61 protein-coding genes (1 of these 61 only partly in view) are annotated in these 54,816 nt (G+C 54.7%); 19 read left to right on the top strand and 42 right to left on the bottom strand.

Annotated features, from left to right (window positions below; all coding sequences use genetic code 11):
• The 9 genes in view from QQJ87_RS01195 to QQJ87_RS01155 are tightly spaced (at most 42 nt apart) and all read right to left on the bottom strand, a layout consistent with a single transcriptional unit that may run on beyond the window.
• A protein-coding gene (locus tag QQJ87_RS01195; protein ID WP_284279467.1) for a tRNA threonylcarbamoyladenosine dehydratase crosses the window boundary here: on the bottom strand, window positions 1–761 show its 5' portion. Its footprint begins 55 nt before the window's first position; the window shows 761 of its 816 coding nt (coding positions 1–761); the start codon lies at window positions 759–761; its stop codon lies off the left edge, out of view.
• Entirely contained in the window at window positions 754–1,872 is a 1,119-nt protein-coding gene (locus tag QQJ87_RS01190) for a S1C family serine protease (protein WP_284279466.1), read from the bottom strand. The genes QQJ87_RS01195 and QQJ87_RS01190 overlap by 8 nt, the downstream gene beginning before the upstream one ends.
• Before the next feature lie 3 nt (window positions 1,873–1,875).
• Window positions 1,876–2,493, bottom strand: coding sequence for a DUF2946 family protein (locus tag QQJ87_RS01185; RefSeq protein ID WP_284279465.1), 618 nt, complete (start codon window positions 2,491–2,493; stop codon window positions 1,876–1,878).
• A gap of 11 nt (window positions 2,494–2,504) precedes the next feature.
• Complete coding sequence (locus QQJ87_RS01180) at window positions 2,505–3,476, bottom strand: YheT family hydrolase (protein ID WP_284279464.1); 972 nt, start codon at window positions 3,474–3,476, stop codon at window positions 2,505–2,507.
• Window positions 3,477–3,484: 8 nt separating this feature from the next.
• On the bottom strand, window positions 3,485–3,940 hold the full coding sequence (locus tag QQJ87_RS01175) for a YybH family protein (protein WP_284279463.1): 456 nt from the start codon (window positions 3,938–3,940) through the stop codon (window positions 3,485–3,487).
• A gap of 25 nt (window positions 3,941–3,965) precedes the next feature.
• Window positions 3,966–4,820, bottom strand: a complete 855-nt coding sequence (gene purU, locus QQJ87_RS01170) for a formyltetrahydrofolate deformylase (protein WP_284279462.1) — start codon at window positions 4,818–4,820, stop codon at window positions 3,966–3,968.
• A gap of 42 nt (window positions 4,821–4,862) precedes the next feature.
• On the bottom strand, window positions 4,863–5,900 hold the full coding sequence (waaF, locus tag QQJ87_RS01165; RefSeq protein WP_284279461.1) for a lipopolysaccharide heptosyltransferase II: 1,038 nt from the start codon (window positions 5,898–5,900) through the stop codon (window positions 4,863–4,865).
• A 33-nt stretch (window positions 5,901–5,933) separates the two neighbouring features.
• Window positions 5,934–6,137 (bottom strand): zinc-finger domain-containing protein, encoded by a 204-nt coding sequence (locus tag QQJ87_RS01160; protein WP_284279459.1) that lies wholly within the window; start codon window positions 6,135–6,137, stop codon window positions 5,934–5,936.
• A 17-nt stretch (window positions 6,138–6,154) separates the two neighbouring features.
• Window positions 6,155–7,075 carry a branched-chain amino acid transaminase gene (locus QQJ87_RS01155; protein WP_284279458.1) on the bottom strand — a complete coding sequence of 307 codons (921 nt, stop codon included), beginning with the start codon at window positions 7,073–7,075 and terminating at the stop codon, window positions 6,155–6,157.
• A gap of 148 nt (window positions 7,076–7,223) precedes the next feature.
• On the opposite strand from QQJ87_RS01155, the gene QQJ87_RS01150 reads away from it, so the two are divergent.
• The 6 genes from QQJ87_RS01150 to QQJ87_RS01125 are packed head-to-tail and all read left to right on the top strand — an operon-like array spanning window position 7,224 to window position 14,555.
• A complete protein-coding gene (locus QQJ87_RS01150; RefSeq protein ID WP_284279457.1) occupies window positions 7,224–7,931 on the top strand; it encodes a TetR/AcrR family transcriptional regulator in 708 nt (235 codons plus the stop codon).
• Window positions 7,861–8,973 carry an efflux RND transporter periplasmic adaptor subunit gene (locus QQJ87_RS01145; protein WP_284279456.1) on the top strand — a complete coding sequence of 371 codons (1,113 nt, stop codon included), beginning with the start codon at window positions 7,861–7,863 and terminating at the stop codon, window positions 8,971–8,973. The genes QQJ87_RS01150 and QQJ87_RS01145 overlap by 71 nt, the downstream gene beginning before the upstream one ends.
• 2 nt (window positions 8,974–8,975) lie before the next feature.
• Window positions 8,976–12,104, top strand: coding sequence for an efflux RND transporter permease subunit (locus QQJ87_RS01140; protein ID WP_284279455.1), 3,129 nt, complete (start codon window positions 8,976–8,978; stop codon window positions 12,102–12,104).
• A 34-nt stretch (window positions 12,105–12,138) separates the two neighbouring features.
• The gene (locus tag QQJ87_RS01135; RefSeq protein WP_284279454.1) at window positions 12,139–12,810 is read left to right on the top strand and encodes a protein-L-isoaspartate O-methyltransferase family protein; all 672 of its coding nucleotides are present in this window, start codon (window positions 12,139–12,141) and stop codon (window positions 12,808–12,810) included.
• Entirely contained in the window at window positions 12,810–13,148 is a 339-nt protein-coding gene (locus tag QQJ87_RS01130) for a rhodanese-like domain-containing protein (RefSeq protein ID WP_284279453.1), read from the top strand. Before QQJ87_RS01135 ends, QQJ87_RS01130 begins: the two co-directional genes overlap by 1 nt.
• A gap of 42 nt (window positions 13,149–13,190) precedes the next feature.
• The gene (locus tag QQJ87_RS01125; protein ID WP_284279452.1) at window positions 13,191–14,555 is read left to right on the top strand and encodes a TolC family outer membrane protein; all 1,365 of its coding nucleotides are present in this window, start codon (window positions 13,191–13,193) and stop codon (window positions 14,553–14,555) included.
• Here QQJ87_RS01125 and QQJ87_RS01120 read toward each other — a convergent pair.
• Entirely contained in the window at window positions 14,552–15,856 is a 1,305-nt protein-coding gene (locus tag QQJ87_RS01120) for a 3-deoxy-D-manno-octulosonic acid transferase (protein ID WP_284279451.1), read from the bottom strand. The two genes, QQJ87_RS01125 and QQJ87_RS01120, sit on opposite strands and share 4 nt — an antisense overlap.
• The gene (gene waaC, locus QQJ87_RS01115) at window positions 15,853–16,815 is read right to left on the bottom strand and encodes a lipopolysaccharide heptosyltransferase I (RefSeq protein ID WP_284279450.1); all 963 of its coding nucleotides are present in this window, start codon (window positions 16,813–16,815) and stop codon (window positions 15,853–15,855) included. Before waaC ends, QQJ87_RS01120 begins: the two co-directional genes overlap by 4 nt.
• 80 nt (window positions 16,816–16,895) lie before the next feature.
• Between waaC and QQJ87_RS01110 the strand changes: the two genes are divergently transcribed.
• Complete coding sequence (locus QQJ87_RS01110; protein WP_284279449.1) at window positions 16,896–17,729, top strand: glycosyltransferase family 2 protein; 834 nt, start codon at window positions 16,896–16,898, stop codon at window positions 17,727–17,729.
• A 1-nt stretch (window position 17,730) separates the two neighbouring features.
• Here the strand turns inward: QQJ87_RS01110 and QQJ87_RS01105 are convergent, their stop codons facing one another.
• The 7 genes from QQJ87_RS01105 to QQJ87_RS01075 all read right to left on the bottom strand — a co-directional run bounded on the left by QQJ87_RS01105 (window position 17,731) and on the right by QQJ87_RS01075 (window position 25,256).
• Window positions 17,731–18,459 (bottom strand): amino acid ABC transporter ATP-binding protein, encoded by a 729-nt coding sequence (locus QQJ87_RS01105; RefSeq protein WP_284279448.1) that lies wholly within the window; start codon window positions 18,457–18,459, stop codon window positions 17,731–17,733.
• 12 nt (window positions 18,460–18,471) lie between these two features.
• Window positions 18,472–19,158 (bottom strand): amino acid ABC transporter permease, encoded by a 687-nt coding sequence (locus QQJ87_RS01100; protein ID WP_414674856.1) that lies wholly within the window; start codon window positions 19,156–19,158, stop codon window positions 18,472–18,474.
• Window positions 19,158–19,898: an amino acid ABC transporter permease gene (locus QQJ87_RS01095; protein WP_284279445.1), complete on the bottom strand. Its 741-nt coding sequence runs from the start codon at window positions 19,896–19,898 to the stop codon at window positions 19,158–19,160. The genes QQJ87_RS01100 and QQJ87_RS01095 overlap by 1 nt, the downstream gene beginning before the upstream one ends.
• A 96-nt stretch (window positions 19,899–19,994) precedes the next feature.
• A complete protein-coding gene (locus QQJ87_RS01090; RefSeq protein WP_284279444.1) occupies window positions 19,995–20,894 on the bottom strand; it encodes a transporter substrate-binding domain-containing protein in 900 nt (299 codons plus the stop codon).
• A gap of 73 nt (window positions 20,895–20,967) precedes the next feature.
• A complete protein-coding gene (gene aspA, locus QQJ87_RS01085; RefSeq protein WP_284279443.1) occupies window positions 20,968–22,386 on the bottom strand; it encodes an aspartate ammonia-lyase in 1,419 nt (472 codons plus the stop codon).
• A gap of 133 nt (window positions 22,387–22,519) precedes the next feature.
• Window positions 22,520–23,437 (bottom strand): LysR substrate-binding domain-containing protein, encoded by a 918-nt coding sequence (locus QQJ87_RS01080; RefSeq protein WP_284279441.1) that lies wholly within the window; start codon window positions 23,435–23,437, stop codon window positions 22,520–22,522.
• Window positions 23,418–25,256 carry an ABCB family ABC transporter ATP-binding protein/permease gene (locus QQJ87_RS01075; protein ID WP_284279439.1) on the bottom strand — a complete coding sequence of 613 codons (1,839 nt, stop codon included), beginning with the start codon at window positions 25,254–25,256 and terminating at the stop codon, window positions 23,418–23,420. Before QQJ87_RS01075 ends, QQJ87_RS01080 begins: the two co-directional genes overlap by 20 nt.
• Before the next feature lie 77 nt (window positions 25,257–25,333).
• Between QQJ87_RS01075 and QQJ87_RS01070 the strand changes: the two genes are divergently transcribed.
• Together QQJ87_RS01070 and QQJ87_RS01065 are read left to right on the top strand one after the other, a co-directional pair.
• Window positions 25,334–26,152 (top strand): SDR family oxidoreductase, encoded by an 819-nt coding sequence (locus QQJ87_RS01070; protein ID WP_284279438.1) that lies wholly within the window; start codon window positions 25,334–25,336, stop codon window positions 26,150–26,152.
• 61 nt (window positions 26,153–26,213) lie between these two features.
• Entirely contained in the window at window positions 26,214–26,621 is a 408-nt protein-coding gene (locus tag QQJ87_RS01065) for an acyl-CoA thioesterase (protein WP_284279437.1), read from the top strand.
• Between the two features lie 9 nt (window positions 26,622–26,630).
• Here the strand turns inward: QQJ87_RS01065 and QQJ87_RS01060 are convergent, their stop codons facing one another.
• The 8 genes from QQJ87_RS01060 to cyoA all read right to left on the bottom strand — a co-directional run bounded on the left by QQJ87_RS01060 (window position 26,631) and on the right by cyoA (window position 34,158).
• On the bottom strand, window positions 26,631–27,467 hold the full coding sequence (locus tag QQJ87_RS01060; RefSeq protein WP_284279435.1) for a GntR family transcriptional regulator: 837 nt from the start codon (window positions 27,465–27,467) through the stop codon (window positions 26,631–26,633).
• A 79-nt stretch (window positions 27,468–27,546) separates the two neighbouring features.
• The gene (locus tag QQJ87_RS01055) at window positions 27,547–28,062 is read right to left on the bottom strand and encodes a response regulator transcription factor (RefSeq protein WP_284279508.1); all 516 of its coding nucleotides are present in this window, start codon (window positions 28,060–28,062) and stop codon (window positions 27,547–27,549) included.
• 13 nt (window positions 28,063–28,075) lie between these two features.
• A complete protein-coding gene (locus QQJ87_RS01050; protein WP_284279433.1) occupies window positions 28,076–29,383 on the bottom strand; it encodes an ATP-binding protein in 1,308 nt (435 codons plus the stop codon).
• 16 nt (window positions 29,384–29,399) lie between these two features.
• On the bottom strand, window positions 29,400–30,107 hold the full coding sequence (locus QQJ87_RS01045) for an SURF1 family protein (RefSeq protein ID WP_284279432.1): 708 nt from the start codon (window positions 30,105–30,107) through the stop codon (window positions 29,400–29,402).
• Window positions 30,108–30,128: 21 nt separating this feature from the next.
• Window positions 30,129–30,515 (bottom strand): cytochrome o ubiquinol oxidase subunit IV, encoded by a 387-nt coding sequence (gene cyoD, locus QQJ87_RS01040; protein ID WP_284279431.1) that lies wholly within the window; start codon window positions 30,513–30,515, stop codon window positions 30,129–30,131.
• On the bottom strand, window positions 30,512–31,147 hold the full coding sequence (gene cyoC / locus QQJ87_RS01035) for a cytochrome o ubiquinol oxidase subunit III (RefSeq protein ID WP_284279430.1): 636 nt from the start codon (window positions 31,145–31,147) through the stop codon (window positions 30,512–30,514). The genes cyoD and cyoC overlap by 4 nt, the downstream gene beginning before the upstream one ends.
• On the bottom strand, window positions 31,140–33,131 hold the full coding sequence (gene cyoB, locus QQJ87_RS01030; protein WP_284279428.1) for a cytochrome o ubiquinol oxidase subunit I: 1,992 nt from the start codon (window positions 33,129–33,131) through the stop codon (window positions 31,140–31,142). Before cyoB ends, cyoC begins: the two co-directional genes overlap by 8 nt.
• A gap of 19 nt (window positions 33,132–33,150) precedes the next feature.
• Window positions 33,151–34,158, bottom strand: a complete 1,008-nt coding sequence (gene cyoA, locus QQJ87_RS01025) for a ubiquinol oxidase subunit II (RefSeq protein WP_284279427.1) — start codon at window positions 34,156–34,158, stop codon at window positions 33,151–33,153.
• Window positions 34,159–34,282: 124 nt separating this feature from the next.
• Here cyoA and QQJ87_RS01020 point away from each other — a divergent pair, with 124 nt between their 5' ends.
• A complete protein-coding gene (locus QQJ87_RS01020) occupies window positions 34,283–35,629 on the top strand; it encodes an MFS transporter (RefSeq protein WP_284279425.1) in 1,347 nt (448 codons plus the stop codon).
• Window positions 35,630–35,636: 7 nt separating this feature from the next.
• Here QQJ87_RS01020 and QQJ87_RS01015 read toward each other — a convergent pair whose 3' ends face one another.
• The 3 genes from QQJ87_RS01015 to QQJ87_RS01005 are packed head-to-tail and all read right to left on the bottom strand — an operon-like array spanning window position 35,637 to window position 37,483.
• Complete coding sequence (locus tag QQJ87_RS01015) at window positions 35,637–36,152, bottom strand: hypothetical protein (RefSeq protein ID WP_284279424.1); 516 nt, start codon at window positions 36,150–36,152, stop codon at window positions 35,637–35,639.
• 26 nt (window positions 36,153–36,178) lie between these two features.
• A complete protein-coding gene (locus QQJ87_RS01010) occupies window positions 36,179–36,991 on the bottom strand; it encodes an alpha/beta fold hydrolase (RefSeq protein WP_284279423.1) in 813 nt (270 codons plus the stop codon).
• A gap of 18 nt (window positions 36,992–37,009) precedes the next feature.
• Complete coding sequence (locus QQJ87_RS01005; RefSeq protein WP_284279422.1) at window positions 37,010–37,483, bottom strand: TspO/MBR family protein; 474 nt, start codon at window positions 37,481–37,483, stop codon at window positions 37,010–37,012.
• Window positions 37,484–37,651: 168 nt separating this feature from the next.
• Between QQJ87_RS01005 and QQJ87_RS01000 the strand changes: the two genes are divergently transcribed.
• Window positions 37,652–38,230, top strand: coding sequence for a flavodoxin family protein (locus QQJ87_RS01000; protein WP_284279421.1), 579 nt, complete (start codon window positions 37,652–37,654; stop codon window positions 38,228–38,230).
• A gap of 48 nt (window positions 38,231–38,278) precedes the next feature.
• On the top strand, window positions 38,279–39,166 hold the full coding sequence (locus tag QQJ87_RS00995) for a helix-turn-helix domain-containing protein (RefSeq protein WP_284279420.1): 888 nt from the start codon (window positions 38,279–38,281) through the stop codon (window positions 39,164–39,166).
• On the opposite strand, the gene QQJ87_RS00990 is transcribed toward QQJ87_RS00995, so the two are convergent.
• Together QQJ87_RS00990 and QQJ87_RS00985 are read right to left on the bottom strand one after the other, a co-directional pair.
• Window positions 39,157–39,957, bottom strand: a complete 801-nt coding sequence (locus QQJ87_RS00990; RefSeq protein WP_284279419.1) for a thioesterase family protein — start codon at window positions 39,955–39,957, stop codon at window positions 39,157–39,159. The two genes, QQJ87_RS00995 and QQJ87_RS00990, sit on opposite strands and share 10 nt — an antisense overlap.
• The gene (locus QQJ87_RS00985) at window positions 39,954–40,742 is read right to left on the bottom strand and encodes an enoyl-CoA hydratase (RefSeq protein WP_284279418.1); all 789 of its coding nucleotides are present in this window, start codon (window positions 40,740–40,742) and stop codon (window positions 39,954–39,956) included. The genes QQJ87_RS00990 and QQJ87_RS00985 overlap by 4 nt, the downstream gene beginning before the upstream one ends.
• Before the next feature lie 436 nt (window positions 40,743–41,178).
• Between QQJ87_RS00985 and QQJ87_RS00980 the strand changes: the two genes are divergently transcribed.
• Window positions 41,179–43,422 carry a DNA/RNA helicase domain-containing protein gene (locus QQJ87_RS00980; protein WP_284279417.1) on the top strand — a complete coding sequence of 748 codons (2,244 nt, stop codon included), beginning with the start codon at window positions 41,179–41,181 and terminating at the stop codon, window positions 43,420–43,422.
• Window positions 43,423–43,434: 12 nt separating this feature from the next.
• Here the strand turns inward: QQJ87_RS00980 and QQJ87_RS00975 are convergent, their stop codons facing one another.
• Entirely contained in the window at window positions 43,435–43,785 is a 351-nt protein-coding gene (locus QQJ87_RS00975; RefSeq protein WP_284279416.1) for a DUF3147 family protein, read from the bottom strand.
• Between the two features lie 301 nt (window positions 43,786–44,086).
• On the opposite strand from QQJ87_RS00975, the gene QQJ87_RS00970 reads away from it, so the two are divergent.
• The 3 genes from QQJ87_RS00970 to QQJ87_RS00960 are packed head-to-tail and all read left to right on the top strand — an operon-like array spanning window position 44,087 to window position 47,555.
• Window positions 44,087–45,379, top strand: a complete 1,293-nt coding sequence (locus QQJ87_RS00970) for an acetamidase/formamidase family protein (RefSeq protein ID WP_284279415.1) — start codon at window positions 44,087–44,089, stop codon at window positions 45,377–45,379.
• Complete coding sequence (locus tag QQJ87_RS00965) at window positions 45,379–46,311, top strand: metal ABC transporter substrate-binding protein (protein ID WP_284279414.1); 933 nt, start codon at window positions 45,379–45,381, stop codon at window positions 46,309–46,311. The genes QQJ87_RS00970 and QQJ87_RS00965 overlap by 1 nt, the downstream gene beginning before the upstream one ends.
• On the top strand, window positions 46,308–47,555 hold the full coding sequence (locus tag QQJ87_RS00960) for a metal ABC transporter permease (RefSeq protein WP_284279412.1): 1,248 nt from the start codon (window positions 46,308–46,310) through the stop codon (window positions 47,553–47,555). Before QQJ87_RS00965 ends, QQJ87_RS00960 begins: the two co-directional genes overlap by 4 nt.
• A gap of 13 nt (window positions 47,556–47,568) precedes the next feature.
• Here the strand turns inward: QQJ87_RS00960 and QQJ87_RS00955 are convergent, their stop codons facing one another.
• The 6 genes from QQJ87_RS00955 to QQJ87_RS00930 all read right to left on the bottom strand — a co-directional run bounded on the left by QQJ87_RS00955 (window position 47,569) and on the right by QQJ87_RS00930 (window position 50,362).
• Window positions 47,569–48,207, bottom strand: coding sequence for an SGNH/GDSL hydrolase family protein (locus QQJ87_RS00955; RefSeq protein ID WP_284279411.1), 639 nt, complete (start codon window positions 48,205–48,207; stop codon window positions 47,569–47,571).
• A gap of 6 nt (window positions 48,208–48,213) precedes the next feature.
• The gene (locus QQJ87_RS00950; RefSeq protein WP_284279409.1) at window positions 48,214–48,621 is read right to left on the bottom strand and encodes an SRPBCC family protein; all 408 of its coding nucleotides are present in this window, start codon (window positions 48,619–48,621) and stop codon (window positions 48,214–48,216) included.
• Window positions 48,605–49,036, bottom strand: a complete 432-nt coding sequence (locus QQJ87_RS00945) for a VOC family protein (RefSeq protein ID WP_284279407.1) — start codon at window positions 49,034–49,036, stop codon at window positions 48,605–48,607. Before QQJ87_RS00945 ends, QQJ87_RS00950 begins: the two co-directional genes overlap by 17 nt.
• Entirely contained in the window at window positions 49,033–49,395 is a 363-nt protein-coding gene (locus tag QQJ87_RS00940; RefSeq protein ID WP_284279506.1) for a DUF1304 domain-containing protein, read from the bottom strand. Before QQJ87_RS00940 ends, QQJ87_RS00945 begins: the two co-directional genes overlap by 4 nt.
• Window positions 49,396–49,543: 148 nt before the next feature.
• Window positions 49,544–49,912 (bottom strand): hypothetical protein, encoded by a 369-nt coding sequence (locus tag QQJ87_RS00935; protein ID WP_284279406.1) that lies wholly within the window; start codon window positions 49,910–49,912, stop codon window positions 49,544–49,546.
• 57 nt (window positions 49,913–49,969) lie between these two features.
• A complete protein-coding gene (locus tag QQJ87_RS00930) occupies window positions 49,970–50,362 on the bottom strand; it encodes a PPC domain-containing DNA-binding protein (protein ID WP_284279405.1) in 393 nt (130 codons plus the stop codon).
• A gap of 112 nt (window positions 50,363–50,474) precedes the next feature.
• Between QQJ87_RS00930 and QQJ87_RS00925 the strand changes: the two genes are divergently transcribed.
• Window positions 50,475–51,158 (top strand): hypothetical protein, encoded by a 684-nt coding sequence (locus QQJ87_RS00925; protein WP_284279403.1) that lies wholly within the window; start codon window positions 50,475–50,477, stop codon window positions 51,156–51,158.
• Here QQJ87_RS00925 and QQJ87_RS00920 read toward each other — a convergent pair.
• Entirely contained in the window at window positions 51,130–51,585 is a 456-nt protein-coding gene (locus QQJ87_RS00920; RefSeq protein ID WP_284279402.1) for a protein tyrosine phosphatase family protein, read from the bottom strand. The genes QQJ87_RS00925 and QQJ87_RS00920 overlap by 29 nt on opposite strands.
• Before the next feature lie 29 nt (window positions 51,586–51,614).
• On the bottom strand, window positions 51,615–52,073 hold the full coding sequence (locus QQJ87_RS00915; RefSeq protein ID WP_284279401.1) for a DUF3465 domain-containing protein: 459 nt from the start codon (window positions 52,071–52,073) through the stop codon (window positions 51,615–51,617).
• Between the two features lie 90 nt (window positions 52,074–52,163).
• Between QQJ87_RS00915 and QQJ87_RS00910 the strand changes: the two genes are divergently transcribed.
• Complete coding sequence (locus QQJ87_RS00910; RefSeq protein WP_284279399.1) at window positions 52,164–52,415, top strand: type II toxin-antitoxin system Phd/YefM family antitoxin; 252 nt, start codon at window positions 52,164–52,166, stop codon at window positions 52,413–52,415.
• The gene (locus tag QQJ87_RS00905; protein WP_284279397.1) at window positions 52,412–52,666 is read left to right on the top strand and encodes a Txe/YoeB family addiction module toxin; all 255 of its coding nucleotides are present in this window, start codon (window positions 52,412–52,414) and stop codon (window positions 52,664–52,666) included. The genes QQJ87_RS00910 and QQJ87_RS00905 overlap by 4 nt, the downstream gene beginning before the upstream one ends.
• Here QQJ87_RS00905 and QQJ87_RS00900 read toward each other — a convergent pair.
• Together QQJ87_RS00900 and QQJ87_RS00895 are read right to left on the bottom strand one after the other, a co-directional pair.
• A complete protein-coding gene (locus QQJ87_RS00900; RefSeq protein ID WP_284279396.1) occupies window positions 52,663–53,895 on the bottom strand; it encodes a lipase family protein in 1,233 nt (410 codons plus the stop codon). The genes QQJ87_RS00905 and QQJ87_RS00900 overlap by 4 nt on opposite strands.
• A complete protein-coding gene (locus tag QQJ87_RS00895) occupies window positions 53,896–54,462 on the bottom strand; it encodes a DUF6795 domain-containing protein (protein WP_284279395.1) in 567 nt (188 codons plus the stop codon).
• Window positions 54,463–54,816: the final 354 nt, after the last annotated feature.

Raw genomic sequence — 54,816 nt, 5'->3', positions numbered from 1 at the left:
GTGATGGCCCAAGCGGCCATTTGCATACCCATGGTGGCAGTCACTGACACAAGCGAACCATAGCCTGCGCAATTCAGGCCACCCTGCGGGGTTTTGCCACTGGCATCGCGCTGAATCTGTTCGGGCGAGTAAAACACAGGCACACCCATTTTTCGCTTCTCGTCAAACCGCCCCGCCTTACGCAATTGGTAACGCACTTTGGCCAACAAAGGGTCATGCGTGGTGTCGCGCAGGTCGGCTGGCTGAACAAGCCAGGGTTGCTGTTTACCACCCGCACTGCCCGCCAGGGCAAAGGGTAGCTTCAGGCGGCGGCAATGCTGGGCGATCAAGGTTTTGGCCGACGCGTTGTCACAGCAATCCAGCACGGCAACCCACTTGCCTTGGTTTTGCAGGTCAAGCATCGTCTGCATCAGCTGCGCAACGTTGTTTTCATCCAGAAAGTCTTCAAGCTGTTCGACCCGACATTGTGGTGCGTACGTGGCGATGCGCTGCGCCAGTGCCTGCACTTTGGCCAATCCAAGGGTGCGAGAGTCGGCCTGAATCTGCCGGTTTATGTTGGACTCGGACACTTGATCCAGATCAAGCAGCAGCAGATGCCCCACCGCACTTCGGGCCAGTGCCTCGGCCGCCCAGGAACCGACTCCACCCACACCCACCACCATGACCGCAGCCTGGCCTTGCAACCAATCCACAGCACCTGGGCCGTAGAGTCGATTCAGGCCACCGAAACGGCGTGCGGCGTCCATTTCAAGTTCATCCATCCAGATCCACCACCTGGATTTCAACCTCGCGCGTTTCATCGCCATGGATGACCAGCAACTTCACTGTGGCACCAACACCTGCCTTTTCAAGCTCGCTGCTCAATTGACCCGAATTGGCAACAGGATGGCGATTTACCGCAATGATGATGTCGCCCAGACGGCCATTCTGCAAATCGAATGGCACCAAGCCGGCCTTTTCTGCGGGAGAACCGGGCTCAACACCCATGACAGCCACCCCGCGAACCCCGAGGCGCATGGCCAAAGACTCATCGGCCACGGCAATGCCAATGCCTGGCCTTGGCAAGGCACCCCGCTCGATCAGCTGCGGCACCACCTTGTTCACCAGATCGACCGGAATGGCAAACCCCACTCCCGCTGACGAACCACTACCCGACAAAATGGCGGTGTTGACACCGATCAGCCGTCCTGCTGAATCCAGCAATGGACCGCCCGAATTGCCCGGATTAATGGCAGCATCGGTTTGAATGACATTGGGAATTTCACGACCGTTGTCCACAGGCAAGGTGCGACCGAGCGCACTGACGATGCCGGAAGTCAGTGTCTTGGAAAGTCCAAACGGATTGCCAATGGCGAACACAGATTGCCCAACCTGAAGATCGTGTGAAGTGCCCACAGGAATGGGACGCAGTGCCGACTTGGGCTTGTCCAGTAGTTGAACCACAGCCAGATCGTAAGAGGGTGCAATACCCACCAAACGCGCAGGCAGGGGGTCGGAATCATCAAGCTGAACCCGAATTTTATTGGCTCCCCGCACCACGTGCGCATTGGTCACAATGTGGCCTTTGTCGTCCCAGATAAAACCCGACCCTGCCCCCTCAGACACCCGGCGAAAGAAGAGTTGCCCCTGCACGCTCTCGGTAAAAATGTAGGCGACAGAGGCCTTGGAAGTGTTGAACAGTTCAATGACACTTTTTTCAGTGGAAGACAGGTCGCCTCGCGGCTCGACCAGCCTGGGTTTTGCGGGCTGCTGCGGGCTACCGCCAAATTGCCCACCACTGAAGTTGTGGTACAGCAGATAAAGCACACCGACGATCAGCACAAACGCAATCAGCGACGAGGCAGACGCCCCTTTCTGTTTCAATGTTTTCACGGATCAAACTTCCGGGTCAGGTTGAAAATGAAACCGGTTCGGCAAGCTGGCAGAATCCAGTTCTTCTATCCCGCACTCACGACTGTATCGACCTGAAGTCAGAGACGGGTTCTTTCTCAGCGCAATGCGGGTATTCAGCAGCTCAGCCGGGTTTTCCGGCACCGTCCAAACCCCCTTGTGGATGAACGCACCATCGTCACCGACCAAGCCATCTGAAAACCGGGCCATGTCAGTGCTGTGCAACAGACCGATGCCCACTGACGTGTGAATCAACGCCCTTCCCTGTTCGTCGGTGTACATGGCATCGGGCAGACAGATCAGGCCGGTGTGGGTGACCAGCACGTCAGAGCCATCGTCCAGAGGATACACTCGGTAAATCCAGGGTGTGCATTCAAGTGATACATACGCTTTTTGCGGACCATTCTGAAAATAATAGCGGCCATCGTCTTCAGCGGCGTAATTTCGGGCAATGAAATTCAGGATTCGGGCGTTGCTGATGGTCAAGCCCTGCGGAACCGGCCCGGTCAACAACCATTCGCCCTGGGCAGTCAGGCGCAACCAGCCCGCAATTGCAGGCACATTGGGCCAACGTGCAAGCGCCTTGTGTACCAGATCATCCATGGTGCGGTTCGTCAAACATGTTGTTCAAAGAAATAGTGGCACACTTTGGGCAACCAGTCCAAACCCAGCGCGAGACCGTTCGCCCGGGCAAACCCCACATGCCCCCCCTGATTCGGAAACATTTGCTGGACAGCCGCCGATGCCTCTCGACGTGTCGGAAGATATTGCCCAGACATGAAGGGGTCATTGCGTGCGTTGACCATCAACGTGGGGGTCTTGATATCCAGTAAAAAGCGCTTGGCCGACGACTTTTCATAGTAGTCGAGCGCGTTTTTGAATCCATGCCAGGGTGCAGTGACCAGATTGTCAAAATCAAAGAAATCTTTGCAGGCCTTTACTTTCTCAAGGTCACCGAGTTCGGGATATTTCAGAATCTTGTCAACAGACTTGGGCACCAAGGTGGACAAGAACATCCGGGTGTACACCCGGTTGAAGCCTTTTGCGAGTGAGTGAGCCCCCGCCAACAGATCAACTGGCGCGCTAATGGCGACCGCGCTGTGAACCCATCTGGAGGCTTGGGAGCCCTGCTCACCCAGCCATTTCAACAACACATTGCCGCCCAAGGACACACCCATCACGTGCATGCGCTCAAGGGTTGGAATGGTTTGGCGCAACCGGGGCAAGACCCAATCCAGCTCTGCAGAATCACCTGAATGGTAAGCCCTGGGTTGCCAGTTGTTCTCGCCCGAGCAGCCCCGGAAATGCACCACCACGCCCAGGGCGCCCACCGCCTTGGCTTTCTCCATCAAGGCCAGGCTGTAGTGACTTTCGGATGAGCCCTCCAGCCCGTGAAACAAAACCCACAGCGTTTTGAATTGGGCAAACTGTTCAGGGGGTTCTGTGAAATCCAGGTCGATGAAATCGTGATCAGGCGTCAACCAGCGCTGCCTGAAATAGGCAACTTGCGGTTTTCGGGCCAGTTTGGCTGCAACGATGGTTTGACTGTGGCCATCCGGCAGCCACCAGGGCGCTTGGTATTGCATCGGCCCGATCAGTGCAAGGTGGGCGGAGAATCGAACTCGGAAAGATCGTCCTCAGCCATTTCTTCGGAATCCAGTGCCGGGCTGGCGTGATGCAACACCATGCGCCAGCCATTGGGCCCTTTGCGATACACATTGGTCGCGTTGACCTGAATAATCTGGGGCTCACCACGACCACCGCTCATGACCACCTGTTCGATAATATTGTGCACAGACATCACCACGCCTTCCACCCGGTGAAGTGGAACAATCCGAATCTGGAGGGCGCCGGCGGACAATATTTCCTTCCAGGACTCACGCACATCGTGATAACCCTCCACCCGGGGACCACCAGGGTGAATACAAACCACTTGCTCGTCATCGGCCCACAAATCCATCAGGGCCTCAAGATCGGCCGACTCCAGGGCCTCATAAAAGGCCTGCTCGATGTCCTGGGGCGACGAATGAATCACACGATTTCTGGGCATGGCAAAGTCTCACGAAAGCTTGTGTTCACTGAAACACCACGGTTTTGTGGCCATTCAACACCACTCGGTGCTCGCAGTGCCATTTAACGGCGCGGGCCAAAACCAGGCACTCGGTGTCTCGACCTCTGGCCGTCAACTCATCAGGAGTCAGCGAATGGTCAACACGGGTCACGTCCTGCTCGATAATCGGCCCCTCATCCAGATCAGAAGTCACGTAGTGTGCTGTTGCACCAATCAGCTTGACGCCACGGTCATGCGCCTGCTGATAAGGCTTGGCGCCCTTGAAGCTGGGCAGAAAACTGTGATGAATATTGATGATACGCCCATGCATGTCTTTGCAGAAATCGGGCGACAGGATCTGCATGTAACGCGCAAGAACCACCAGATCAATTTTTTCCCGCTCGATGATCTGCCGGATTTGTGTTTCCTGCCGGCCTTTGTCGGCTGGGTCAACTGGCAAATGATAAAAAGGCACGCCATTGGAGGCTGCCAACAAGGCAAAATCCTGGTGATTGGACACGATCGCCGGTATCTCACAATCAAGCTGCCCGCTTTTCCATCGGAACAGCAAATCGTTCAGGCAATGCCCGAACTTGGACACCATCAGCAACAGACGCTTTTTACGGGCAGGATCAAAAAAATCAAACTGCATTTTGTAGCGGGCGGCGATCGGCGCGAAGCCTTGGGTTAAATCGGTCAAGCCCTGCTCGTCACCCTCAGCGAGGGAGAAATGCACGCGCAGGAAAAAAAGATTGGTGGACTCGTCGCCGAACTGGGCGGAGTCCAGAATGTTGCAACCCTGATCAAACAGGAATTTACTGACGTTGTAAACAATACCCGTGCTGTCAGGACACGATATTTTCAGAATGAAATCGCGCATGTTTGAACTGTTGAACTGCTGATTGGATCGAATGAGTACACATCATACCCCTTGACCTGGCGGCACCAGTTGATCCAGCACCAATTTGGGCTTCAACTGATTCAAACAATCCAGGTGCCCCAGGGGGCAGGTGCGTTGGTAACAGGGACTACAGGACAATGCGAGGTAGTACACCGATGCGTTTGTATTAAGCGGAGGCGTGTGGTGCGGACTGCTGGAACCGAACACCGCGTGTACTTTGACATCAAGCGCTGCCGCCACGTGCATCAAACCCGAATCGTTGGTCAACAGGGCGGTTGCTGAGGCGATCAGGCCAAACGCCTGCTCAAGCGAGGTTTGGCCGCACAACACTCGCACCCTTTGCCGATGCTCAGGATCGACCTGCTGTTCGATGGATTGTGCAAACTCCAGATCTTGAGGCCCGCCCAGCAACACCGCCGCCCTGGCAGGATGCGCAGCCAACCAACCCGACACGGTGGCCGCCACATGCTCGGCTGGCCAACGCTTTGCCGGGCCGTACTCGGCACCGGGCGCAACCGCCAGAAACCCGGCATTCAAGTCAAAGTCTCGAAGTGCCTTGGCACTGGCGTCACCCTCCACCTGCATTCGGGGATATTCCAGATCAGCGGCGGTGTATCCATTCAAAGCCCCATACCATTCCAGCATGGGTGGCTTCGCGTATTTGGAAGGCTTCGGCAAAACTGGAGTCAAAATCAAACTGCGAAGCTCGCCTGAATAGCCTGTTCGCCAAGCGATGTCGGCAAACCAGGGAACCAAGGCCGATTTCAGCGAATTGGGAAGAATGTAGGCACGGTTGAAGCCTTCAGCCCGCAGCGCCTGCCCCACTTTGCGTCGAAGGGTCAGTTGAAGTTCGCCGTGTTTGAAGGGTTCAACATGCACCGCCTTGACCACCGGCGAGCACCGGTACACAGGAGCAGTCACCGGGGGTGCAAGGACATGAATTTCGCAGGGTTCGCCCCCTGCGCTGGCAAGCCGGTCATCGCGATGTAAAGCCTGAAGCAAAGACAGGCTCATCACCGCGTCGCCGATCCAGTTGGGGGCCACGACCAGAATCCTCAAGTCAACCCCTCGCTGGACTGTTGACTGGCTGAATCAATGCGCGTGAACCTTGGCACCTGGCTTCAGGGTGTAGACAGTGCCGCAGTAAGGACACGCCGCCTTGCCTGTTTTGGCAACATCCAGAAACACGCGTGGGTGATGATTCCAGACAGGCATGGCTGGGTTGGGGCAAAAAGCGGGCAGTTGGTCCCCGTCCAGTTCTACTTTCTCAGGGTGGGCTTTCTTGTCAATGATCATTGCTGTACCAGCCTTTTTTAAATGCGAGTTAACCAGTGTTCGTATTTTTCATTGCGACCGTACACCACGTCGAAGTAGCGGCGCTGCAATTCCTCGGTAATGGGGCCGCGGCTACCTGTACCAATCACACGGTTGTCCAGTTCACGGATGGGCGTAACCTCTGCAGCAGTGCCGGTAAAGAAGGCTTCATCGGCGATGTATATGTCGTCACGCGTGAGGCGCTTGGACACCACCTGCAGGCCCATGTCTTTGGCCAGGCTGATGATGGTCGAACGGGTAATGCCAACCAGCGCAGATGCGATTTCTGGTTCGTAAATGCAACCGTCTTTGACGATGAACAGGTTTTCACCGGCGCCTTCGGCCACAAAGCCGTCTACGTCCAGCAACAAAGCCTCATCGTAACCGTCTTGAGTGGCTTCCATGTTGGCCAGAATGGAGTTGGCGTAAGTGGCGGCAAACTTGGCGCGTGCCATGGTGACGTTGACGTGATGGCGGGCATAAGAAGATGTTTTGACCCGAATGCCCTTTTGCATGCCCTCTTCACCGAGGTAGGCACCCCATGGCCAGGCGGCGATGGCCACATGCACGGCCGCGCCCTTGGGGGACACACCCATTTTTTCGGAGCCATAGAAAGCGATTGGGCGGATGTAGCACGAGTCAAGCTTGTTGGCGCGAACGACTTCAGCGGTGCCCTGCATCACCTCTTCACGGGTGAAAGGCATTTTCATGCGATAAATATGGGCCGAATTGAACATGCGGTCCGTGTGTTCTTTCAGACGGAAAATGGCTGGACCCTTGTCGGTCTTGTAGGCACGCTCACCTTCGAACACGGACAGGCCGTAGTGCAGGCTGTGCGTCAGCACGTGGATTTGGGCTTCGCGCCAGGGCACCAGTTTGCCATTGAACCAAATAAAGCCATCGCGGTCAGCCATAGACATGCTTAATTCTCCGAAATATCAGACATTTTCAAAACGTCATATTCTACAACCCATTGGCACGCTTTGTTGAGGAATCCACGTTGACTCGGACAAGAATGAACCACTATAGTGCGACAAGGATGTGAAAAAACACAATGTCAGTATCATCATGAAATCATGCAGTGAAAAACTAAAGCCTCGCTGGGCCCGGCGCAAGGAAGATCGCCCCCAAGAATTGTTGTGCGCAGCCTTGCACGTCTTTGGTGAAAAGGGGTATGCGGCAGCGCGACTTGAAGATGTGGCCAAACGGGCTGGGGTCAGCAAAGGCACCGTTTATCTCTACTACTCCAACAAGGAGGAGCTCCTCAAGGCGGTGGTCACCGAACACATTTCGCCGATCGTCGGAGAGGCAGCCAACCTGAAGGATGAAAAGGCAACATCAGCCCAAATGATCTCGGATGCGCTTCATTTGTGGTGGGACAGATACGGCTCGACCGAACTTTCGGCCATCACAAAACTCATCCTCAGCGAGGCCAATGCCTTTCCCGAACTCGGACATTTCTTCTACGACGAGGTCATCAAGCCGTGGTGGGACTATCTGGAATCACTGCTTAAACAAGGCGTTGCATCAGGCGAGTTTCGCTGCCAAGACACCGAATACGCAGCCAAGGTGCTGTGCGCACCGCTTGTCACATTGGGTCTGTGGAAGCACACAATGGACGCTTGCTGCAACTTGAACACAGACCCGATGCGTTATATTGACAGCCACGTTCAAATGGTTTTAAACGGCTTGAGCATCAAACAACATGACACCCCGCACAACACTGGTTCCGCTGTTCGCAATATTGCTGGTGCTGGCGGGCTGCAACCGCACTGAGCCCGGCAAGCCATCTACGCCAGCCCAGCCTGGTCCAGGGCTCTCGCTGCTTCAATCCGACATTGAAACCGTTGAGTTGCGGGACATTGGCAGCACACTTCATCTAACCGGCACGCTGATACCCCGCCAAAGCGCCCAAATTCGCGCCAAGGCGGGTGGTGTTATTGCCGCTCAATTCTTTCGGGAAGGTGACACCATTCGCGCCGGGCAGGTATTTGCCCGCCTCGACGACACTGAAACCCGATTGCAGCTTGCAGAAAAACAGGCGAGCCTGGACAGCCAAAAAGCCCAGCTCCGCGAGGCTGAGGACCAGCTTGACAACAACCAGAAACTGGCCGATCAGGGCTTTGTGTCGAACGCTGCACTGATCAAGGCAAGAGCCACTTACGAGTCCGCCAAAGCGCAAGTTGCGGTGCAACAGGCACAACTTGCCATTGCCAAACAAGCACTGGCAGATCGCCTGATCGCAGCGCCATTCTCTGGCAGTGTGGGCGAGGTACAGACCCAAGCTGGCAGCAAGGTCAGCACCGACGGCCCAGTGTTTCAATTGATCAATCTTGACATCATGGACTTGCAGGCCGAGGTCACACCCGACGAACTGTCCAAACTGTCGATTGGACAAACGGCCACCGTTGAAGCTGCGGGGCACACCTACGAGGCCAAACTGGTCCGCATCAGCCCGGGCAACCTCAACAGCGATCGTTCCGTGTCAGTTTTTCTGGAAGTTAAAAACCCGACCCACGCCTTGAAGGCTGGACAATTCGCACAAGCCGCGCTAGAGACTGGCCAAGTTCACAAGGGCATCTTGGTGGCACAAGGAGCCGTTCGTGAGGACCAGGGCAACTCGATTGTTTACGTGCTCAAGAACAAAACCCTGGAGGCCAGAAAGGTCAAAACGGGTGAAACCACCACGCTGCAGGACAAAGGCCCCAGTCAGATCGAAATCGTCAAGGGTCTGAGCCCTGGCGAACAAATCGTCGGAGTCAATCTTGGGCCCCTGGCCACGGGTGTGCCGGTCACGCTTCAAACGCTGGCGCGCTGACCATGTGGTTCACTCGCATTTCAATTGGCAATCCGGTCATGGCCACCATGATGATGGCAGCCCTGCTGGTGCTGGGCCTGTTCGCCTACAACAGGCTGCCAGTGGATCAGTTTCCTGAACTCAACTTTCCAGTCGTAGTGGTCACCGCCGAATACCCCGGCGCGTCTCCGGAAATTGTGGAGAGCGAACTGGCACGCCCACTGGAAGAAGTCATCAACACCATTTCAGGATTAAAGACGCTGAGTTCTCGCTCCTTCGAGGGAAGGGTTCTGGTCATCGCCGAGTTCGACCTGCTGACCAACTCCGTGACGGCGGCCACCGAGGTGCGCGAAAAAGTGGCCTCCATACGCCCCACCCTGCGGGATGAAATCAAAGACCCGGTAATCACCCGATTTAACCCCGATGACTTTCCCATCGCCTCGGTATTGGTCGAACCAGTGGGCAACAAAAGTCTGCGCGAGTTGACGCTACTGACCGAGCAGACCATCAAAAAGCGTCTTGAAATCGTGCACGGCGTGGGGGCAGCCAATGTGGTCGGCGGGTCAACCCGCCAACTGTTGATTCAAGTGAGGCCAGCCGCGCTGGAACGCACCGGCGTGACCGTGGGCCAAGTGCTCTCCGTGCTGCAGCGCGACAACCAGACCCTGCCCATGGGCAATTTGAAAACCACGCAATCCGAATTTGTGGTCGAACTGAACTCGCGACTTCACAACGTCAATGACTTCAACAATTTGATCGTCGCAAACTCAAATGGCCGCCCGGTCAGGCTTGGCGAAGTCGCAGACATACGGGATGGCGAGAAGGACCTGGACTCGATTGCGCTGGTCAATGGCAAACCCGTCATTTCAGTCGACATTCTGAAAGGGCAGGACGCCAACTCCGTTCAGGTGGTGGACGACCTTCGTGCAAGCTTGCCAGACATCGAAAAGGAGCTTCAGGGACAGGTCAAACTCAGCCTTGCCCGAGACCAATCCAAGCCCATCCGGAATTCGCTCAACGACGTGAAAAAGACGTTGATTGAAGGCGCACTGCTGACGGTGGTCATTGTTTTCCTGTTTTTGGGCTCTTGGCGAAGCACCGTCATCACAGGCCTGACACTGCCCATTTCATTGATCGGCACCTTCAGCGTGATTTATGCCATGGGCTTTACCATCAACCTGCTCACCTTGCTGGCAATGTCCATTTGCGTGGGGCTGCTGATCGACGACGCCATTGTCGTGCGAGAAAACATCGTCAGGCACCTGAACATGGGCAAGCCCCATCGGCAAGCTGCACTGGACGGCACCCGGGAAATTGGTCTCGCCGTGTTGGCAACCACGTTCTCGATTGTGGCCGTGTTTTTACCAGTCGGTTTTATGGGTGGCATCATTGGCCAGTTTTTTCACCAGTTTGGGATTACAGTCGCCAGCGCAGTGCTGCTGTCGATGTTTGTCAGTTTCACGCTGGACCCCATGCTGTCTGCGGTGTGGTACGACCCACAGGCGCATGGCCAAAAAATCAAAGGGCCACTGGGTCGGCTGCTGGACGCCTTTCAAACCTTGATGCTGCGCCTTGAGAACCAGTACGTGCGCCTGTTGAAATGGGGCTTGCGCTGGCCAAAAACCGTACTTTTGATGGCCCTGCTGACTTTTGTGGGGTCGTTCGGTCTGCTCAAATTTGTGGGGGTCGAGTTTACTCCGCAGGTCGACAACAGCGAATTCAATATCCAGTTCAACACGCCTGAGGGCTCTTCGCTGGACCTGACACGAAGCAAGGCCTTGCAGGTGGAGCAGGCTGTACGCACCCTGCCCGGCATCGACTACATTTACACCACCGTCAACACCGGATTTTCAGGGGGAAAAAATACGGCCACGGTTTATGTTCGACTGGTACCACGCAAAGACCGCCCCTTGTCAGTGTCACAGATGTCCGCCGAATTGCGCCCCAAGTTGAAGCAAATCGCAGGGGTTGAAATCACGCAGGTGGGCCAGCAAATGTCCGTCAGCTCGGGCAAACCCATCCAGGTCAGCATTCTTGGCCCCAAGCTGGATGAACTGGCCAGGCTGTCGAACAAAGTCATGGCCCTGATGAAAGAAGACCCTCATCTGGTGGATCTCGAAAGCTCGCTTAAACCCACTAAGCCCACCGTTCGCATCAATCTTGACCGAAACAAACTCGCGGACTACGGACTGGACGTGCAAGCAGTGAACAACGCAATCCGCCCATTGCTGGCGGGCCAGACCGTTAGCACCTGGCGGGCACCAAACGATGAAAATTATGACGTGGTGGTTCAACTGCCCGATTCGGACCGGCAAAGCGTCAATCAACTTGCAAACCTGCCCATTGGCAACGCCCGAGGGGTCGACGGAAAACCAGGGGCTTTGCTGGCGCTGAAAGACGTGGCCGATCTGCAAACCACCTACGCTGCTGCGCAAATCAACCGGAAATACCTCAGCCGAGAAGTTTTGCTCAGCGCCAACGTTCAAAACGCGGCAGCAGGCACCGTGTCCAACACGCTTCAAGCCAAAATTGCAAAGCTCACGCTTCCGCCCGGCTATCGCATCACCTATGGTGGATCCACCAAAGACATTCAAGACACCCTCAGCTTCGCACTGCAGGCGCTGGCATTGGCGATCATCTTCATTTACCTGATACTGGCTTCACAGTTCGCGTCGTTCGCCCAGCCACTGGTCATTATGATGTCGCTGCCGCTTTCTTTGATTGGGGTCATTCTTTCGCTGCTGGTGTTTGGCAGCACGCTGAACATTTTCTCGATCATCGGCTTTGTCATGCTGATGGGGCTCGTGACCAAAAATGCAATCTTGCTGGTCGATTTTGTCAATCAGTCGCTGAAAAAGGGTGTAACCATTCATGACAGCCTGGTCAAAGCCGCCGAAACCCGGCTTCGCCCGATCTTGATGACCACGCTGGCAATGGTGTTCGGCATGCTGCCGCTGGCACTGGCGCAAGGGGAAGGCAGTGAACAGCGATCGCCCATGGCCCATGCGGTCATCGGCGGGGTAATCACCTCCACCCTGCTGACTCTGCTGGTCGTTCCCGTCCTGATTTCGCTTCTTGAAAACCACAAACTGCGCAAATTGGCAAAACGCAACGAAAAACAAGCGGGAAACACGCCGGATTTGTTAAAATAGAAAGTTGACCAGAACCATTTTAGTGAGAAATTTCATGGACTTTGAAAAAGCCCGCTTTAACATGATTGAGCAACAGATTCGCCCATGGAACGTCCTCAATCAGGTCGCGCTGGACTTGCTGAGCGTCATCAAGCGCGAGCGTTTTGTGCCCGAAGCACTCCAGAAGCTGGCCTTTACAGACTGCGAGCTGCCAATCAAGGTCAACGGCAAAGACACGGGTGAGGTGATGCTGGCACCCAAGATCCAGGGGAAATTCTTGCAGGAAGCATTGGCCAACCATGCGCAAAACGTTCTCGAAATCGGAACCGGCTACGGTTATCTGGCCGCGCTGCTGGCTCAGCATGCCCAGCAGGTAACCACCGTGGAAATCAACCCGGAAATCGCAGAAAATGCCTCCTTCAATCTCAAGAAGGAAGGCATCGGGCGCGTCAAAGTGGTTCAGGGTTGCGCATTTGAAATGGCAGGTCGACTGGGTCAGTTCGACACCATCGTCATGTCTGGCTCCAGCCCTGCGCTTCCAACAGCGCTGATTCAAAGCTGCCTGAGCCCCAAGGGCCTGTTTATCGGCATCATCGGTGAAGAGCCCGTCATGCAGGCAGTGCTGGCTCGCAAAACGGCGGAAGGCAACATTGTGACCACGCCGCTGTTCGAAACACTGACGAAACCACTGAAAAATGCGCCTGAACTGAATCACTTTGTATTTTGATGAACAGTGCCGGCATTGAATTCCTGAGCACACCCGAGCTGGCCCGTCTGCGGACGGACAGCAGCGGGTCCGCGCTTCAGATCGTAGACGTCCGGGAGACCTGGGAATATGAGCTTTGCCACTTGCCAGGCAGTATTCACATTCCCATGGGAGAAATCCCCTCCCGCCTGAATGAACTCGACCCTGATCAACCCGTGGCCTGCCTGTGCCACCACGGCGTGCGCAGTTATCAGGTCGCCATGTATTTGAAAAAGCAGGACTTCACACACGTTTACAACGTAGAAGGCGGCATTGACGCCTGGTCAAGACAAGTAGACCCCAGCTGCGCAACTTATTGAAGACCGGCTTGGTGCAACACGCCGTATTGAGGAGATCAAGCAGTGCCGATCCAATTCAAAGCCATCCTCACAGTGGGCGTTGCATGTCTGGCAGCGCTTCACTCGACTGCGCAGTGCCAAGAAACCGGGCCCCAAACCGATTTGCTGAGTCTGTACCAACAAGCCGGCCGGTTCGACAAAACCTACCTGGCCGCTGAAGCGCAGTTTCAGGCTGATCAAGAAGTGCCCAAACAAGCCCTGGGCAGCTTGCTGCCCAATCTGGGACTCACCGCACAAACCCAAAAAGTTGAAAGCACCCAGTCAGCCCTGGGCTTCAGCACCAGCAGCACGAGCAGGCCACGCGGCTACACAGTTCAGCTGACCCAACCACTGTTCAGGCTTCAAGCCTGGGAAACCTACAAGCAAAGTCAACTGAAGGCTCAAATTGCAAAACTGACGCTTCAACAAGCCCGCCAGGATCTGATGTTGAGGCTTAGCAAGGCCTACTTTGCTGTACTTGCTGCGCAAAAAGACTTCGACACACTGGAGGCCCAGAAGGCCGCCACGGTTGAACAACTGAAGTCGGCCAAGCAAAACTTTGAGGTGGGCAACGCCACGGTGACGGATCAACAAGAGGCCCAGGCCAAGTACGATCTGATCATTGCGCAAGAAGTGGGCGCCAGCAACACGCTTGCGGTCAAACGCCTGGAACTTGAAGCCATTACCGGCACAGCACCTCAACGCCTTGCAGACCTGCAGACTCAGGCCAAGTTGAACAATCCGGACAGCACCGACCCCGCCAAATGGGCCGACCTGGCAAAAAGCAGCAATTTGATGGCTCAACAGGCCCAACTTGCCCAACTCATTGCCAAGCGTGAAGTCAGCAAAGCCAAGGAAGGTCACCTGCCCACGCTGGATCTGACCGCCCAATACAGCGACGGCAACCAGCAAATTTTTGACCCCAGTACCGGCCGCCCCTTTGACGTGTCGTCCACCAATAGAACCCTGGGCCTGACGCTGGCCGTGCCCCTTTACTCGGGGGGCGCCACGCAAAGCAAGGTTCGGCAACAGGCTGCTTTACTCAACAAAGCCCAATACGACTATGACAGCGCGGTGATCAATGCCTCGCAAGCTGCCAAATCTGCACTTTTAAAAGTCACGGGTGGATTGTCTCAAGTGCAAGCGCTCCAAACAGCAGTTCAATCCAGCGAACTCGCGCTTAAAGCCAACAAAACCGGTTACGAGGTGGGGGTTCGAATCAACATTGACGTACTGAACGCCCAGCAACAGCTCAGTAGCGCCGAACGCGACCTTTACAAGGCGAAGTACGACGCGCTGGTCAGCATGCTGGAACTGCAGTCGGCCGTTGGGCAATTGGATGAAAACGCCCTGACCAAGGTGAATGACTTGCTGGGCAGCAAACCCTAAGCGGCCAACACGGCCAACGTTGCTTGGGCAGCGCCCGCATGGAGGGCTGCGAATTCCAGTGCCCGGCTTTTGGCACCAGACACCAGCTCATATTCCTCCAGAAAACTTGCACACGCAGCACTCAGCATGTCAAACCGGCGAGCGGCACCGGCCAGCAGGGCATCGTCGGCGGCCTTCGAGAAATTAAAGGTGTTGGGGCCCATCCAGACCGGGCAGCCATAGGCACAAGCCTCAATCAGGTTCTGACCGCCGAAGGGCAGCCAAGAACCACCCAACAAACAAAGGTCGGCAGCGCTGTAATAAGCGGGCATCTCACCCATGGAATCGCCCAGTACCAGCCCAGTTGGGCCCTCAGAAGGCTGCCCACTCCATCGAGAACGCCGCTGCGGCCTGGCTATGCCCATTCGTGAAGCTGCAGCGTCCATGGCGGCAAACACCTCGTCGAACCGTTGTGGATGACGAGGTACGATCCAGACACTGGCTTGGGGCAGTCGTTTGAAAAACTGCTGACGAATCAGGGCATCGAGAAAAATGGCCTCTTCGCCTTCGCGACTGCTGGCAAACAGCAGCACAGGCCCGGAAAAGGCAGAACGCCACTGACCACCCAGTTTGATCAAATCTTCGCGTCGTGAAACATCAAACTTCAGATTTCCACAAATGGCGTCCGCTGGACGGCCCAGTTGGCTAAACACCTGACCGTCTTCATGGGTTTGGCAAACAATGCGATGCAAGGACCGCAACACCGGGGTAGCCAGGAAACTCAGCTTCAACAATCGGCGCCCGGATCGTGGAGAAATTCGGGCGTTGACCAGACTGGCAGGCACACCCGCGCGCTTGGCCTGCAATATCAAATTGGGCCAAAGCTCGGTTTCCACCAGCCAAAGCTGGCTCGCATTGAATCGGCGAATGGCACGGCGGATCAACCAGGGCAGATCGTACGGCAAATAACTGAACTGAACGCCCTTCAAGTCAGAGAACAGCTGCCGCGCGGTTGCCTGACCGGTCGGCGTTGTTGAAGTAAACAACCAGACGTGCTCTGGATGGCTAGCAGCCCAAAGCTTGACCAACGGTGACACAGCGTGGGTTTCACCGACGGACACCACATGCACCCAGATTCTTTTGGAGCCGGACAAACCCTGAAAACCCCGAGGCACATTGGCCAGAAAACGCTGAGACCAGTTGGCCAGATACTCGGGTTGTTTGCGGCCCCGCTTGAGCAGATAAATCGCCAAAAAAGGCTGGGCCAGCAACAACACCAGCGAATACAGCGCCAAGGCCAGCACAAACTGCAGCTTTCTCAAACCTTGTTTCCTCTCAATAGCCTGGACGCCGCCTCGAACACCTCACCCACGGCAGGCACCCTGCCCACATCGCCAAGACTAATGGCACGCGGATTGAACCGGGGACCATAACGCCAGGCTGGGGTTGCAAAAAACAGAGCCACCATCGGCAGATACAGGGCTGCCGCAAGGTGGGTAATACCCGTGTCTACGCCAACGACCAGGCATGCCTGGCTCATTTTTTCCCGCAACAGCGCCAAGGACATTCGGGGAAGCACTTCAACATGATCAATCCCCAGGGCAATGGCCTCGGCCTGCTTGCGTTCCGAATCGCTGCCCCAAGGCAATTTCACTTGATAGCCCAAATCGGTCAGGCGGTGTGCCATTTCGCGCCACGCCACCAGATCCCACTTTTTTTCATCCCGCGCAGTGGCGTGCAAGAACCAAACGTCACGCGTGTGAATGTGAAGTGCCTGCTTGGGATTCATTTCCGGGTAAAAAACCGGGGGCCCTTGCAATCGAAAGCCCAAGAGTTCAGCGGTTAACACGCGTAGTCGCTCCACCGCGTGCGCTTGCGGATCAAAGCCGGCGCGACGCTGATAAAACAGACAGGCCAACGCTTCTTTGGCCAACCCCAGTCGCGCCCCGGCCCGGGGTCCTTTCGCTGCGCTGGCCAGCCAGGCACTTTTAATCAAACCCTGCAAGTCAATGACCACGTCGTATTGTCGATCTGACAAAAACGCCTTCAGGCGTTTCCATTCGCGCCATGTGTAGGCAAGCCCCATCCGACGCCATTTCCGCAAATTCACCAAAACCACCTGATTGACGTGAGAATTGACCCGCACCAAATCCGAGAACGGCTCTTCCACCATCCAGTCAATCAGGATGGATGGATCATAACGATGGATGTCATCGAGAACCGGCAATGCGTGAATGACATCGCCCATGGAAGTGGTTTTAACAATTAAGATACGCTTCATGTAGCGTGGATGAGTAATCGACGCCCTATTTTACGCACAGGCCACGGCCGAGCTTGAACGCCCCAACCAAATTGACCACGATGCCATCAGAAAAACTGCCGCTTTCTGCGGTTTTCATCGCCATGAACGCCGCTTCTGAGCTTCCAGAGGCCCTGCAAAGCGTTCAGTTCTGCGAAGACATCCTGATTGTCGATTCAGGCAGCACCGACGACACCCCGACCGTGGCGCGACAGCACGGTGCACGGGTGTTGCACAAAGACTGGCTCGGATTTGGGCCACAAAAGCGTTGGGCAGTTGAGCAAGCCCGCCACGACTGGGTGTTGTGCCTGGACGCCGATGAGCGGGTCAGCCCAGACCTTGAGCAATCCATTCGACAGGCCTTTCAAGCGCAATGCATCGCCTTGGAGAATGATCCCCTTTTGGCCGGATTCGAATTTCCCCGCAGCAACTTCTTTCTCGGCAAGTACCTGCGCCACGGGGAAGGCTACCCAGACTATTCAAGGCGGTTGTTTCACCGAATGCGGGCGCAGTGGAGTCTGGACGAGGTGCATGAAAAAGTGGAAGCCCGTTTGCCAGAAGCGGGCTTTCAACGCATAAACGGTGACCTGTTGCACCATTCCGCAGAAAGCCTTCAGACCTACCTGAATAAGCAAAACCGGTACACCAGCATTCAGGCCAGGCATCTGGTTGAACGTCGGCAGATTCCGGGTTGGGGCAAAGTGGTGCTTTCACCGCTCACGCGGTTCATCAAGTTTTATCTGATCAGGCGGGGTTTTCTGGATGGATTGCCTGGCTTGGTCCACATTGCGATCGGCTGCTTCAACAGTTTCGTGAAGTACGCCAAGGCGATTGAAATATCCAAAAGTGAACAGGCCGACAAGGCCACCACCCCGAGAGGTGGCGACCTCTCGTGAATCAGTGATTCAGGATTTTTGAGAGAAACAGCTGAGCTCTGTCGGAACGGGGCGAACCAAAGAAGTCGTCCTTCTTGCAGTCTTCGACAATTTTGCCCTGATCCATGAAAATAACGCGATCGGCCACCTTGCGGGCAAAGCCCATTTCATGGGTGACGCACATCATCGTCATGCCTTCTTGCGCCAGCTCGACCATCACATCCAGTACCTCGTTGATCATCTCTGGGTCAAGGGCTGACGTGGGTTCGTCGAACAGCATGCAAATCGGGTCCATCGACAAAGCGCGAGCAATGGCCACACGTTGCTGCTGACCGCCCGACAACTGACCCGGAAACTTTTTGGCCTGCGCCTTCAAGCCAACTCGTTCCAGCAGGCCCAAGCCCTTGGTCTCCGCTTCTTCACGTGACCGACCCAGTACTTTCATTTGGGCCAGTGTCAGGTTTTGGGTAATGGTGAGGTGTGGGAACAACTCAAAGTGTTGAAACACCATGCCCACGCGTGAACGCAACTTGGGCAGATTGGTTTTGGGGTCTCCCACAGAAATGCCGTCCACCGTGACCGTGCCCTGCTGGAATGGCTCCAGCATGTTCACGCACTTGATCAGCGTGGACTTGCCTGAGCCGGAAGGACCACAAACAACCACAACTTCGCCTTTCTTGACGGACGTTGTGCAATCGGTAAGCACCTGAAAGCTGCCGTACCACTTGCTTAAATTCTTGATATCAATCACAGCGCTCTCCTGCTATCGAATAATTTGGGTTCGTTTGTTCAATGCTTTCACGCACATGGACAGCGAGAAGCACAAGGCCAGATAAACAATGGCCACGAAAGAATACATTTCTACCAGTCGGCCATCCCGCTGGGCCACCTTGGACGCCGCACCCAAAAAGTCGGTGACGGACAACACATACACCAGTGAAGTGTCCTGGAAGAGAATGATGGTTTGGGTCAACAGCACGGGCAGCATGTTGCGGAAGGCCTGCGGCAATATGATCAGACGCATCGACTGTCCGTAGGTGAGCCCCAGTGCATAGGCCGCACCCACCTGCCCCCTCGGAATACTCTGAATACCCGCCCGCATGATTTCACAGAAAAACGCAGCCTCAAACATGATGAAGGTGATGTAAGCCGAACGGTCCGGCCCAATGCGCGGTGGAAAATCGGAATGGGTTACCTTCTGGATCACGATTGGCACCAGCAGGTAAAACCACAGAATCACAAGGATCAGGGGAATAGAGCGCATCAGGTTCACGTAACCGGAGGCGATCATGTACAAGGGTTTAATGCTGGACAGGCGAGCCATGGCCAACAAAGTGCCGAAAAAAATGCCGCCCAAACAGGCAATGACCGTGAGCTGAACCGTGTAACCCAGCCCGCCCATCAGGTAGGGCATGGAGCGCATAATTGCGCTGACGTCAAAATTCATGATTATTTGCCTCCCGAGATGTAGCCGGGTACTGAGGTCTTCTTCTCGATGTACACCATCACCCGGTTTACAGTCATGGCCACAGTGACGTAGATCACGGTCGCTACGATGTAAACCTCAATGAAACGAAACGTGTTTTCACCCATTTCCTTGGTCTGGAATGTCAGTTCAGTCAGACCAATGGTCAGCGCAACCGACGAGTTCTTGATCAGGTTCATTGCCTCGGAAGTGAGGGGTGGAACAATGATTCGATAAGCCATTGGCAAAAGCACATGCCTGTAGGTCTGGAATTCAGTCAAACCCAGCGCATAACCCGCTGCACGCTGTCCGCGTGAGAGGGACTGAATGCCTGACTTGACCTGCTCGGCCACGCGAGAGGCTGTGAACAGACCCAAACACACCACTGACGCCACAAACTGAACCAGTGTAGGATCTTGTCTGATGGACCATTCTTTGAGTGGCGGAATAAATTCGGGCACCACGAAGTACCAGAGAAAGAACTGGACAATCAAAGGTATGTTTCGAAAAATTTCCACATAGGCATTGCCTATGAATACGAGTTTTTTGCTGCTGGTGGTTCTGAACACACCAATCAGCGACCCCACCACAAAGGCAATAATGCCGGCCACTATCGACAAGGCCAGGGTGAAATACAAGCCGGAGATCAAGGTTTGGTACCACAGCAGTGGCTCACCATCGACTACCGGCTGAAAAAAGACTGCCCAATTCAGACCGCTATTCATTTTGTTTTCTCCCTAGTGATCGTCTCGGACAAATTCAAGGAAAAGGCCGGCTTACGATTGTTGCGTAGGGCCGGCCTTCATCACGACACGACTAACTTATTTTGAACCAGCGTCAGTTGGATGGGCAAACGCCTCTTTCAACTCGGGTGACATCGGGAAGTTCAAATTCACGCCTTTGGGTGGAATGGGTGACATGAACCACTTGTTGTACAGTTTCTCGGCTTCGCCAGACTTCATGACCTTGACCATGGTGTCGTCCACCACTTTCTTGAATTCAGGGTCGTCTTTGCGCAGCATGATGGCGTAAGGCTCGGTGTGCAGTACTTCAGGCAGGAATTTGTAATCCTGAGGGTCTTTGCTGTTGGCAACCAGGCCAGCAATCAGAATGTCATCCATCACGAATGCTTTTGCGCGGTCATTGGCCACCAACAAGAAGCTTTCAGCGTGGTCTTTGCCATAGATGGTTTTGAAATCGATCTTGGAGCCTTTTTCGTTTTCCTTGATCAATTGCACGGATGTGGTGCCTGATGTGGTGGCAATGGGCTGACCGTTCAGGTCTGCCAGGCTGTTAATGCCGCTGTTTTTCTTCACAACCACTTTCACACTGGTGACGAAGTAGTTGTCACCGAAGGATACCTGTTCCTGGCGCTTGACAGAATTGGTGGTTGAACCACATTCCATGTCGATGGTGCCGTTTTGCATCAATGGAATACGGTTTGCGGACGTGACAGGCTGCATGCCCACTTTCAGGTTCGGCAGATTCAGCTTGGCCTTTACAGCGTCAACCACCTTGTAACAGAGGTCTAGCGCGTAGCCGATTGGCTTTTGTTTGTCGTCCAAATAAGAAAATGGAACGGACGACTCACGATAACCGATGGTGATCGTGTTGGTTTCCTTGATTTTTTTTAATGTACCGGTCAGGTCTTCTGCCTGCGCTGGATGGATGGCAGAGAGGCCAACGCACGCCATAGCGGCCAAGAGGAGATTACGTTTCATTTTTGCTCCTTAAAAAATAAACGCACAAAATGTGCACACACCCCCGAAATGCGACAACTTCACATACCGGAATTCAGAGTTTTATCCTCCGAGGCATGGTGAGAACCTCGGGCCGGAGTATTTCAGACAGCTGCTGCTCTGACAGTAAGCCTTTCTCGAGAACCAGATCTGACACACGTCGACCGGTTTTGAGGGCTGTCTTGGCAATCTCCGATGCTTGATCATAGCCTATATAGGGATTGAGTGATGTGGCCAAACTGGCGGATTCCTGCACTCTTTGGTTCAAAAGCGCCTCATTTGCGGTAATCCCTAATACGCAATTTTTGGTCAGGGTTTTGCAAGCGGCCGTCAGGTGGAAAATGCTTTTGAACAAACTCCACGCAATGATGGGTTCAAACGCATTCAACTGTAGCTGCCCGGCCTCTGCGGCCATGGTCACCGTCATGTCGTTGCCGATCACTTCAAAGGCCACTTGATTGACGACCTCGGGAATGACGGGGTTGACCTTGCCGGGCATGATGGATGAACCTGCGGCGCGGGGTGGCAGGTTGATCTCGTTCAAGCCGGCCTGCGGCCCGGAAGACAACAAGCGAAGGTCATTGCAGATTTTGGAGAGCTTGACCGCCACCCGCTTCAACACCCCGGAAAGTTGCACAAAAGAGCCCGTGTCTTGTGTGGCCTCAACGAGGTCGGCCGCAGTGACCAAGCCCAGTTGAGTGATGTCTTCAAGGTAATGACGCGCCCGGGCGGCGTATTCCGGATCGGTGTTGATGCCGGTGCCGATTGCAGTGGCACCCAGGTTGATTTCAAGAATCAGATTGATGGCTTCTTTAACCCGTTGAATGTCTTCGCCAATCATGACGGAGTAGGTCGAAAACTCTTGCCCCAAGGTCATGGGCACTGCGTCTTGCAGCTGGGTGCGCCCGATTTTCAGGATTTTTCGAAACTCGAAGGCTTTTTCACCGAAGGCTTCTTTGAGATTTTCCATCGCCTCCAGCAAACCGGAGATGGCGCTGATCAGCCCAATCTTGACGGCGGTTGGGTACACGTCGTTGGTGCTTTGCGAGGCGTTGACATGTTCAATCGGATGCACCAGCTTGTAATCGCCCTTGACGCCTCCCAGAATTTCAATGGCCCGGTTGGCGATCACTTCATTGGCATTCATGTTGGTGGACGTGCCAGCCCCACCCTGAATGACATCGACCACGAACTGATCGTGCAGTTGACCACTGCGAATTTCACGGCAGGCTTTGACAATGGCGTCGGCAATGTTGCGCGGAATGACATCCAGATCAGCGTTGGCCTTGACTGCTGCCATTTTGACCGCCGCCAGGGCATTGATGAGATCGGGCGCGTTGGAGAGATGGAAACCGGAGATCTGGTAGTTTTCGATGGCCCGGCTGGTGTGCACCCCCCAGTAGGCGTTGGCAGGAATTTTCTTCTCACCGAGCAGGTCTTTCTCAACACGGTATTCTGAATTTGCCTTGGCCATGTGCATCCCTTGATACAGAAAGGAAGTAATCCTAAAACTGAATTAGAATTCTTCCCAATTCATTCTCGGCATTAGATCATGCATGAATTGCATAATCCAAAACCACCCCTGCCTTGCATCACTAGTCCGGGGGTTAGTCTGGCCAACTGCGCCAGGCCTGATCGAGCAGATCCGCCATCTGATTGTGCTCTTTGCCCCTCGGTATCCGCCTAAAAAGGCGCATTTCCATCTCGATTTTGTAAGGACCATCCAGCGGCACCAGCCTTGACTGCACGTCGGAAGCCACCGCACTGCTGGGCAACCACGCCACCCCAAGACCCGACTCGCACATGGCCTTCAAACTTTCGGACATGTCCGTTTCAAACAAACTCTTTTTAAGAAACCGGGGCCCCTGCTCCAATGCAAGGTCAGTCATGCGGGACAAATAGGCGTGCCTGGAATAGGTCAACACCGGCACAGCCAGCGGTGCCAGCGCATCCAGCGTGTAAAGGGGTTTGCCATCCGGACCCGGCAGACTGAAGGGCTTGAACTCTTCAACCCCGAGCAGTTTGACTTCGTACTTGCTGCTGTCGAGATCAATGGGCTCGCGGCTGTGGTGGTAGCACACCAGAAAGTCGCAAGCGCCGTCCGTGAAATGCAGCACAGCATCGTGGATGTTTTTGGCAGTCAGCTGGAACGACACTTCCGGATGTTGCGTCTTCAACGAGTCCCGAAGACTGCGCACCCAGAAGGGTGTCATGCTGTAAGCCAAGGTGTGTGGCACCACCAGCCGGATGACCTGCCGAGTGTTGGAAACACCGCCCTGCAACAAGGTGCGGGTTTCTCGAATCCGCTCCAGCATCTCCAGCGCCTGCTCGTAAAAGACCTCACCCTGGTTGCTCAAGCGGGTTGGGTAGGCACTGCGGTCAATCAATTCGCACCCCAGCCAGGCCTCAAGGGACTGAATCCGCCTTGAGAATGCGGGCTGAGTGACACAGCGCATGTTGGCAGCTTTTGAAAAGTTGCGCGTCTGTGCGAGCGCAACAAAATCTTCAAGCCATTTGGTTTCCATAGGTGTCCTTTTCCTGCTGGCTGTGCAGCTGAATCGCCCACATGCGAGCGTATTCGCCGTTCTTTTCTAGCAACTCCCGATGGGTGCCCTGCTCGATCAACTCACCCTGCCCCATCACCAGAATGCGGTGGGCATGCACAATTGTGGACAACCTGTGGGCAACGATCAAGGTGGTGCGGTTGCGGGACAGCGCGTTCAGTTCCTGCTGAATCGCCCGCTCGGAACGGGAATCCAGCGCCGAAGTGGCCTCGTCAAAAATCAGGATGGACGGATTTTTCAAAATGGTTCGTGCAATGGCCACCCGCTGCTTTTCACCCCCCGAAAGCTTCAGACCGCGTTCACCCACGCGCGTGTCATACCCATCGGGCAGGGTCAGCACAAAATCGTGAATGTGCGCCGCCCGGGCAGCTTGCTCAACCTCTTCACGGCTGGCCGACGGGCGACCGTACGCAATGTTGTAGGCAATGGTGTCATTGAAAAGCACAGTGTCTTGCGGAACGATGCCGATGCTGGATCGGAGCGAGCTTTGCGACACCTCGCGAATGTCCTGCCCGTCGATCAGAATGGCCCCGGAAGTGACATCGTAAAAGCGGTACAGCAACCTTGACAGGGTGGATTTGCCAGCGCCACTGTGCCCAACCACGGCCACAGTGTGTCCGGCGGGCACATCAAAACTGAGGTTGCGAATGACTTCTCGCCGTTTGTCGTAGGCAAAGCCCACCTGCCTGAATTCAATGCGTGCGCCCTGCACTTGCAACGCGGGCGCACCGGGCTTGTCCACCACCTCTTGATTCTGGTCCAGCAGACTGAACATGCGCTCGATGTCTGCCAGTGCCTGCTTGATTTCACGGTAAATGACACCCAAAAAATTAAGTGGAATGTACAACTGAATCATGAAGGCATTGACCAGCACCAGATCGCCCAGCGTCATTGATTTGTCGAGTACCCCCAGCGCCGCGCGCCACAGCACAGCGGTGACCGCCACGGCGATGATGGCACTTTGCCCCGTGTTTAGAAGGGTCAGCGAACGTTGGGAATCGATGGCGGCCTCTTGCCAGGCTTTCATGCTTTTGCCGTACCGTTCGGATTCAAACCGTTCATTGCCAAAATACTTCACGGTCTCAAAATTAATCAGCGAGTCCACCGCCCGCACGTTGGCTTTTGAATCGAGGTCGTTCATGGTGCGGCGGAAATGGGTGCGCCATTCGGTGACCTTCACTGTGAACACGATGTAGCTGACCAGCGCCACGCCAGTGATGGCCGAAAACCAGATTTCATAGTGAATAAACAGGTACCCCACCACCAACGTGATTTCAACCAGCGTGGGCAAAATGCTGTACAGGGTGTAGCTGACCAGGCTTGAAATGGCCCTTGAACCACGCTCGATGTCACGCGTGACACCGCCAGTTTGCCGGTCCAGGTGAAAACGCATCGAGAGGGCATGCAGATAATCAAAAACCTGTATGGCAATCGAGCGCACGGCACTTTGGGTGACGCGTGCAAACAGCAACTCTCGCAATTCAGTGAATACAGTCGTGGACAGGCGCAAAGCGCCGTAGGCCAGCAACAGTGCGGCGGGCATGGCCGCTGCTGTCAACAGTGCGTCGTTTTTCAGCAGTGGCTCGAAATAATCAATCAGCTTTTTAAGCAGCAGTGGCACACCCAGGTTGGCCCCTTTGGCCGACACCAGGCACGCAATGGCCAGCATGACACGCCATTTGTAGCGCCACAAATAAGGAAAGAGCAGGCCCACGGTTTCCCAATCACTTCGGTTTCGGGGTCTGCCTGCTTCGGGTTCGGTTGTGCCGTGTCTGCGCATGCGATACTTCTGCTTCAAAAACAACAAAAACCCATGCTATCACCACGCCACCAAGGGCGTAGACAGGAGACAGACAAATGAGCGGTATTCGAAACAAGGTGATTTTGGTCACAGGTGCCTCAGAGGGCATTGGTGCGGCGTTGGCCATTCGACTTGCACCGGGCAATAAACTCGTGCTGGTGGCCAGGCGCCTGGACAAGTTGCGTGAAGTGGCACTGCAGGTGGAAGACGCAGGCGGCAAAGCCCTGTGCATCGCCTGTGACGTGAGCGAACAAGACCAGTGCGAACGCATGGTTGATCAGGCGGTTCAAGCCTATGGGCGCATGGACGTGGTGATCAACAACGCTGGCGTTTCCATGCACGCCTGGTTTGAAGACATTGAAGACTTGGGCACCTTTGAGCGCCTGTTCCGCATCAATGTGATGAGCATGATCTGGATTACCAAACGCATTCTGCCCGCCATCAAAGAATCCAAGGGGTTGATCGTGGGCGTGTCGAGCCTGGCCGGAAAAACCGGCGTACCCGCCCGAACCACCTACTGCACCAGCAAGTTTGCCATGAGCGGCTTTATGGAAGCGCTGCGTATCGAGCTCATGGGCACGGGCGTGGACGTGTGCGCCATTTTTCCGGGCGTGGTGGACACCGAGATTCGCCGCAACGGCCTGAATGCCAAGGGGCAGAAAGCCAATGTGTCGGGCCTGAGTGAGACCGGCGCCATGTCGGTTGAACAGTGCGTGGAAGAAATGGTAGCCGCAATGGAAAGCCGCAAACGCGAGTGGGTCATGACGGCACAGGGTCGACTGGGCCTGAAACTCAAACCCTTCATTCCGCAAGTCATCGACAACATGGCGCGCAAGGCTCTTGACAAGGAACACGGCGGAAAACAGTCGGAATAACGCGGCTCAAAGGGGGCGGCAAGGTACAATAAGGCCTTGAAAAACTGAAAAACACCTTGTCATGAACACCCAGATTGAACCCGTATTGCTGCCCGTCGACCGTGAACCTGTGATTCGCGTCATCCCGATGCCCAAAGACTCCAACGCTGCGGGTGACGTGTTTGGCGGCTGGATCATGTCGCAGGTTGACCTGGCCGGCTCGGTGCCTGCCACAGCCCATGCCAAGGGCCGCATTGCAACCGTAGCGGTGAATTCGTTCGTGTTCAAAGAACCGGTTTTTGTGGGTGACTTGTGCAGTTTTTACGCCGAAATCACGAAAGTGGGCCGAACTTCCATTCAGATCTATGTGGAAGTGTATGCACAGCGTCGCCTGCAGCCCGACCAGGTGGCCAAGGTTACTGAGGCCTACGTCACTTACGTGGCCGTAGACAATGACCGCAAGCCACGCCCGGTTGACCCTTTGAAATAAGAAACCGGCCTACAGGGAATCCAGCGCAGACTGGTGTTTCTCAAAGGCAAACTCAACCTCGTTGACGTGCTGCCAGGAAGATTGGCCCTTGACCTCTTTTCTGGACAGCTCGATGCGGTAATCGTAGCGATCGGGACGATACAGGCCGCGCAGCAATTGCACCGGCCTGCCCTTTTCGTCGTAAGCCACCCTTGTAATCGACAGCAATGGCGCGCCGACCGGCACGCCCAAAGCAAACGCCACGGCAGAATCGGCCAAGCGGGCCGAGATGGTTTGACGAGCCTTGGTGACTTTGACGCCGGCTTCTTCGAGCAACATCAAAATCGGAAATTCACGCAAGCGCCTGCGGCACAACCTGCCCGACAAATCTTCGGGAATGTAGCTCGTGAGGTGGGCAATCGGCTGTTTGTTCAGCTGCCGCACCCGGATCAGCTTTTCAACCACGGCATCGCTCGGCAAATGTAGCAATGTGGCCACATCGGCGGAGGGAATGATTCGCTTGGAAGTAATCAACTGCAGATCGGATGAATCGCCGCTGGCTTGCAGGCGCATGGCTGACGCGCTGAGGGTTTGATACTGACCCGTGCCCGGGTCTTCCACGCGGGGCTTGACGAAAGTGCCTTTGCCACGCCCTCGCGCCACCAAGCCCTCTTTGACGAGGTCTTGCAAGGCCCGCCGCATGGTCACCCGCGACACATTGAACTGCTCGGCCAGCACCAATTCACCAGGCAAAGGATGGGTGTCGTAATGACCTTCCAGTATTTTTTCGCGGAGAATGAGATAGATTTGGTGGTAAAGCGGAACAACCTGATTCGGGTCGAGTTTGAGTTCTTGTGTGGTTTCCATACTGCTGCTGCTTGAAACTGCCATGCTTAAGTTTTACAACACATTGCAAAACATTTCAACACAATTACTCGCAACTGTTTTATTTCACGCGTTGCTTTTCGAGTTTTCGGGCCAGCGTGCGTCGGTGCATGCCCAGCCGCCTTGCCGTTTCTGAAATGTTGAAGTTGGTCTCGGCCAACACCTCGTGAATGCGTTCCCACTCCAGCGTTTTGATGGAGGTAGACCGATTCGTGAACGACACCGTCTCGGTGCCTGCCACGTGACCAAAAGCGGCCTCGATGTCGTCTGTGTTGGACGGTTTGGCCAGGTACTGGCAAGCGCCCAGCTTGATCGCCTCGACTGCCGTATTGATGCTGGCGTAACCCGTCAACACGACAATCAGCATGTCTTCATTGTGGGCGTGAAGCGCCTGAACACAGTCCAGACCTGAAGAGTTGTCATTCAGTTTGAGATCCACCACTGCATGGCTCGGATTGATCTGTTGCAGGGCTTGCGTGGTTTCATCCAGATTGGTGGCCAGGTGTACTTCATAGCCACGGCGCTCGAACGAACGCCCCAGCGCCTTGGCAAACGCCGTGTCGTCTTCCACGATCATCAACACGGGCTTTTCACTCACTGCGGGTTTCTCCTTCAAACAAAATGGACGACAAGGGCAGCGTCACCTCAATTTTGGCACCCTTGTCAGGCAGGTTTTCAGCCTGAACGGCCCCGCCCAGCGTACGCGCCACATTCACCACCAGAAACAGCCCAAGCCCACCGCCAGCCCGCCCCTTGGTGGATTGATACGGCTTGCCCAATTGCCGAAGCATGTAGGCCGGAAAACCGGGCCCCTGATCGGTGACCGTAAAAATCAAGGTGCCTTCACGGGCAGCCACGCGCAACCCCACCCACTTGGGCGAGGCCTCAAAGGCATTGTCCAGCAAATTGAACATCATCTGCTTCAGAGTGGAATCGAACACCACCTCGCAGTCTTCTGAAATTTCATTGCTGTATTCGAAATGCGCCACTGGCTTGATGGTTTGCCATTCACGCGCCACGTCATTGACAAAGGTCAGCAAGGTGGTGCGGGCCGACGATTCACCTCGGGCTTCACCAGCCGCCAACAGAATGCCACTGACAATTTTCTTGCAACGCTTGATCTCGGTTTGCATGTCAGTCAGTTCTTCTTGCAGCTCGCGATTTTCTGCAAATTCCGGTAAATGCTGCCAATCGTTGAGAATCACGGACAGCGTGGCCAGCGGCGTTCCCAACTCATGGGCAGCCCCCGTGGCCAGCAAGCCCATTCGGACGATGTGTTCCTCTTCTGCAGCACGCTGGTTGACCTTGGCCAACTCCGCGTCGCCCTTGCGCACGTTGCGGATGATTCGGGCAATAAACACCACCAGCAAGGTTGCATTCAAAATGAAGCACAGCAAAAGCCCCTGGGTGTACAGCGGCGAAAAGCTGTGCCCTGTGCGCGGCGGCAGTTGCAAAGGTTCAGAAAACAAAGTGAGCCCGACCATGCACAGGCTGGTGATGATCATGATGGCCCAGGCGGAGCCTGTCTCAAGCAGAATGACCCCCAGAACCACTTGCAACAGATACAAAAAAGCAAACGGGTTGGTTGCACCACCGCTGAAATACAGCTGGGCGGTCAACACCGCAATGTCGACCAGCAGCGCAAAGCTGAGTTCTTGGTTGGTGACGATGGGCTGCTCGTGCCAAAGCAGATGGCTGCCAATGTTGAATGCCACCAGAAAGGCCAGCACGGTGAGCATCTGGAGCATGGGCAAATCAATACCCATGACCAGCTTGGCAAACGCAATGGTTGCAATTTGCCCCAGCGCGGCAAGCCAACGCAGTTGAATGAGGTGCAGCATGTTGCGGTGACCGGCGTCGTGGCCGATCTTCGCTTCAGCGGCTAGAAGATTTTCCATGCATCATTTGGTCAAGTTACGCGCCCTGCTTTTTGCGAACCACCCAGGCAGCCCAAAGCACCATCAGTGCCAAAGTATACCAAGTGATGGCGTAGACCAAATGACTGTTGTGAAAATGAACTATGGTGAGGCCGCCGACGGGGTAGATGTCGGGGCGATTGTTGGCGGCGTCTTCATCAATGAAGTACGGTGCAACGTGGTCAAGTTGCTTTGCTTTGGCAATCGCTTGCACATCGCGTGAATACCAACGGTTGTGGGCAGGGTCGTTGCTTCGCAAAAAGCCGCCTTTGGGTTCAGTCATGCGAACCAATCCGGTCACGATGACCTCGCCACTGGGTGTTTCAACCAACGGTTTGTCGCTGGCTGGCGGCACAAAACCCCGATTCACCAGAATGATTGTATTGTCAGCCTGCTTCAAGGGCGTGACCAACCAAAAACCTGGCCCCAGGTTGGTGGAGGCCTGAACCCGAACCGATTTGTCAGCCAGCAACACGCCTTTGGCTTGCACATGCAGGTATTCATCGCTTTTTGCGGAAATGGCGGGCCACTGAGCTGGCCCCGGTGCGGGTTGCACTGGCGCATGCACACGGGCGTTTACACGGGCGATCAGGTCGAGCTTCCACTGAAGGCGGTAGACCTGCCACGTGCCCAAAGCCACAAATGCAAAAAACAATAGCGCCCCACTGAGTGAAAGCGCTACTGTTTTGACGGTACTGCGTGTCATTGCTGTGCTGCCCTGAAAGGCTCAGGGCATCTGATGCATGACGTGGTTTGGATCCATCATCATGCCTGGCATCATGTTGGTATTCAGGTGGTACATCACCCACAATGAACCGCTCAGCATGATAAACACCAGCATGGCTGTGAAGATCAAGCCCAGCATGGACCAACCGCCCTCAACACTGGTGTTGATGTGCAGGAAGTAGATCATGTGAACCACGATCTGGATGGCTGCGAAGGCCAGCAGAACGATACCCGCCACATGGGGCTGACGAATCACGTTGCCCATGACAATCCAGAATGGAATGGCGGTCAGGACAACTGAAAGGATAAAGCCAATGGCGTAGCTCTTCAGCGTGCCGTGATTGGCGTGGTCATCGTGGTGATGATCGTGATGATGTTGGTCGCTCATGGCAGTACTCCCATCAGGTAGACAAAGGTGAACACGCCGATCCAGACAACGTCCAGGAAGTGCCAGAACATGGACAGGCACATCAAGCGGCGACGGTTTTCATGAATGAGGCCGTGCTTTTTCAGTTGGAAGAGCAGCGTAACCAGCCAAACGATACCAAAAGTAACGTGCAGACCGTGTGTCGCCACCAACGCAAAGAACGAAGTCAGGAAACCACTGCGCTGCGGGCCGGCACCCTCGTGAATCAGGTGTACGAATTCATACATTTCCAGACTCAGGAAGGCCAGACCAAACAGGCCGGTAACGACCAGCCACACCATGGTGGCGTTCACGCGGTTGCGCTGTGACTCCAGCATGGCGAAGCCATAGGTGATGGAAGACAACAGCAGGAACGTGGTGTTCAGGGCCACCAGAGGCAGCTCGAACAGCTCGGCACCTGTGGGGCCACCTGCGTAGTTGCGGCCCAACACCGCGTAGGTTGCAAACAGGCTGGCAAACACCAGACAGTCGCTCATCAGGTAGAGCCAGAAGCCCAGCAGTGTGCCGTTTTCCGGATGGTGCTCGCGCACGTAAAAGCGCGAGCTTGTGTCAGCGCCCGTGGCGCTGTTCAGGGTTGCAGAGATCTCAGACATGGCTTTCCAACAGACGTGTGCGAATATTTTCGGTTTTTACAACTTGATCAACCGGAATGTAATAGTCGCGTTTGTAGTTAAAGGTGTGAATGATGATTGAGGCCATCATGCCCACGAACCCGAGGCCGGCGACCAGCCACATGTGCCAGATCACTGCGAAGCCGATGACTGCTGCGAAGGCAGAAATCACGAAACCGGCTGCGGTGTTCTTGGGCATGTGAATGTCCACGAATTCCTGAGTGGGGCGCTTGTAGCCTTCTTTCTTCATTTGGGCCCATGCATCGTTGTCATACACCTTGGGGGTGAATGCAAAGTTGTAGTCTGGGGGTGGCGATGAAGTAGACCACTCCAGCGTACGACCATCCCATGGGTCGCCAGTGACGTCGCGGTTCTGCTCGCGCTTTCTGAAGCTGACGTAGAACTGCAGCAACATGGCGCCAATACCACCGGCAATCATCAGGGCGCCAAAGGCGGCAATGATGAACCAGATTTGCAATGAGGGATCGTCAAAGTGGCTCATGCGGCGCGTAACACCCATCAGACCCAGCACGTACAGGGGCATGAAGGCGAAGTAGAAGCCAGGCACCCACAACCAGAAGGACACTTTGCCCCAGAACTGGTCCAGCTTGAAGCCGAAGGCCTTGGGGAACCAGTAGTTGATGGCTGCAAAGCCGCCGAACAACACGCCACCGATAATCACGTTGTGGAAGTGAGCGATCAGGAACAGGCTGTTGTGCAACACAAAGTCAGCTGGAGGAACGGCCAGCAGAACGCCGGTCATGCCGCCGATCACAAAAGTGACCATAAAGGCAATTGACCACATCATGGGCAGCTCGAAACGGATGCGGCCACGGTACATGGTGAACAGCCAGTTGAAGATCTTGGCACCGGTCGGGATCGAGATGATCATCGTCGTAATGCCGAAGAACGAGTTCACGCTGGCACCTGAACCCATGGTGAAGAAGTGGTGCAGCCAAACCAGGTAAGACAGGATGGTGATCACCACAGTGGCGTAAACCATGGAGGTGTAACCAAACAGGCGCTTGCCTGAGAAGGTTGAAACCACCTCGGAGAACACACCAAACACGGGCAGAACCAGAATGTATACCTCGGGGTGACCCCAGATCCAGATCAGGTTCACGTACATCATGGCGTTGCCGCCCAGTTCATTCGTGAAGAAGTGGGTACCCACCAAACGGTCGAGTGACAGCATGGCCAACACGGCGGTCAGGATCGGGAATGCAGCCACGATCAGCACGTTGGTACACAAGGCAGTCCAGGTGAACACGGGCATCTTCATCATGGTCATGCCTGGGGCACGCATTTTCACGATGGTGACAATCAGGTTCACACCCGACAACAGCGTACCCACACCGGCGATCTGCAGACCCCAGATGTAGTAGTCCACCCCGACGTCTGGGCTGTACAAGATGCCGGACAGCGGCGGATAGGCCAACCAGCCTGTGCGGGCAAATTCACCCACGAACAGGGACACCATGATCAAAGCGGCGCCGAAAGTGGTCATCCAGAAGCTGTAGTTGTTCAGGAAGGGAAACGCCACGTCGCGTGCACCAATCTGCAGTGGCACCACGTAGTTCATCAGACCGGTTACCAAAGGCATGGCCACGAAGAAAATCATGATCACGCCGTGGGCAGTAAACACCTGGTCGTAGTGGTGCGGGGGCAAAAAGCCCATGTTGTCACCAAACGAAATGGCCTGCTGGGCGCGCATCATCAACGCATCTGCAAAACCCCGCAGAAACATGACCAAGCCCAGCACGATGTACATAATGCCGATCTTTTTGTGGTCAATGCTGGTGAACCAGTCGCGCCAAAGCGGGCCCCACAGACGGAATTTGGTGATCAGGCCCAACACCGTGGCACCACCGATGGCAACCATGATGAAGGTAGCGACAAGAATCGGCTCGTGGTATGGAATTGCATCCAGACTGAGTCGACCAAATACTAATTGAGTCAAGTCCATAGTTCTACACCTTCAATCTTCAATTCTTGGAGCCCATACCGACCATGTCACCATGGTTGGCATGTTCAGCCACGTTTTGACCGGAACCTTCGCCATTGCGTTCAGCGAAGGCCGCATTGATGCGGTTGTGGTCAACAGCCATCATCTTGTCCATGCACATCTGCCCTGGGTTGACGCAGATGTTCAAAATGTCGTGGTAAAGCGTGGGTTCTACGCTGGCGTAATAACGCACAGGCTCTTTCTCGCTGGGCTTTTCGAGGTCGAGGTAAGTGGCCTTGTTCAACTCGGTGCCGCTGGCCTTCACCTTGGCAACCCAGTCGTTAAAGCCTTGCTCGCTGACGCCGTAATATTTAAAGCGCATGTGAGAGAAGCCCGCACCACTGTAATTGGCTGAGAAACCGTCGTAGACGCCTTCCTTGTTCATGACGGCGTGCAGCTTGGTTTCCATACCCGGCATGGCGTAAATCTGACCGGCCAATGCTGGAATATAGAAAGAGTTCATGACTGCGGAAGACGTGATCTTGAACCGAATCGGCATGTCGGTGGGCGTGTACAACTCGTTCACCGTGGCAATGCCTTGCTCTGGGTAAATGAACAGCCATTTCCAGTCCAGCGCGACCACTTCCACGGTCAGCGGCTTGACGTCGGCCGCGACGGGGCGGTCTTTGTCAATGCGTGCCAGTGGGCGGTAGGGGTCTAGCAGGTGGGTGCTGATCCAGGTGATGGCGCCCAAAGCAATAATAATCAGCAGGGGGGCACCCCAGATCACCAGCTCGAGCTGGGTGGAGTGATCCCATTCCGGATCGTATTTGGCCTTGGTGTTGTTCCTGCGGTAGCGCCAGGCAAAAAACAGGGTCAGGAAGATCACGGGGACGATGATCAGCAGCATCAGACCAGTGGACACTTCAATAAGACTGGCTTGTTGACGGGCCACATCACCTGATGGGTTCATCACCACTGTTTTACAGCCTGCCAGGAAGAGCGCGGGCAGTAGCAGTGTCAATCGACGGGGAGATAATGAAATCATTTAAAAACCCAGAAAACAGATTCGGACTGTGTTAATTTACTCACATAGACGCTTTAAGGGTATTGGACATTTTGTCCCACCTTGGCAAAAGCGCAACACGAGTACCTTTAAAGAGGAGATGAGTATGTCAGGCACACACACGGCCGATGGGCAGCTAAACGACACCTTCCCTGCACACCAACCAGAACACGCAACACCCAGTGGGCACCATCACGCCCAAATTTCACCAGGTGAAATTGCGGTGGGCGTGGTGATTGGGCGCGCATCGGAGTACTTTGACTTTTTTGTATACGCCATCGCCTCTGTGCTGGTTTTTCCAGCAGTGTTCTTTCCATTTGAGAAAGGACTGGAGGGCACATTGTACGCCTTTCTGATCTTCTCGTTTGCGTTTATTGCCCGCCCCTTTGGCACCATGGGCTTCATGGCCATTCAACGTTACTTCGGCCGTGAAACCAAACTGACCGCCGCACTTTTCCTGCTGGGCATTTGCACAGCCGGCATGGCCTTCCTGCCCACTTATGAGCACATTGGATTTGCTGCCATTGTGCTGCTGTCGCTTTTGCGTGTTGGACAAGGCATCGCCCTCGGTGGTTCCTGGGACGGGCTGCCTTCTTTGTTGGCCTTGAACGCGCCAGCCAACCGCCGTGGCTGGTACGCCAGCCTTGGCCAACTGGGTGCGCCAATTGGCCTGATTTTGGCGGCGTCCGTGTTCTCTTACTTAATTAGCAGCCTGCCCCGCGAAGATTTTCTCGACTGGGGCTGGAGATACCCGTTCTATGTGGCTTTTGCGGTCAACGTGGTGGCGCTGTTTTCACGCCTTCGCCTGGTGGCCACAACCGAGTACGCCCGCCTGCTGGAAGCGAAAGAGTTGCAACCCACGCCTGTGCTTGAAATGCGCCAGTCGCAAAGCCGCAACATCATCATCGGTGCTTTGGCAGCGCTGGCCAGCTATGCGCTGTTTCACCTGGTGACGGTTTTCCCACTGTCCTGGATCACGCTGTATTCCAAGCGACCCGTGGGTGAGTTCCTGTCCATCGAGATCATCGGCGGTTTCGTGATTGCCATCGGCATTGTGACCTCGGGCTTTGTGGCTGACCGCTTCGGTCGGCGCAACACCTTGGGTACGCTGGCCGCGCTGATTGGCGTGTTCAGCTGGTTTGTACCCAAGCTGATGGACGGCGGCGACACAGGTCAGAACATCTTTATTCTTGTGGGCAGTTTCTTGCTGGGCTTGTCGTATGGTCAGGCCGCGGGCGCTGTAACAGCCAACTTCAAGACCAAGTACCGTTACACCGGTGCGGCGCTAACGGCTGACCTGGCCTGGCTGGTGGGTGCTGCCTTCGCGCCGCTGATCGCCTTGGGCCTGTCGGCGCACTACGGTCTGGAATACGTTGGCCTTTACCTGCTGTCTGGCGCACTGGGCTCACTGGCGGCCATCGGTGTCAACAAGGCGCTGGAAAACAAAGACTAAACACCACTCAGGGGCGGCAAGCTGACAAAGCTTGCTGCACCCTGCCCTGCTTGTCTGAATTGCCTTGGGTCTCCAGGTCTTTCGCGATTTCCTGATCACTCAAACTTCGAACCTGCTTTTCTACGCAGGCGCAATACGCCTGACGATCCGCGTTCGGCTTGTCATCTCCACCCCCTTTCAAACAACTGCTGGCCACCGTTTTCTTCATCAGCTTGGCGGTGCAAATGTCGACGTAATAATTCACACGGTCAATGAATGGGTCCACAGGCACGTCTTTGCCGTCCGGAAAGTCCGACTCCAGCAAATAGATTTGCGTCGGCATGCATTCGCAGTTGATGTATTGGCGGTCGATGGAATCGCGATCACCCTTGGCCTTTTCGCAGGCAGCACTGAACTTGGCCCGTGTTTTGTCCAGCATGAGCTGGCGCGGCGCCGTTTGCGCAGGTGTGGTTGCTGCCAGGGTTGAAGCGGCCGCAAAAGCCAAACCCGCACCCAGCAAAGTGATCAAAATTGTATTACGCATGTAGATTGCCTGTGACTGGTTGCAAATCAGCTGGCCAGGTAAGCCAGCATTTTGTCGTTCACGAGTGTCGGGGACTGCAACACGGTGCCGTGGCCGATACCGTCGATTTCAAGATAGTCCGTTCCGGGCATCCATTGACGAATTCGGGCCATGTCTTCCCCTGGAATGTCTTGGTCCTTGTTGCCCCAAATCAGCAATGCAGTTTTGCCTTCCAGCCCCAAGGCCTTGTAAGTCTCGCTGTAATCAGTCAGCGCGTTGTTGGTCAAAAATGACCGGAAAGCGCGTAAAAAACCCTCGGTTTGAAGATGCGACTGAAACTGCTGACGGTATGCCTCGCTTTGAGGCGACCCAGCCCACAAACCTGCGGCACGGTCGGTCAAGCGGGGCAACACGACTTTGCCCAAAAACAAAGGGCCCACGATGGGCATGCGAATGTACTTGAGCAGCTTGTTGCGCGAGGCCATGTTGAGCACCGGCGCAATCAGGATGAGCTTGCGCACGCGCTCGGGGTACTGAAGGCAAAACTGGGCAGCAAACGCACCGCCAAAGGAAAAACCGGCCAAGTGAAACGGCTCTGTGAGGTTCAAAGCGTTTAGCAAGTCATGCAGCTGCTGGATGTACAGGGTTCGGTTGTAAATTGCGCGCGGACTTTGCGAACGCCCTTTGCCGTATTGGTCGTAACGCAGCACGCGATAGCCTGCAGCCACCAGCGCAGGCACCTGGCAGTCCCAAACCCAGGCGGGAATGGTGCTGCCGTGCAGAAGTACGATCAGCGGGCCGTTTTCAGGACCGGTCAATTCATAATGGGTCAAACCGCGGGTCAAACGAATCTGTTGCATGGGCAATTCCTTGCGAACTTACAGAAGGGTTGGGTTGTGCTGCCAAACATACCAGCTCAGCGCCGTGGCCAGTGTAACCCAGGCCAGATAAGGCAGCATCAACAAACCGGCGCTTCGCTTCAAGCGCCAAAAAAGCACCACACAAACCAGAATCAGCGCCCACATCAAGGCCGAGTCTGCAAAGGCCCAGGCCCCCAAGTGCCAGTGAAAGAACAACCAGGACCACAGCCCGTTGAAGAACAACTGCACAACAAAAACAATGGCGGCGGCTTTGCGCAAAGGCGACGCCGGAGTCAGCCACACTTGCCACATGGCAAAGGCCATCAGGGTGTAGAGCGTGGTCCAAACCGGGCCAAATGCGCCCGCCGGTGGTGCCCATCCCGGCTGGTTGAGCTGGGCGTAAAAGGCCGCCGCATCAATCGACGCTGTGGCCCCCATGCCGGCCACAAAAAAACAGAGGATCAACCAGGCAAAAAGGGAAGCAAAGCGCAAAGTGATCTCCGGCAGGTCGATGGACAAGCGCCAAGAATAACAGGATGGGCGAAGGAATCGAAATCGAGATCAGGGAATTCTGGAAGTGTGACCTTACTAACCGCACATCGACCCGTTTAACCTGCAATGGGCCTTTCGCCCCAATCAATCAAAGGACAGGAACACAACATGAGCAATGTAAAAGTGGTGGTGGTGTATTTCAGTGGTTACGGCCACACGCGCAAACTGGCCGAGGCGGTGCTGGCGGGTGCACAAGGTGTCGCTGGCACCGAAGCTTCATTGGTGGAAATCAATGCGGCCGGCGACGTGACAGACGAAGGCTGGGAATTGCTGAACCAGGCGGACGCCATGCTGCTGGGCTCACCCACTTACATGGGCACCGTCGCTTGGCAATTCAAGAAATTTGCAGACGCATCCAGCAAGATGTGGGCTGCCTCGGCCTGGAAAGACAAATTGGCGGGCGGCTTCACCAATTCGGGATCGCTGAACGGCGACAAACACTCCACCATCGCCTACCTCATGACCTTTGCCATGCAACACGGCATGGTGTGGGTGGGCACCGGCCTGATGCCCGCCAACAAAAAAGACTCCACGCCTGCGGACATCAACCACCTGGGAGCATTTTCAGGGTTGATGGCGCAGTCACCCGCCGACGCCAGTGCCGAAGAGGCGCCACGCTCTGGCGATCTGGCCACGGCAAAGCTTTACGGTGCAAGGCTGGCTGAAGCGGCAAAGCGCTGGAAATAAAGCAGGCGTACAATCCTTTCACATGAATCTTCAAGCAAAAGGATTGGCATGGGTGTGAATGTGCTTCCGTATGTGCCGCAGGCACCCAGTGCCGTGCCTGTGGAAATACAGCGGATCAGTCACGAGCACCCCATGCACAAGATGCCGCCCCACGGGCACACTTTTCATGAACTGCTGGCCATACGCTCGGGCACTGGGTTTCACACCATTGGTGACACTGTGTTTAAAGCTGAACCGGGCATGGTGTTTCTGATTGCACCGGGCGTTCAGCACGATGCCCGCAATCTGGGTGATGTGGATGCGTGGGTCATTCTGTTTTTGGCGGAATGCCTTGAAGAGGTTTCAACGCTGGGCAGCGTGCTTGAGCGCCTGTTCCAGCAACCCGTGTTGCGCATGACACGTCCGGTTTCGCTGCTGCAGACCGATTTCAGACACACCGACGATGTGATCGGCAAAATGGCGGAGGAACTGGCACAGAAGCGGGCTGGATATGACATCGTCGTGAAGGCCCATTTGCAATTGCTGCTTGTACAAATTGCGCGCGCTGCGGCCTGTTTTGACAACGCGGGGCTGCCCTCAGCGGCCAAAGGGGCTGATCAGGACTGGATTAATGCCGTGTTCAGTGACATCGACACGCATTTTGCAGGTGAATGCACACTGAAAACAGCCAGCGAGCGACTTGGCCTGAACGCCAGCTATCTCACAACCAAACTGCGCGAACTGACCGGCAAAACCTTTGGGGATTGGGTCATCGAGCGCAAAATGATTGAAGCGCGGCGCATGTTGGGTAACACGGCAGAATCTGTCTCTGACATTGCGGCGCGGCTGGGCTATGCCGAAATTGAGTCGTTTGTAAGGCGTTTCAAGGCCCATCACGCCACCACGCCCAGCCAATGGCGGCGCGCGGCGCGAGAACAGACCAGGCTTCAGCCGTAAACAGCCACCACCTGATAACCCAAGGACAGCAATCTGCCGTCCGCAGTCCACAGCCTGGCGCTCTGGTTGACGTAGCCCTCGGACATGGCAATCGTGTCCATGTCGATTTGGTACCAGGCTGTGCTGTCGAGCTGCAGCGGCAATGGCGGCAATTCAAGCGACCACGACACGGAACTGGCCATAACCGGCCCTTTGAAGCAACTGAGCACGGGCGTGGGCGGCCCGTCACTGAGCATCACCACCAGAATTTCCGGGCTCAAATTGGCGTCTTTGGCGCGAATGTGGATGCCGCTTTGCGTGCTTTGCAGGCCTGTGTAAGGCACGCCACCGATGGCCCAGCGCATGTCCACATGCTGGGTGAAATTGGGCGTCACCTTCGGGATGAATGGCAAAGCCATGACCTCGTCTGGCCCTTTGGGCAGCGGCGTGTGTACGGCGGTTTTGGCGGGCAAAGCGGTTTCTCGGCCTGTGCCGAATACACCAACCACCAAGCCAGCGAAGGCGTCTTGGCTCCAGATCTCGCAGTGCACCTGGGTGATGTTCTTGCCCTGGCGCAAAAGGCGTGTGCGGTACAGCACCTCACCCATGGCCACCGGCCCCACAAAGTTGGTCTGCAAAGCGCGCAGCGGAATGTCGAGCGACAAGGTGTCGCGCATGGCCACCACGGCCAAGGCAGACAGAAAGCCGCCAAACATGGTTCGGCCCTGCATCCAGTCCTCGGTCGCATTGAACGTGACGGTGTCGCCCTCCAGCCTGCGGCTGGCGAGAATTTCAGAAAGGGCTATTGTCATGCTTTGGCCTTGGTTTGGAACAATTCAAACTGTCGAAAATCGGGTGCCCGCTTTTCGCCAAAAGCCTTGAAGGCCTCTTGCGCCTGCGGTTCGGGAATCAGGTCGATGAACACCAGGCCTTCTTCGCCCAGTTTGTCCATCACGGCCTGACGGGTGTCGCTTTTCATGAAGCGCTTGGTGATTTGCAGGCTGGGCACCGGCAGGGCCAACAGCTTGGCCACTTGCGCATCCACGTGGGCCTGCAGTTTTTCAGGTTCAAGTACGTCACTGACGATGCCGCATTCGCTGGCCTTTTGCGCGCTGAACATGTCGCCCAACAGCAGCAGTTCGGCGGCCTTCTGATAACCAGCCAAACGGGGCAACAGCAGGCTGGACGCCGCCTCGGGGCAAAGCCCCAGCTTGGTAAACGGCAAAGAGAATTTGGCCGTGGTCGAGGCATACACCAGATCGCAGTGCAGCAGCATGGTGGTGCCAATGCCCACCGCCACACCCTCAACCTGCGCCACGATCGGCTTGTGGCACACGCTGATCAGTCGCAAGAAACGGAACACGGGCGCATTCAAGTCGCGGGGAGGGTCATTCAAAAAGTCGCCCAAGTCATTGCCCGCAGAAAAACAGCCCTCGTGGCCTTTCAGCAATATGACTTTCACACCGGCGTGGTGCATGGCTTCTTGAAAGGCGTCGCCAATTGCGGTGTACATGGCGTTGGTGAATGAGTTCTTCCGGGCGGGCCGGTTGATGGTGATGGTGTAAAGCCCGTCGTTCAGGCTGGTTTGAATGTCCATGTTCGGCTGCTTTCAGTGTGTGTTGACGTTGGCTAGGTTACCAACATATTACACACTGAAAACTTGCCTTCGCTTTTGTTGGGGCTTAAACCGGGTGGAAGAAAGACTTCAGAGAGGTGATGTTACTTTCACTTGAACGGATTTCATCCGGCTATTGCCTGAATAAACGACTAAAAACCTCGGGTTCAGGGATACCGCAGGTTAGGACTCCGGGTGATTCTCGGGACTAGAGAGCAGGGATTTATATCCACATTTCCTGATACATTCATCAGATGTGAATTACGAGTTTGACACCATGCTTGTTTACAGCGCCAGCAAGTCTCGATTTCTGGATGATGTTTTGGACGACCAGATCCACGAGATCATTCACCGGGAGTTTCAACGACGATTGTTCAGAAAGGCCGCACAATCGGAGGTCAACGCTTGGCGAAATTCAATGAAGGAAATGCGGCAGGTTTTGAGTGATTCAGACATTCCAGTCGACTCTCTGGTTTCAATTGAATACAACATTCCACTGACCGGAAAACGCATTGACTTTATTCTCACCGGGCGAAATGCCCAGTTTCAAGACTGCGCTGTCATTATTGAGCTGAAGCAATGGAGCGAAGTTCAGGCCACGACACAGGATGCAATCGTGAACACCTGGATCGGTAATGGTCTGATCAACACACCGCACCCCTCTTACCAGGCTTGGACCTATGCGGCACTTATCGAAGATTACTCGGAGGTGGTGCAGAATGAAAATATCCGGTTGAGTGCTTGCGCCTACCTCCACAATTTGAATGATGGGCGGGTAATCAACGACGAGTTTTACAAAGCCCATACATCCAAGGCTCCTGTTTTTATCTCCAAAGATGCGCGCAAGCTGTCGGACTTTCTGAAGCAGCATGTGAAATACGGCGATCAAAACGACCTGATGTACCGTATAGAACATGGGAGAATTCGTCCTTCAAAAAACCTGGCCGACAGCCTTGCAAGCATGTTGAAAGGTAACACTGAATTTTTGATGATCGACGACCAGAAGCTGGTCTACGAAACCGCCCTGAATTTGGTCCATGCAAAAAAGCCCGACCAGAAGCGGGTACTTGTAGTTCAAGGCGGCCCAGGCACTGGCAAGTCAGTGGTGGCGATCAATCTACTGAATGAAATGACGCGACTCGGACTAGTTTGTCAATACGTTTCAAAAAACGCAGCACCTCGCGCTGTATTTGAAGCAAAACTGACGGGCACACTTAAAAAGACACGAATTTCAAACTTGTTTCGCGGTTCCGGCGCATTTACAGATATAGAGTTCAATTCATTTGATGTCCTATTGGTGGATGAAGCTCACCGACTTAATGAAAGAAGCGGTTTGTACGGAAACTTGGGCGAGAATCAGATCAAGGAATTGATCAACGCCAGCAAGCTTTGCATTTTCTTTCTGGATGAAGACCAGCGTGTCACTTTTAAGGACATAGGCAGCAAGGCGGAAATTTGTAAATGGAGTGAGCTCGCCGGTGCACGAGTATTCGAGCAGAAGCTACGTTCACAGTTCCGATGCAACGGCAGCGACAGCTATATTAGTTGGCTCAACCATCATCTTCAAATTGAACCAAGTGCAAACTTGAACCTAGACGGTCTCGATTTTGATTTTCAGGTGTTTGACAGTCCCACCAAGCTGCATGACGCCATCCGAAACAAAAACAAAATCAACAACAAGGCCCGCATGGTGGCTGGTTATTGCTGGGACTGGAAAAGCAAGAGGAACCCTCAAGCAAATGACATTGAATTTCCGGAATTTCATTACCAGGCGCAATGGAACCTTAGTGACGATGGCAGCGCCTGGATAATTGCCGAGCACAGTGTTGAACAAGTGGGCTGCATACACACCTGCCAAGGGTTGGAGTTGGACTATGTGGGAGTGATTGTGGGTCCAGACTTTGTGATTCGAGACGGCAATGTAATAACAGATGCCACCCGGCGGAGCAGGATGGATCAAAGCATCAAAGGATTCAAGAGTGGCTTGAAAACCGACCGCGCGAAAAACCTGGCGCTGGCAGATGCAGTGATTAAGAACACCTATAAAACCCTAATGACACGGGGTATGAAAGGCTGCTACGTTTACTTTACAGATGAAGAAACTCGTGCGTATTTCACTTCGCTCATGAGTGTACTTACACGATCGCCAGCACAAAAAAAGCCCGTATTGTTGAAGTACGAGGGACTTGAATTACCCATTGTTGATGCCAGCCAAAAAGCCGCCAACAATGCGCCTGTTTTTGATCTGCGTTTTGCAGCAGGGGGGTTTGGAGAACACCAAGACATTGACAACTTCGATCGGGTGGTTTTGCCGGATCATATCCGCGCAAGTGACGACTGTTTTGTGGCTCAGGTTGTTGGCGATTCAATGAATAAACGAATACCATCCGGCGCGTGGTGCTTATTCAGGTTGAATCCGCAGGGCACGCGAAATGGAAAGATTGTGGTTGTGCAGCACCGATCCATTTCAGATGCAGAACTCGGTGGGCAATTCACCATCAAGCGATACAAAAGTGAAAAAATTGCAGCCCAGGATGGCTGGATAAACTCTACAGTTGTTTTGAATCCGGAATCAACTAACCCTATTCACAAACCAATCGTTTTGAATGCTGCAGAAAGCGAGGAGATCAAAGTGATTGCGGAGTTTTTAACGGTACTGTGATTTGCCCATGGGCTACAGTAAACCAATTCCAAACCGCCTTAAAACCACCGCAAACAACCCAAAACAAACCACCGTCAACACCACGCAAGCCAACAAGGTGGGCCAGAAGCCCAACTTGGGCAACAGCACGGGAAACACCAGAAACATGGGCAAAGTCGGCAACACATTCCAGAAGGTGTACCAGGCGTGGTTGGCAATTTTGACTTGAGGCTGCTTTTCAAGATACAGCCAGACCAGCGTCAGCAGCGTAATCAGGGGCAAAGCCGCGATGAAGCCGCCGAGCTTGTCGCTGCGCTTGGCCACTTCAGAGACGAACACCACCATGGCGGCGGTAATGCAATATTTGGTGATGATCCAAGCCATGTGGTTGCTCCCAGTTTCAAATTCGATGAAGGTACACCAAGGCAGACAGACTACACCAGGCCAATACCAAACGCAGCATCACTGCATTGCACTGGTGCGCTACGCCCCAAAACGGATTAGGGTAAGCCCGAATTCATCCGAGTAAACCCTGATATTGACCGCACCGGCAAGGTGTTGTTACGCACTTTGAATGTGCGAATAACCCCCGAAACAACATGGCACAGAGGTTGCAAAGCGAGACGACAGGGCCCACCTCATGAAAGCCCGTTGACGCAACTGTAGTAACCATCAGGAGTACCCAATGATCAAAATGACACGCACGCGCTGGGCGATTGCCACGGCATTTGCCGGCGCTGTAATGGCGGCACCGGCCTTCTCACAATCGGTGACCAACGCCAGCGAATTTCCGGGCAAAACCTATTTGCTGCCTGCCACCATGGAAACCACCCAGTGGGGCTGGTTTGACAACGCCCAGGCACCCGTTCTTACCATCGATTCTGGCGACACTGTGGTCATGGAAACCATGATGCACTCGCACAACCAGGTCATTCCCGGTGCAACCATTGAGCAGCTCAAAAAGCTGCGCACCGACAACCCCGGTCGCGGCCCACACACACTGACGGGTCCAGTTTTCGTCAACGGCGCAGAACCCGGTGATGTGCTTAAAATCAAGGTTAACCGCATTGTGCCGCGCGCCTATGGCACGAACTTCAACATTCCCGGCATGTTTGGTGAATTTCCCAAGGAATTCCAGGACGGTCAGGTGAAGTACCTGTACCTCGACATGCAGCGCAAGGTGGCCGAGTTCCTGCCTGGCATTGAAATTCCGTTGAAGCCATTCCCTGGCACCATTGGCGTAGCCCGCGCTGAGCCAGGCCGCTATTCCAGCGTGCCTCCCGGTGAATACGGCGGCAACATGGACATTCGAGAACTGCAGGCCGGTGCAACCCTGTATTTGCCAGTGTGGGTGAAAGGTGGATTGTTGTGGTCTGGCGACTCGCACGCAGCGCAAGGCAACGGCGAAGTCAACCTGACCGCGATTGAAACTGCGTTCAAGGAACTGAACCTGACGGTTGAAGTGCTCAAGAACGTGAAGCTGGACATGCCACGCATCGAAACACCAACCAAGTGGATCACCATGGGCTTTGACAAAGACCTGAACCTGGCTTGGGACAACGCCAAGGCGCAGACGATCAAGTACCTGGCAGAACAGCGCAAGATCACACCCGAAGCGGCCGCCAAGCTGATGCCCACCGTGTCCGATTGCCGCGTTTCACAGGTGGTGAACATCAAGAAAGGCATTCACTGCATGAGCCCGAAAGATCTGAAAGCCAAGGGCATTGAACCACGCCCGATGACCGAGACCAAGGACCTGTTTGTGTCTGTGGGTACAGACGCCGATGCCAATAAGGCCATGGACATGGCGTCCATGGGCATGATCGAGCAGTTGCAGGCCAAGAAAGGCTTGAGTCGTCTGGACGCTTATGGTTTGGTGTCTGTAGGCATGGACTGCCGCGTGGGTGAGATGACCGACACGAAAAAGTCCATTCACTGCGTGGTGCCAAAGAGCCTTTGGGTCAAAAAGAAGGCGTGATGGTCATTAAACGGGCATTGTTGAACACAGCAGCGTACTTGATGGGCTTTTGCCTGACTGGCCTGGTGCATGCAGCCATGCCCGTTTTAACAACAACGGAAGACCTTCGCAGCCTGGTGCAGGCTGTGGGAGGTAACCTGGTGACCGTTGACACCCTGGTGCCACCAGGACGCGACGGGGAAGAGTACACACCGAAACCCCAGGATCTGAACCGACTACAGAACACACGCCTGTTGGTGCGAGTGGGTCTTGATTACGATGTCTGGCTGAACCCTCTGATCAGGCAAAGCGGCAGAACTGAGCTCGAAAGAGGCGGAGATTCCGTGGTAGACGCATCCAGAAACATTGTGCTGCTGGACGTGAAACAGGGCGGATTTCAATCGGATGGGCACGCCCACGGGGCGGGCAACCCGCATTACTGGCTAGACCCAGACAACGCCGCCGTGATCACCGGCAACATCACTGAAGCACTGGCGCGGCTGGACCCCAAACACGCTCACCAATACGAAAAGCTGCGCAACGATTTTCTAGCGAAACTGGCGCAAAAAACCGCTGAATGGCAAGTTGCCCTGAAACCCTGGGTCGGCGTGCCGCTGGTGGTGTACCACAACAACTGGCCTTATCTGGCGCGTCGCTTCAGGTTGAATGTGGCAGGCACGGTTGAACCACGGCCCGGCGTGGCACCCAGCCCGCAGGCCCTGGCCAAGTTGATTACCTCGATGGACCAACAACACATTCACTGGCTGTTTCGGCACCCCTCAGAGCCAACTCGAGACCTAGAATTCATTGCCCGCAAAACGGGTGCCCGCATTGTCAGCCTGGCCGCATCGGTGGGCGACGTACCGGGCATCAACAACTACATTGACCTGTTTGATTACAACGTGCAGGTGCTTCGCAAAGCCCTGCAAGACACCCCTGGAGGCCGACCATGAACCCGCTTGATTTTCTGGGCCTGCCTTTGATGGCCTGCCTGTTGCTGATCGTGGTGCACTGCCAGTTTGGCTTGCATGTGATTCAACGCAACGTGATTTTTGTAGACCTGACCTTGGCCCAGTGCGCCGCATTGGGAGCCACCGTGGCTTTCATGCAAGGCCATTTGCCGGGCACACTGGGCGCCTACGCGTGGTCGCTAGGTTTGGCGTGGGCCGGGGCGCTGGCGCTTTCATTGATCCGATTTGCCCCAAAGAATGTGCCGCATGAGGCGCTGGTGGGCGTGCTGTATGTGGCCTGTTCCGCCGGAGGCGTGTTGTTGATTGATTCTGCCCCACAGGGCGCAGAGCACCTGAAGCAAATGCTGACTGGCAGCATTCTGACCGTGACACCCGAGGAAGTGCTGAAAGCCGCCCTGATTTACACCCCGATAATCGGACTGCTTCACTTGGCCAGCCGCAGGGGCTGGATGGCGGGTAACGGTGGGCGCGCGTGGTTGATCGACCTGCTGTTTTACGCCGCCTTTGGGGTGGTCGTCACTTCGTCAGTGGCCATGGCTGGTGTTTTGCTGGTATTTTCTTTTTTGATCATTCCGGCTGTGTGCGGCAAATTGCTGGCCAACAGCCTTGGCCGTCAATGGGCCTGGGGTATCGCGTTAGGTGGGCTGGCTTCGCTGGGGGGCTTGTTACTTTCGCTGTGGGCCGACACCTCACCCGGTGCCACACTGGTAACCGTGTTCGCCGTGGTGTTGCTATTGGTGATGGTCGTGCCCCGGCTGGTGATGTCAGTGGCTGTGCGCAGGCACGCGGTTTGGCTCAGCGTACGAACTGCTGCAGTCGCAGTGGGTGTCAGCCTGGCATGGCTGGCGGCACAACCCCGTGCAGACCAACCCCTGCTGGACGTGGCTGAAAAAGCGATGCCTGCCTTGCAATCGGTCTACATGCGCACCGACGAGCGCGACGCGATTGCAGACTCACAAGCCTATGTGAAGCGCTACGCAGGTGAGCTGGACAAGCTGAGCGAACGCGAACGGAACAGCCGCTGGATGGGCACAGACGACGATGAAACCGTGCGACGCATTTCATCGTTTCAACAGTCGTACAACGAGATGATCAAAGGTGAGCAGTTCGTCATGCAGGAAACCCGCGCGCGGGCGCGCGAACGCCTGCGGTGGCCGGTCACTCTGATCTTGATGATGGGGATGAGTGGCTATTTGCTGAGAAACAGACTTCCACTTCGACGATGAGCGAAACCTTTATTCAAGTCAAAAGGGCCTGCACCACCTTCGCCATTTCTTGACCTAAGACCAAATGCTGATCGGCATCCAGATGCACGCCATCCACTTTGCTGCTCTCAGTGATTGTGGCTGCATCCAGAAAGTGGCAATTTAATTCGGTACACACCGTGCGGTAAGCCTTGGCCAAGCCAACGGATTTCAATTCTCCACCCACAAACTTCGGCGCGATTGGCCCTTTGGGTGTTTGCATGGCAGGTGGTGCAACCACCAACACCGGTGGCACAGGCATACCGGGTTCAACAGGTGCATTCCGAATGGCCCCCACCAAAGCAGCAATTCCCTGAGAGGAATGCCACGGGTTGTGATCGTGCATGGACTGAAAATCGTTGGTGCCCAGCATCAAAATCACCAACGACAAAGGGCTATGAATCTCGATCCGCTGCGCCAAGCCTTGAAGGCCATTTCGGCCGGGTTTGAAAGGGTCTTCCCACACTGTGCGGCGGCCATTCAGGCAGTCTTCGATCACCCTCGCTTTGATGCCTGCCCGCGCCAGCGCCAATTCCATCACGCCAGGCCACCTTTGGTCGAATTCCAGACGCTTGCGGGTGGTTGGGATGATGCCCCATGACAACGAATCGGAATACACAAGAATTTGATGCATGATTGTTCAACGGCCAGACGCCACGTGCCGCGCAAAGTTGTTCAAGATCGCCTGCCAGCCCTCGCGCTGTTGTTCAACGGAATGCGTTTCTTCGCTGTCGAAGCTGACCGTGATGGTTACGCCCTTTGGGCCCTCGGTAAACTGAACTTGGGCAGTTCTGTCGCCAAATGAATATTCAATCAGCCGGTTGGGCACCACCTGCGTGTAGGTGCCCGCGAAGTCGAAGCCCATGCTGCCGTCTTTGGCCTCCATCCGGGAAGAAAACACCCCGCCCACGCGCAAGTCCACCTGGGCGGAGGTGGTGTGCCAGTCGCTTGAAGCGGCGTTCCACTGAACAATGTCTTCAGGGCTTGTGTAGGCTTTCCACACGGTTGCAATTGGGGCAGCCACAGTGGTTTCAACGGTGATTTTCATGGGGTTCCTCCTGGTTTGCAGGGCCTTTCAACTCCACCACATTGCCCTCGGGATCGGTGACATAAATCGACGGGCCTTTGCCCTCGGCGCCGAAGCGCTGTGCAGTTTCACCCGCCGGTACATTGTGCGCTTGCAGGTGCTGACGAATGTCCGCCTCATTGAATGGGTCTACCCGAAAGCAGACGTGGTCCATGTTGCGGCCCTCTTTGCCGGGGGCGGCACCACCGGCGCGGCCCAATTGGCTGTCGACTGGCACCAGGTCAAGCAGTGAACGCCCTGCCCGCAACTGCACCAGGCCAATGTTGTCTTCACGGCGCTGAACCGTGCAGCCCAGCACTGTGCAGTAGAAATGCAGCATGGCGTCAAGATTGCTGACCCGCAGCACCACATGGTCAATTTCGCGTAGGTGGATCATGGCTGAGCAACCCACAGCAAACCGAGAGCAATGGCTGCTGGCAAGGCCTGCACAAACAGAATTTTGCGGCTGGCAGTGGCTGCACCAAACACGCCTGCCACCACCACGCAGGTCAGAAAGAACACCTTCACTGGCAAGCCATTCGCGCCTTGCAGCAAGCCCCACACCAAACCGGCAGACAGAAAGCCATTGTACAAACCCTGATTGGCCGCCAACACCTTGGTGGCTTTGGCGAAGTCGGGCTTCTGGCCGAAAGCCTTCAGCCCGGCGGGTTTGTCCCAAAGAAACATTTCGAGAACCAGAAAATAGATGTGCAACAGCGCAACCAGCGCGGTTACCAGGTTTGCGGCAAATAACATGCTGTTGGTCGTCATTTGAGATACCCCTTGTTATGGTTCATTCAAGCAAACCGGATTTTGACCTTCCCGTACGGAGCGTGGGTCACCCACTCGCCCTACACCTCTTTGTCCTCGGAAGTGGCCAGGTTTGACAGAATGCATTGCCTAATTACTTTGCCCGAAACGTATTCATCAACAACGCCATTGCACTACCCCCGAGGGCGTAGTGGGAAAAACTGACTGCCAGTAAACCATAAATGGGCAATTTACAGGTGAATGCCGCGAAGAGCCAAATTAGAAAACCCACCGTGCTTAAAAGTTTGGGAGAAAGAAGCGTACCGCCTGCCTTGACGTAATCGGCGTACTTGGAGACAAGCCCACCCAACACACTGCCTGCAATGCATACAATTTGCGGCTTGAAGACCGCATCAAAAGAGACTGAGATCATAAACAGCAGTAAAAATTGAAACGGGGAACCACCCCAAATCATCGACTTGATCACCAGGCTTTTTTGCTGCGACGAATCTTCTGAATTCATGTTCCACCTCCAGATTTACGCAGCCAATCACCTTTTGATGCGCAAGTTACGTTCAGCTTAAACTTTCCGCACTACAAGTTCTTTAAAACCAGTGGCCTCGTCCACTTCGCGATCCAGTGCCCAATCGGGCAGATTGATCAGCAGCACTTCTGCCGTAGTGCGAATAATGTTGCCGTAACAGACATGACCGCCCAACACCTCGCCCTGCGCGTTGGCGACCGCCATGTGAAGGTGCGCGCCATCAGGCGAAACGGAGCCTGACAGGGAAAGAAGCTCAAAGGGGCCAGAGAACTGTGTGTCGGAATTGGCGTCGGCCAAGCGCAGTGTTGCGCCCTGCAAACTGCCAATGCCAGACACCACGAAAGCCGAGCCACCGCTGGACTTGGCGGCTTCTTCAAGCGCGCGGCGAAGGTCAGCGTCGGGGGGAAGGCGGAGGGGTAATGTGTTCATTAATTTCCAGTTGCTCATAGACAGCCCGAGTATGCAATTTTCAGGGGCAATGTGGCTACCTCACCCTTTATTCAAGTCTGTTAGCATTTACTTTTTGATACTCACCTATTTCATGAGATCTGACGTTAACCCGAAACTTCCCCTGAAGTTTTTAGTCTTGCTGCTGTTCATATTTCTGGCGAACCTGCACGCCCTTGCAGACACCCCGTGCAATTTAAAAACGATTGAACAAATTCGTCATGCATCACCATTGTTTGGCGCAGAGTTGTCTCAGCAAGACTTACGTGAGGCGCTTACACATCCGATATCGGCAAATGCATGTAATGCCAGCGCTTCAAGTAAAACCAAATTCAATAGATGGCATCAAGTTCGCACACAGTCCAAGGAAATCCAACTTTCAACTTGCCCCCCCAACACTGTGATTCACCTTCGTAGCTATCTATCAAACGATGGCGGGCAACTTTGGGTGGTTGCCAGGGAATCAGGAGTTACAGGTCAAACTTGGAGGTATAACTTTTACTCGATTGCCAACAATCAACCAATTATTGAAAAATCAGCGAACGATCTTGGCTTGAACCCCCCGACAGACAATGCTTTCCTGTCTTCTCAGGACACAAAATTTTCGTCATCAGAAGACACTGAGTCGCCGATCTATTTGTTAGAAGATGGGACCTTTATTGCGCAACCAAATCCGTATTCAGACCCCAAATGGCAAAGCAAACACATTGAGCGAAATTTTCTGTATCAGTGGAACGGTTCTTGGTTCGTCAGAAGTCAGACAACGCCCTTTGTATGAATGCCGCCCAAACCTCGTTCGGCTCCCACGTGGCTTTCAGCAACTCGAACGCCTTTTCATGCGGCCAGCCCAGCACAATTTCGCGGTACAAACCCACAAACACGGTAACTCGCCAGTTGGCGGCGCAGTGCACCCAAATTTTGTGATCGCTGTGGGCCTTCATGGCCTGAAAAAAGTCAGTCAGGTTTTCCAAAGTAGGTTGTGCAAACTGCACTGGGATGTGAATGTAGGTCATGCCCAGTGACTGAACGGTGGCTGTTTCGTCGGGCAGTGAATAACGCGGATCGTCGTGCAGTGCGAGGTTAATGACCTCCTCGAAGCCCGCGTCGGCAATCAGTTTGATTTGATTTTCCGAGGGCTGGCCAGAAGTGCCCAGCCTGTCGCCCGCAGAACGGTAGTTTTTGATCGCTTCAAGTGGATGAGTCATGGGCGCGCTCTGGGTTGGAATTGACCGGCTTACTGGTACGTCTGCCCTGCCAGTTTAAGCCAACCTGCCCGGTGATGCCCACGCGGGTCGCGGTGGGTCCAGTGGATCACACCGCCCTTGGGGTTCCACTCGTATTGCCCGCTAAAGCCGACGGTGTCGCCAGCCCTCAGCGAATTTAGCCGCCCTGCCAAGTCGATGTTGTGCGCCACCAAAACCTTTTGCCCCGAGGCCAGTTTTAAAATGAAGCGCTGGTGACGGCTGCCCTCTTCATCGTCGGGCAGCACCTTGATGACCACACCCTCGCCTGTGACGTGAATGCCACTTTGATGCTCGGCAAAAGCGGTTGCAAGTGCGTCATCGGCCTGACCGGTTTGCACCGCCTGCGTCTGTGCGGCGGGCGTGGGCGCAAAGTCGCCAAGCAAGCCAATGCGGCTAATTCCGAATGCGAGGGCAGCAGCAGCGGCAAGAGTAAGAGCGTGTTTTTTCATGTCAACCGTTTGAATTGCAATACGAATCTATCATCAAACCAATTCGTACAGTATCATGAACATGTTCAATTTTCTGTACAGAAAAATACCATGGATGCGATTAGTTACACAGCTGCTAGAACCAATCTGGCCAAAACGATGGAACAGGTTTGCGAAGACCATGCCCCTGTCATCATTACCCGCAATAAATCTCAGTCCGTCGTCATGATTTCGCTTGAGGACTACGAGGCGCTGCAAGAAACAGCCTATCTGCTGCGCGTGCCCAAGAATGCCAAGCGTTTGCTTGAGTCAGTTGCTGAGCTGGAACAAGGCGGCGGTCAGGAAAAAGAACTGCGCAAATGAAACTTCTTTTTTCCGAGAACGCGTGGGACGACTATTTGTACTGGCAAAAAACCGACAAAAAAACACTGGAACGAATCAACAAACTGATTGAGCAAACCAAACGAGAACCTTTTGCCGGCGTTGGTAAACCAGAACCGTTAAAACACAACCTCACCGGATATTGGTCACGACGAATCAATGACGAACACCGAATGGTGTACAAAGCCACCGAAGAGGCTTTGTTAATCGCCCAACTTCGGTATCACTACTAACCCGCCGACGCCTTTCTGATAGCCAGACTCGCCATTCCGCCCACCTCGGTGTTGAAATGCCCTAGCAACCCACGAAGCAAGGCAACATCGGGCCGGGACTGATTCGGTGATGGCTTGGCGCGCCCCAAAAACTGCGACAGACTGTGAATGACCTCATTGTAGGCCTGCAGCGGCCTGCCTTGCAGGTAAGGCACTTTGGGCAGAAAACTATTAAGGCGATCGAACGCCGTCATATAAGTGGACAAAAAGGATTGCGCGACAGCGAATGGTGCCAGTTCGGCCGCGTCACCCAAATCCAGCAATTTTTGCTCGAGCGTCAGCATGGCCAGCACGCTCATGCTGCTTTTTGAGCCGTAGGCTTGCAGGTATTTTTTCATCAATGAACGATCAAAATCGTATTGCGCAGCCGTTTTAAGCTGCGACCATGACGACATGCTGGCGACGGGCTTGTACCCATCGCCCAGTAGGTGATTGGCCACCCGGATCATTCCCGAATGCGCCACGGGCACATACAGCTCGGACTGCGAGCGACTGGCGTGCACAAACGGAAACAGCGGGACCATGGCCACTGGGTCCGCCGGGTTCATGATCCGCCTGATTTGGGTTTCCGGTATGCATTTGGTCATGTCATGGGCAAACGACAGATAGCCCACCCGCGGGCTACCCAGCGTGTACAGCGCCACGTTGTAACCCCGCATTTGAAGCAGTGCCGCATTCAGGTTTGCCAAGGCACCACCCAGGCTGTGGCCGATGCAGTGAATCACCGAGGGGCGCTTAACGCCCTGCGCCACCAAATACCGAATGAGTTGATTTTCATAGCCTTTGAAAGTTCGGTTAAAGCCTGCATGCACAGTGTGGCCCCGCGGCCCGCTTTGCACCGCGATGTTGGCATCGGTGGCGAGGTCGTATTTGTTTTCTTGGACGTTGGTGCCGCGTGTTGCCAAAATCCATTCGCCCGTGCGGGGGCCGGTGCCCTGCGCGATGAAACCAAAGCCACTCATCAACTGGAGGTTGCTGATGCCAGAGGTGGAGGACAGAACGGTGAAGTCAGAGAAATTGCCGAATTGGGGGTTGGTTAATACGCTTTGATCGAGACGACCCAATTGTGCGCGAACCGAACTTGCAGAGGCATTCGGCTTTGTGGATTGTAGTTTTCTGAAATCTGCGTCCAATGTGTACACTTTTTGCGCAAAAAAATGCACTTCAGACGGCGTCAAAAGGCGGTTCATTTAATTTCCCTCTTCATTTGGCTTTTTTAAATCGCAATTGAGCATGGGTGTCCAAGCACCCTCCGGCTGCGTTTTAGATGCTGTGTCGCAACGGATTTGAATGGTTGGATAACCAGTTTCCGCAGAGGGCTCGTAGCTGGTTCGCCCGTTGTGAAACATCAGCACATTGTCTTTATCAGACAGCCAATTCAAATCCTGAATGACCACCGGAACCATTCGGCCATGATCATGCTCAACCTGTGGATCGCCCTTCACTTCGTCAAAGTGAAATCGACCCTCTTTGTCTGTCAAAACCACATCTTTGTGAAGCACCAAATCACCGGGTTTGGGTTGATCGTCCTCGGCATTCCAAGAGTAAACACGCTCAATTTTCAAACCTGCTGCAGGTTTGCCGAGGTTCAGCATTTGACCATCAACGGCAGAGAACAGGATGACTTGCTTCAGCAAGGGCTTGTCGTCGCTGGGCACAAAACGCAGCAAATGGACGCTGGCCGGGGCAATTACGAAAGTCCAGACAAGAGAGAAAGCAAGCAGACCGAAGAAGATCCACATTGTTTTTTTAGACATTGAACACTGCGCGCCTGTATTGGAAACAGTGCGCAAGCGTATCAAAGAGCGCGGAAGGTGAGAAATTGAGGGATGGGTCTGCCTGAATCGGAGGGAGGGCGAAACTCGGAGCTTGCCCTGCTTATTCCTGCACTTTTCCTCGCCCGGATTACCTTGAGAACTCGACTTCTTCTGGCGACCCTGTGATGAACGTGGGACTTATTTAACTTGATATCTAAAATAAGATGCGCATAGAGCCATCAGTAACGACGTGAGAAGACTTTTAACGGCTCAGTTGACTGCCTTCCATGCCTATTCTGACCAAATTGGACAGTGATTCTGGCTGAAACTGGACAGTCATTCCAGCTCAAACTG

This window comes from Limnobacter litoralis (assembly GCF_030160455.1).
Lineage (GTDB): Bacteria > Pseudomonadota > Gammaproteobacteria > Burkholderiales > Burkholderiaceae_B > Limnobacter > Limnobacter litoralis.
This window is presented reverse-complemented; position numbering and strand designations above follow the sequence as displayed.

What these genes read in the sequence shown, in the direction of transcription:
- QQJ87_RS01185 (WP_284279465.1), bottom strand. Translation starts at nt 2,493, where the DNA reads ATGGATGATCTGGTACACAAGGCGCTTGCACGTTGGCCCAATGTGCCT.
- QQJ87_RS01180 (WP_284279464.1), bottom strand. Translation starts at nt 3,476, where the DNA reads ATGCAATACCAAGCGCCCTGGTGGCTGCCGGATGGCCACAGTCAAACC.
- QQJ87_RS01175 (WP_284279463.1), bottom strand. Translation starts at nt 3,940, where the DNA reads ATGCCCAGAAATCGTGTGATTCATTCGTCGCCCCAGGACATCGAGCAG.
- purU (WP_284279462.1), bottom strand. Translation starts at nt 4,820, where the DNA reads ATGCGCGATTTCATTCTGAAAATATCGTGTCCTGACAGCACGGGTATT.
- QQJ87_RS01160 (WP_284279459.1), bottom strand. Translation starts at nt 6,137, where the DNA reads ATGATCATTGACAAGAAAGCCCACCCTGAGAAAGTAGAACTGGACGGG.
- QQJ87_RS01155 (WP_284279458.1), bottom strand. Translation starts at nt 7,075, where the DNA reads ATGTCTATGGCTGACCGCGATGGCTTTATTTGGTTCAATGGCAAACTG.
- QQJ87_RS01150 (WP_284279457.1), top strand. Translation starts at nt 7,224, where the DNA reads ATGAAATCATGCAGTGAAAAACTAAAGCCTCGCTGGGCCCGGCGCAAG.
- QQJ87_RS01145 (WP_284279456.1), top strand. Translation starts at nt 7,861, where the DNA reads ATGACACCCCGCACAACACTGGTTCCGCTGTTCGCAATATTGCTGGTG.
- QQJ87_RS01140 (WP_284279455.1), top strand. Translation starts at nt 8,976, where the DNA reads ATGTGGTTCACTCGCATTTCAATTGGCAATCCGGTCATGGCCACCATG.
- QQJ87_RS01135 (WP_284279454.1), top strand. Translation starts at nt 12,139, where the DNA reads ATGGACTTTGAAAAAGCCCGCTTTAACATGATTGAGCAACAGATTCGC.
- QQJ87_RS01130 (WP_284279453.1), top strand. Translation starts at nt 12,810, where the DNA reads ATGAACAGTGCCGGCATTGAATTCCTGAGCACACCCGAGCTGGCCCGT.
- waaC (WP_284279450.1), bottom strand. Translation starts at nt 16,815, where the DNA reads ATGAAGCGTATCTTAATTGTTAAAACCACTTCCATGGGCGATGTCATT.
- QQJ87_RS01110 (WP_284279449.1), top strand. Translation starts at nt 16,896, where the DNA reads ATGCCATCAGAAAAACTGCCGCTTTCTGCGGTTTTCATCGCCATGAAC.
- QQJ87_RS01095 (WP_284279445.1), bottom strand. Translation starts at nt 19,898, where the DNA reads ATGAATAGCGGTCTGAATTGGGCAGTCTTTTTTCAGCCGGTAGTCGAT.
- QQJ87_RS01090 (WP_284279444.1), bottom strand. Translation starts at nt 20,894, where the DNA reads ATGAAACGTAATCTCCTCTTGGCCGCTATGGCGTGCGTTGGCCTCTCT.
- aspA (WP_284279443.1), bottom strand. Translation starts at nt 22,386, where the DNA reads ATGGCCAAGGCAAATTCAGAATACCGTGTTGAGAAAGACCTGCTCGGT.
- QQJ87_RS01080 (WP_284279441.1), bottom strand. Translation starts at nt 23,437, where the DNA reads ATGGAAACCAAATGGCTTGAAGATTTTGTTGCGCTCGCACAGACGCGC.
- QQJ87_RS01075 (WP_284279439.1), bottom strand. Translation starts at nt 25,256, where the DNA reads ATGCGCAGACACGGCACAACCGAACCCGAAGCAGGCAGACCCCGAAAC.
- QQJ87_RS01070 (WP_284279438.1), top strand. Translation starts at nt 25,334, where the DNA reads ATGAGCGGTATTCGAAACAAGGTGATTTTGGTCACAGGTGCCTCAGAG.
- QQJ87_RS01065 (WP_284279437.1), top strand. Translation starts at nt 26,214, where the DNA reads ATGAACACCCAGATTGAACCCGTATTGCTGCCCGTCGACCGTGAACCT.
- QQJ87_RS01060 (WP_284279435.1), bottom strand. Translation starts at nt 27,467, where the DNA reads ATGGAAACCACACAAGAACTCAAACTCGACCCGAATCAGGTTGTTCCG.
- QQJ87_RS01055 (WP_284279508.1), bottom strand. Translation starts at nt 28,062, where the DNA reads ATGATCGTGGAAGACGACACGGCGTTTGCCAAGGCGCTGGGGCGTTCG.
- QQJ87_RS01050 (WP_284279433.1), bottom strand. Translation starts at nt 29,383, where the DNA reads ATGGAAAATCTTCTAGCCGCTGAAGCGAAGATCGGCCACGACGCCGGT.
- QQJ87_RS01045 (WP_284279432.1), bottom strand. Translation starts at nt 30,107, where the DNA reads ATGACACGCAGTACCGTCAAAACAGTAGCGCTTTCACTCAGTGGGGCG.
- cyoD (WP_284279431.1), bottom strand. Translation starts at nt 30,515, where the DNA reads ATGAGCGACCAACATCATCACGATCATCACCACGATGACCACGCCAAT.
- cyoC (WP_284279430.1), bottom strand. Translation starts at nt 31,147, where the DNA reads ATGTCTGAGATCTCTGCAACCCTGAACAGCGCCACGGGCGCTGACACA.
- cyoB (WP_284279428.1), bottom strand. Translation starts at nt 33,131, where the DNA reads ATGGACTTGACTCAATTAGTATTTGGTCGACTCAGTCTGGATGCAATT.
- cyoA (WP_284279427.1), bottom strand. Translation starts at nt 34,158, where the DNA reads ATGATTTCATTATCTCCCCGTCGATTGACACTGCTACTGCCCGCGCTC.
- QQJ87_RS01020 (WP_284279425.1), top strand. Translation starts at nt 34,283, where the DNA reads ATGTCAGGCACACACACGGCCGATGGGCAGCTAAACGACACCTTCCCT.
- QQJ87_RS01015 (WP_284279424.1), bottom strand. Translation starts at nt 36,152, where the DNA reads ATGCGTAATACAATTTTGATCACTTTGCTGGGTGCGGGTTTGGCTTTT.
- QQJ87_RS01010 (WP_284279423.1), bottom strand. Translation starts at nt 36,991, where the DNA reads ATGCAACAGATTCGTTTGACCCGCGGTTTGACCCATTATGAATTGACC.
- QQJ87_RS01000 (WP_284279421.1), top strand. Translation starts at nt 37,652, where the DNA reads ATGAGCAATGTAAAAGTGGTGGTGGTGTATTTCAGTGGTTACGGCCAC.
- QQJ87_RS00995 (WP_284279420.1), top strand. Translation starts at nt 38,279, where the DNA reads ATGGGTGTGAATGTGCTTCCGTATGTGCCGCAGGCACCCAGTGCCGTG.
- QQJ87_RS00990 (WP_284279419.1), bottom strand. Translation starts at nt 39,957, where the DNA reads ATGACAATAGCCCTTTCTGAAATTCTCGCCAGCCGCAGGCTGGAGGGC.
- QQJ87_RS00985 (WP_284279418.1), bottom strand. Translation starts at nt 40,742, where the DNA reads ATGGACATTCAAACCAGCCTGAACGACGGGCTTTACACCATCACCATC.
- QQJ87_RS00980 (WP_284279417.1), top strand. Translation starts at nt 41,179, where the DNA reads ATGAAGGAAATGCGGCAGGTTTTGAGTGATTCAGACATTCCAGTCGAC.
- QQJ87_RS00975 (WP_284279416.1), bottom strand. Translation starts at nt 43,785, where the DNA reads ATGGCTTGGATCATCACCAAATATTGCATTACCGCCGCCATGGTGGTG.
- QQJ87_RS00970 (WP_284279415.1), top strand. Translation starts at nt 44,087, where the DNA reads ATGATCAAAATGACACGCACGCGCTGGGCGATTGCCACGGCATTTGCC.
- QQJ87_RS00965 (WP_284279414.1), top strand. Translation starts at nt 45,379, where the DNA reads ATGGTCATTAAACGGGCATTGTTGAACACAGCAGCGTACTTGATGGGC.
- QQJ87_RS00960 (WP_284279412.1), top strand. Translation starts at nt 46,308, where the DNA reads ATGAACCCGCTTGATTTTCTGGGCCTGCCTTTGATGGCCTGCCTGTTG.
- QQJ87_RS00955 (WP_284279411.1), bottom strand. Translation starts at nt 48,207, where the DNA reads ATGCATCAAATTCTTGTGTATTCCGATTCGTTGTCATGGGGCATCATC.
- QQJ87_RS00950 (WP_284279409.1), bottom strand. Translation starts at nt 48,621, where the DNA reads ATGAAAATCACCGTTGAAACCACTGTGGCTGCCCCAATTGCAACCGTG.
- QQJ87_RS00945 (WP_284279407.1), bottom strand. Translation starts at nt 49,036, where the DNA reads ATGATCCACCTACGCGAAATTGACCATGTGGTGCTGCGGGTCAGCAAT.
- QQJ87_RS00940 (WP_284279506.1), bottom strand. Translation starts at nt 49,395, where the DNA reads ATGTTATTTGCCGCAAACCTGGTAACCGCGCTGGTTGCGCTGTTGCAC.
- QQJ87_RS00935 (WP_284279406.1), bottom strand. Translation starts at nt 49,912, where the DNA reads ATGAATTCAGAAGATTCGTCGCAGCAAAAAAGCCTGGTGATCAAGTCG.
- QQJ87_RS00930 (WP_284279405.1), bottom strand. Translation starts at nt 50,362, where the DNA reads ATGAACACATTACCCCTCCGCCTTCCCCCCGACGCTGACCTTCGCCGC.
- QQJ87_RS00925 (WP_284279403.1), top strand. Translation starts at nt 50,475, where the DNA reads ATGAGATCTGACGTTAACCCGAAACTTCCCCTGAAGTTTTTAGTCTTG.
- QQJ87_RS00920 (WP_284279402.1), bottom strand. Translation starts at nt 51,585, where the DNA reads ATGACTCATCCACTTGAAGCGATCAAAAACTACCGTTCTGCGGGCGAC.
- QQJ87_RS00915 (WP_284279401.1), bottom strand. Translation starts at nt 52,073, where the DNA reads ATGAAAAAACACGCTCTTACTCTTGCCGCTGCTGCTGCCCTCGCATTC.
- QQJ87_RS00910 (WP_284279399.1), top strand. Translation starts at nt 52,164, where the DNA reads ATGGATGCGATTAGTTACACAGCTGCTAGAACCAATCTGGCCAAAACG.
- QQJ87_RS00905 (WP_284279397.1), top strand. Translation starts at nt 52,412, where the DNA reads ATGAAACTTCTTTTTTCCGAGAACGCGTGGGACGACTATTTGTACTGG.
- QQJ87_RS00900 (WP_284279396.1), bottom strand. Translation starts at nt 53,895, where the DNA reads ATGAACCGCCTTTTGACGCCGTCTGAAGTGCATTTTTTTGCGCAAAAA.
- QQJ87_RS00895 (WP_284279395.1), bottom strand. Translation starts at nt 54,462, where the DNA reads ATGTCTAAAAAAACAATGTGGATCTTCTTCGGTCTGCTTGCTTTCTCT.